Here is a 57,671-nt window from a genome sequence, read left to right on the forward strand (position 1 = left end):
AGTGCAGCAATGCATGGAGCTGACTGTCACTAATCGGTCGAGGGCATGACCAGGAGGCTGGTCAAAGAGGAAAGAATGGGATGGGAAACATTTTCAGTGTGTAGTTTTGAAGGCATATGTGTCTTTGTGGCCTAGTGGCTCAGTTGGTTAGAGCGCCGCCCTGTCACGGCGGAGGTCGAGGGTTCGAGTCCCTTCTGGGTCGTTTAACATTATACAGATGTACTGATGTTAAATTAGTATATGGGGTCTTAGCTCAGCTGGGAGAGCATCTGCCTTACAAGCAGAGGGTCACAGGTTCGAGCCCTGTAGGCCCCATTTTCGCCGAATGATGGCGAAGATACTAAGCCGATGTGGCTCAATTGGCAGAGCAGCTGATTTGTAATCAGCAGGTTATCGGTTCGAGTCCGATCATCGGCTTGCATATGGATGGATTCCCGAGTGGCCAAAGGGGGCAGACTGTAAATCTGTTGTCGACGACTTCGAAGGTTCGAATCCTTCTCCATCCATTTTCTGAAAAATTTTTCAGTTTTATACCGCGGGGTGGAGCAGTTCGGTAGCTCGTCGGGCTCATAACCCGAAGGTCGTAGGTTCAAATCCTGCCCCCGCAATTCTTAAAAAACGAAATATAATTCATCCGGAGAATTTGATTCTTTGGATGACCATTTATTTGCCCAGATAGCTCAGTCGGTAGAGCAGAGGACTGAAAATCCTCGTGTCACTGGTTCGATTCCGGTTCTGGGCACTTTATCAGTGATACAATAGTATATTCGCTGATATGGGGTATTAGCTCAGTCGGTAGAGCACTTGACTTTTAATCAAGTTGTCCGGGGTTCGAATCCCCGATGCCTCATCGAATGAAAAGTCCAATTACATTTTGTGTAGTTGGGCTTTTTTATTCTATAAGAATATGTTAGAATGAAAAGAATGACAGCAAGGGAGAGGCTGCATAAGGAAGTAGTCTTCCATTCAGTTAGTATAGCGTCTTCCCAATACAGACATCATTTACACATAATCACACTTCGGAAGCGGTAAGGGATATTTTCCAAATTACGCAGTAGAATTTTCCATAAATCCCTGGTATGATTTTTCATGTTTAAGCGGCAAATGGGAAGTTATCGGAAACGAAACCTATACCTATCGTACGAACTTCAATTATGTGATAAGGGAGGTTCTTTAAGAGTTATGAGTTTTATCAAAAATATACTGGAAACAAAGAAAAAGAAACAGGAAAAAAAGTTTGAGGAAACAGCGACATCTGTAAGGGAGGAAATTCAGAAGCATTTTAAAGATTTTCTGGAGACGGACGGGCGATTGCCGGAGGGGTTTTCAGAAAAGTATATGGAGCATATCGATTCCCGACATATTTACCGTGGAACACCATTTGAAGAATATCTGAGCAAGATACGCCAAGAAGTTGACCAGCTCAGAGATGAGTCTGGCATTTCTGACTGGCTGTTTTGGGATGGTTCATCAGAGATTGCCTCTGCGGCAGAGGCAATCCTCCAATGGGTGAACCGGCACCGTGAAGAGAACCGTTTTCTGCATGAAAAATGCAAAATAGGAGATACGCTCATCATGACACCGGTATGTCTGTATTGCACGAAACAGATTATGATCGTCATTGAAGACGGTTCTGCTTTCAGGAATGTCCCTAAAGAAACAATACAAAAATGCAAAAGCGTAAATCTCTCTTTTTGTGTTATCCTGTCCGAGAATAAATTGTTTGATCTGATAGAACAAAAAGAGAAAAAGATAACCTACGTTACATACCCGAATTACCACGATGAAACATACGCCAATTGGAAATTAGAATAGAGCCCGCCGGCACTTTGCAGCCGCAAGGCTGAAAGTGTCATAGTGGGTTACGCACTTTGAAAAAGCCGCGTAACAAAAAGATAGCGCTACACCCGAAAACGAAGCGTAAAAACGGTATAACCGATATGGCCACACCGTTCAATGAATTTAATTATTTAGTTTAGACACAAAAGTCATTTCGGGGCACCTTCCTTACGGAGGGTGCCCCAAGGGGGGATTATTTATTAGCAAGAATTTAAAAATGTTTTTAAAATATGGCATATGTATTGCTGTGCTGGTTTTATTAGTGATTCGTTTTGATAAAGTATTTTCGTGGTTCAGCCAAATCTGGAATGTTGCCTTTCCGCTTATTTTAGGATGCCTGGTAGCTTATGTTTTGAACATTATTATGAAGGTGCTTGAAAATCATTGGTTTCCGGATACGAATAGTAGAGTTGCCTTGCGGGCCAGAAGAGGTGTGTGCGTTTTTCTCTCTATATTTTTGGTTTTCGGAGTTATATTTCTGATTATACGAATTGTACTGCCCGAATTGGTGCAGGCTTTTTCTGTGATGGCCGATGAGATACCGGTTTACTTTGAAAAGATTCAGGATTGGATCGTGGACAATGGAAATTTATTTCCATCTTTGGCGGAACGGATTGGAGCTATGGAAATAAACTGGCAGGAAATGTTTAATAAGATATTTACTTATGTAACCAGTGGCTTCAGTTCTATGTTGAATTCGGCTTTCAGTTTTATTTCGCATATTTTAAGTTCGGTTGTCAATATAGCGATAGCGACGATTTTTGCCGTATATATTTTAATGAATAAGGAAAAACTTCAGTCGCAGGTGAAAACCCTGCAGAAAGTATATATGAAAAAGCCTCATATGAAAACTGTCAATCATATAATTTATACGGCAAATGAATGTTTTACAAGTTTTATAACCGGACAGTGTGTGGAAGCAGTTATTTTGGGTATTTTATGTACTGTAGGTATGTTGATCCTGCGTTTTCCATATGCGCCGATGGTTGGGACTTTTATCGGAGCTACGGCGTTAATCCCTATGGTGGGCGCTTATATCGGGGCGGTTGTCGGGGCTTTTATGATTTTTACCGTGTCTCCGATTCAGTCGTTAGCTTTTCTTGTGTTTATAGTTATTCTTCAGCAGCTCGAAGGTAATTTAATCTATCCGAAGGTTGTGGGAGCATCCATTGGGCTTCCGGGAATATGGGTATTGGCGGCTGTTACCATTGGAGGCGGTCTTGGCGGAATTCCCGGAATGTTGATCGGAGTGCCGTTGACGGCGACAGTTTATCGTTTAATCTGTCTGGATGTCCGGGAGCGGACCCGGAATGAAAGTATGTCGGAAGATTGTAAAGAAGCAAAGGAGTAGATTATGAGAAAGACAAAAATTGTATGTACGCTCGGACCGGCGTCGGAAAGTGAAGATATTTTAAGAAAATTGATGATTGAAGGAATGGATGTCGCCCGATTTAATTTTTCCCACGGTACTCATGAGGAGCAGTTGGAAAAGTTAAATCGTGTAAAAAAATTGCGGGAGGAATTAAATCTTCCTGTGGCAGCTCTTCTTGACACGAAGGGCCCAGAGATTCGTCTTAAAACGTTTGAAAACGGAAAAGCAGAATTAAAACAGGGTGGAAAATTTATTTTGACAACCCGTGATATCGTTGGAAATTCGGAAATTGCAGCCATTACCTATAAGGATTTGCCGAAGGATGTCAAAGCCGGAGGCAGGATTTTATTGGATGATGGTTTAATAGAACTTTATATTGATGATATTGAGGATACGGAAATTTTCTGTACGGTGGTCAACGCCGGTGTGATTTCAAACCAGAAGGGAGTCAATGTGCCGGATACGGTATTGTCCATGCCGTTTATCAGTCCGAGGGATTATGAGGATATTTGCTTTGGCATTGAGAATGGCTTTGATTTTATCGCTGCATCCTTTACGAGAACAGCAGAAGATATTTTGGAGATTCGAAAGATTCTTGAGGAAAAAAATGGACAGTCCATTAAGATTATTGCGAAAATTGAAAATATGCAGGGTGTTCAGAATATCAACGAAATTATTCGGGTATCCGACGGTATTATGGTGGCCCGCGGCGATATGGGCGTTGAGATTCCGTTAGAAGAAGTGCCTGTGCTTCAGAAAAAAATTATCCGAAAAGTGTATCAGGCCGGAAAGCAGGTGATCACAGCGACACAGATGCTGGAGTCAATGATGAAAAATCCGCGGCCGACCCGTGCCGAGGCAACGGATGTGGCGAATGCAATTTATGATGGAACAAGCGCCATTATGCTTTCGGGAGAAACGGCAGCCGGCGCTTATCCGGTGGAAGCAGTGCAGACCATGGTAAAAATTGCGGAGCGCACAGAAATTGATATTAATTATCGCCGTCGTTTTAATGAACTTGGAACAGAGGCGATTACGGATGTGACCAATGCCATTTCTCATGCAACCTGTACGACAGGTATGGATTTGAATGCGGCTGCGATCATTTCAGTAACTAAATCGGGAAGAACCGCCCGGATGATTTCAAAGTTCCGGCCAACCTGTCCGATTATTGCCTGTACCATGTCTCCGGGGGTATGGCGTCAGCTGAATCTTTCCTGGGGAGTTCAGCCTTTGATCATTGAAGAAAAAGGAACAACCGATGAATTATTTGAGGCGGCGGTTGAGGAAGCTATGAAAAAAGGCTATGTAAAGCAGGGGGATGTAACGGTGATCACGGCCGGGGTTCCATTGGGTGTTTCAGGCACAACGAATATGTTGAAGGTACAGGTTGTAGGCCATATTCTGGCGAATGGAGAGGGTATTAATAAACAGAAGGTCCATGGACGTTTATGTGTGTGCCGCTCAGAAAAGGATTTAATGGAGCATTATCAGCCGGGGGACATTGTCGTAACAACGGATACAAATAATTATATGCTGAAACAGTTGAGAACAGCTTCCGGTATTGTTATTGAGAAATCCAATCCGGAGGCTCATGCGGTGACGGTTGGGCTCAGCCTGGATATTCCGGTGCTGATGAATGTCAGAAATGCGACGGATGTATTAAAGAGCGGTGTGTTTGTAAATCTTGATTGTGAAAACGGCGTTATTGTTGCCGATTAAATATTTTTGCAGAATGGCGGGAGGCGGCTGAATTGCCGCCTCCCGTTCGATTAAAATTAATTTTCAGCATATTTGACGGCAAGCCGGGCGCAGTAAGCAATAATTTCCATGCAGTTCTTTTTGCGCGGCTTGGAATCAAAGTCGCCAAATGGCTGTGACATTTCACGGCAGATCAACGTGCCGTATTTGTTTTCGATTTCTGTTACCATTTCACCAAAAACAGGATAAATATCCCCCTGAAGATGTTTGATGCGCTGTCCCGTTTCTTCTTTTGGGCCAAATGGATTCCGCCGTCCTTTTACGGTTCCAAGGGCCATAACAGCGCCGGTGATGGCACCGCATATATTTTTGGTGTGGCCAATGCCGCCGCCAAAACCGGTAGCCATGCAGAGGACATCTTCCGGAAGTTCAACATCATACATATCCATGAATGTGCGAAGGACACATTCGGTACAATTTAACCCCTGACGAAAATATCCACGGCTGATTTCATCAGCCAGTGCCATTTTTTCTTCAACTGTTTTGTTTTTTGCAATTTCTTTTTCCATAGGCAGCCTCCCTCAATACGTGATAAAAACAGTATACAATATTTACAAATATTTGGCTACAGCTTACAAATCTTTATGAAATACTTAACTTGTATTTTGGGGCTGTGTATATTAGAATAGTAAAAACATTAACCCGTAGATTAGGCTTAGATAGAAAGGACTGAGGTTATATGGAAGCTAAAAAAGTATCAGATTCAAAAACAGTGCAGCATCGGATAGTGATGCCGCCGGATATTAACGGTTTTGGACGTTTGTTTGGAGGTCAGCTCTTAACATGGATCGACGAGGTGGCCGGAGCTACGGCAAGGCGCCACTGCGGCCGGGATGCTACAACAGTGGCTATTGATAATACTTATTTTAAATCCGGTGTTTATTTAAATGACATTGTTGTCATCATTGGAAAGATTACTCATGTGGGAACGACTTCGATGGAAGTTCGTATCGATACATACAGAGAAGATGCGGAGGGAAAACGTTATCCGATCAATCGTGCATATTTTGTTATGGTGTGTATGGGAAAGGATGATAAGCCAATGAAAGTTCCCGGATTGATTTTGGAAAATGATGGTGAACGGATGGAATGGGAAACCGCTGTGAAACGCCGGGAGCTGAGACTTTTGCGTCGGCAGGAAGGTTTCTAGGATTAAAAAAACCAAAAAAGAGGATATCCATTTTATAAGTGGATATCCCCATTTTTTTATCTTCCGGCCAGAATATCGGCAATCAGATCCCGCTCATCCATCGGGTATTTAATGCCCTTGATTTCCTGGTAGTCCTCATGGCCCTTGCCGGCTAAAATAATGACGTCGCCTTCTTCAGCGTTTTCAATACAGTATTTTATGGCTTCCTTGCGGTCCGGGATAGTGACATATTTTCCCGGTCCTTTGCGGACACCGATCAAAATGTCATTGATAATATCCATCGGTTCCTCAAATCTTGGGTTATCCGAGGTGACGACGGTCAGATCGGAAAGGTTTGAGGAAACCTCTCCCATTTCATAGCGGCGATGCGGATCCCGGTTTCCGCCGCATCCGAATAAGGTCACCAGCCGTTTTGGCTGATATTCTTTCAGGGAGATCAGCAGGCTTTCGAGAGCCATGGCGTTGTGGGCATAGTCGATCATCAGTGTAAATTTCGGGGAAATCGGAATGGTCTCCAGCCGCCCTTTGACATGGACATCTGTCAGCGCCTTCAGAATGTTTTCATTCGGCACGTTGAAATGGTGGCAGATGGCAATGGCTGTCAGGGAGTTGTACACACTGAAACGGCCCGGAATATCGATTTCCACATTCAAATCCATGCGGCCCGACAGGTGGTAGGTGACGCCGAGCAGTCCCGGTTTTTGGAGCAGTTTCATATTGGAAGCGCAGAAATCGGCTTTTTCCGACATGCCGAAGGTTTCCAGATCGCAGGTATGCCCCTCGATGATGCGCTCCACATAGCTGTCGTCGATATTGACGATGCCGTGACGGCACTTCTGGAATAATAAGGATTTGCAGTGAATATAATCATCCAGATCTTTATGCTCGTTTGGCCCGATATGATCCGGCCCGAGATTGGTAAAAATACCGTAATCAAAGGTGAAGCCGTCAACACGGTGAAGCATCAGTCCCTGAGAGGATACTTCCATAACGACACATTCGCAGCCCGCATTGACCATGTCACGGAAATACTGCTGGACAAGATAAGATTCCGGAGTCGTATTATTGGCTTTTATCACCTTTTTGCCGATGATGGTTTCGATGGTGCCGATCAGCCCGGTTTTAAAACCGGAGTTTTCCAGGATGGAACGCACCATATATGTTGTAGTCGTTTTTCCTTTTGTGCCGGTAATACCGATGGTTTTTAATTGTTCCGCCGGATATCCGAAATAGGCGGCGGACATGTAAGCCAGAGCAACCCGTGTGTTTTCCACCCGAATGACGGTGACATGGGCCGGAGCCTTCACATCCTTTTCCACGATGACTGCGGTGACGCCCTTCATAACAACATCGGAGATAAATGTATGTCCGTCCATGACAGCGCCGCTGATGCAGACAAATACGCCGTCCGGGCAGGCGTTTCGGGAGTCATAAAGCAGATGGGATATCGGAATATCTGCCGAACCCTGGACACAGGTATACTCCATTCGTTCTAATAACTGAGATAATTTCATAGTAAATTCCTTTCAAAAATAAATTACAGCTCGATTTCACCACTGAAAACTTCTGTGGCCGGCCCCGTCATAAATACGGTATTTTTTTCAGCGTCATATTGAATGAGCAGATCACCGCCGACAAGGTGAACAAGCACTTCGTTATCTGTCTGCCCGGTCAGAATACAGGCCATTGCCGTGGCGCAGGCGCCGGTGCCGCAGGCCAGAGTTTCGCCGGAACCCCGTTCCCAGACGCGCATATCCACAGTATGGCGGTCAATTACATGGACAAATTCCGTATTCACCTGTTCCGGGAAGAGCGGGTGCTTTTCAAAAAGCGGCCCGATCTGTTCCAGCTTCAGGCCGGCCGTGTCGTCGACAAAAACAACGGCATGGGGATTTCCCATGGAGATACAGGTGATGCGCCACTCTTTTCCGTCGATTTCCACCGGTTCATCCACAGCCCGCTCCTTTGGAATATTAACGGGAATCTCCGACGGTGTTAAAATCGGAGCTCCCATATCGACGGTAACCGTTTCAACTTTTCCGTCTTTAATATTTAAATCCAGGTATTTAATTCCGCCGAGGGTTTCAAGGGAAATCTGAGTTTTATCTGTTAAATGATGATCGTAGACATATTTGGCGATGCAGCGTACGCCATTTCCGCACATTTTACCTTCGGAACCGTCCAGATTGTACATAGCCATGCGGAAATCTGCTTTATCTGATGGACAGATGAGAATAAGACCGTCGGAACCGATTCCGAAATGACGGTCGCTGACCAGTTTAGCTGTCTCGGATGGATTTTCAATCTTTTCCTCAAAACAGTTTACATAAACATAATCATTTCCACATCCGTGCATTTTTGTAAATTTCATTTTTAACCACCTCCAAAAGGTTTTTTACCTTTTTATCTTACTATGGATTTTTTAATAATTCAACGAGTTATTAAAATTTAATAATTGTGGAGGACAGCCTGGCTGATAACCAGTTATAAGAATTAAATTATTGAAAAAAAAAGTACCGGGGGATATAATTAGATGGACTAAATGACGAATGAAGCGGGGGAATTTTTATGAATATACAGCGATTATTTGAAAGTAAAAAGGTCGTCTACTCTCTGGAGGTGTTTCCTCCGAAAAAGACCACATCCATTGATACGATCTATAATACACTTTATGGCCTTCGGGGACTGAGGCCGGATTTTATCAGTGTGACTTACGGCGCCGGAGGCTCGGAGGCCCAGAAGAATAAAACCTGTGAGATTGCATCTTTGATCAAAAGTGAATATCAGATTGAACCGGTCAGCCATCTTACCTGTGTCGGTTCGACAAAACAGGATATTATTGAGTTTTTAGACCGCCTGAAAGCGGAAGGCGTTCAAAATATACTTGCGCTCCGGGGCGATATCACACCGGATAATAATGTCATTGATTTTGAACACGCCAGCGATCTGGCCGCTTTTATTAAGAGCTATGATGATAGTTTCAATATTTCGGGGGCCTGCTATCCGGAGGGCCACTGTGATGCGGCGAATATCGACGAGGATATTGAAAATTTAAAGAAAAAGGTGGATGCGGGAGTGACCCACCTTGTATCCCAGTTATTTTTTGATAATAACCATTTCTATGAATTTATGGATAAGGTGGAAAAGGCCGGGATCCGGGTGCCGATCGAGGCCGGAATCATGCCGGTCATTAATAAGGCCCAGATTGAGCGGACCGTTTCTATGTGCGGAGCAAGTTTTCCTGTGAAATTTTCCAAATTGTTGAATAAATATGCCCAGGACCCGGTAGCTTTAAAAGATGCGGGGATTGCCTTTGCGACAGAACAGATCATTGATTTGATCAATAATGATGTGAGGGGTATTCACCTCTATACAATGAATAATGTGGAGACAGCAACACGAATTACGAACAGTATTTCAAATATACTGGCAAGCTGTAACAGACAGGTATGATCGATCATTTAAACAGGGAAGAGATTCTCCGCTATCTGGGTTATAAAGATTCGGGGGTAACGGAGCGGATCGGGCAGCTCCTGGATCGGTGTGAGGCGGAGACGCTGGAGGTTCTTCAGCCGAAGTATATATATAGAAGATTTCCGATTGAAAAGAGAGACGAGGGGATATGTATTCCGGGAACAGCCCTTGTATTAAGCGGCAGAGATATTCAGGAACATTTGAAAAATTGTGATGAAATGTTTCTGCTTGGCGCAACGGCAGGGATTGAACTGGATAAACGGATTCGCCGCTATATGGTGACGGCGCCGGATGTGGGCGTTGTGATGGACAGCTGCGGTATTCAAGCTGTGGAACAGATTGCGCATCTGGCGGAAAAAGAGATGGAGCGGGAGGTTTTGGCGGAGGGCTGTCATTTGACCTGGCGTTTCAGTCCGGGATACGGCGATCTGCCGCTGGAAACTCAAAGGGAATTAGTTCGAGTGCTGGATACCCATCGGAAGATTGGCGTGTCCCTGACAGGAAGTTGTCTGATGATGCCGAGTAAGTCGGTGACGGCCATCCTGGGAATCAGTGATACAAAGCGGGATGAGCGAAAGAATAAATGTGATTTTTGTAATAATCGCGAACGGTGTGCGTTTAGAAAGAGGGGAACCAGATGTTAGATTTAAAAAATAAGATCATCATGCTGGACGGCGGTATGGGAACGATGCTGCAGGCGGCGGGCGTTCCTATGGGAAAGGTGCCGGAGGCATTAAATGTGACCCATGGGGAAGCTGTCATTGATATCCACCGTCAATATATCGAGGCGGGGGCGGATATTATTTATGCCAACACCTTCAGCGCCAACCGGTATAAGCTGAGCTACAGCGATTATTCGGTGGAAGAACTGGTCACTGCCGGAGTGAAAAATGCAAAAAAAGCGGCTGCCGATTCCGGGAGAGATGTGGCTGTGGCTTTGGATGTGGGACCTATCGGGGAATTGATGGAGCCGAACGGAAGCCTGAAATTTGAAGAAGCCTACGATATGTTTAAGGAAATGATGACTGTCGGCGCAGAGGCGGGAGCCGATTTGATCGTTATAGAGACAAGTACGGATTTGCTGGAGATGAAGGCGGCCGTTCTTGCGGCGAAGGAAAATACGACCCTTCCGGTCTTTTCAACGATGACATTTGAGAAAAACGGACGCACCTTTACGGGGGTGACGGTGGAGGCCGCAGCGCTGACGCTGACGGGGCTTGGCGTGGATGCCGTCGGCATTAACTGTTCTCTCGGGCCAAATGATATTTATCCGCTGGCAAAGAAGCTGGTGGAATGGACGCCGCTGCCGGTGATCATCAAGGCCAATGCGGGGCTTCCGAATCTGAATTCGGGCGGTTATGACATCAGCGCGGAACAGTTTGCGGAGCAGATGGATCAATTTATGGATCTGGGTGTCCGGATGATCGGCGGCTGCTGCGGGACAACGCCGGGATATATTCGTGAAATGAAAAAGATGCTTTCCCGGAGGGAGGCCGAGGGAAGGAAGGCGGAGCGCCCGGCCTTTGTTCAGCGGGCGGCGGTCTGCAGCAGTACCCAGGTAGTGGAGATCGACGGTGTCCGGGTGATCGGAGAGCGCATTAATCCAACGGGCAAAAAGCTGTTTAAAGAGGCGCTGTTAAATCATAATATCGGTTATATATTGACTCAGGGCATTTCCCAGGTGGAAGCCGGGGCCCATATCCTGGATGTGAATGTGGGGCTGCCGAAGATTGATGAAGCCGGCTTGATGGTGGAAGTGATCAAAGAGCTTCAAGGTGTTGTGGATGTGCCGCTTCAGATTGATTCCTCCCATGCGGGAGTTATTGAAAGCGGGCTTCGTATCTATAACGGCAAACCGATCGTCAATTCGGTCAACGGCGAAATGGCGGTCATGGAAAAGATTCTTCCGCTGGTTAAAAAATACGGGGCGGCGGTGGTCGGCCTGACATTGGATGAAAATGGTATCCCTCTGCTGGCGGAGGAACGGTATGCGGTGGCAGAGCGCATTGTCCGCAAGGCGGAGAGCTACGGTATTCCGAAGGAGGACGTCTATATTGACTGCCTGACGCTGACAGCCTCGGCGCAGCAGAAGGAGGTTGTGGAGACCTTAAAGGCGATGCAGCTTGTGAAAGAGCGGCTCGGCGTGAAAACCGTGCTCGGCGTTTCAAACATTTCTTTCGGTTTGCCGAAACGGGAATTGGTGAACGTGGCATTTCTGACCCTGGCGATGGCTCATGGGCTGGATCTGCCGATCATCAATCCGAATGTGGCGGCGATGATGGCGGCCATCGACAGTTTTAATGTACTGTACAACAGGGATGAAGGCTCGAAATATTATGTGGACAAGTACAGTAAGATCGTAGAGGCAGAAAAAAATTCTCAGGCGGCGGCGCCGGCGGCAAAGCCGTCGGATACGAAAAGTCTTGAGTATGCCGTGTTAAACGGAATTCGGGAATATGCGGCGGAGGCCACAAGGGAGCTTTTGAAAACAAAACAGGCGATGGAGATCGTCAATGAAATTCTGATCCCGGCGCTGGATAAAGTCGGCGTGGATTTTGAGAAGGGCAGGCTCTTTCTTCCGCAGCTGATTCAGTCGGCGACGACAGCCCAGGAAGCCTTTGATGTTTTAAAAGAATATATGGCCGGACAGAAAGATGCGGAGACCGTGTCAAAGGGCAAAGTGATTATTGCCACGGTGAAAGGCGATATTCATGATATTGGCAAGAATATTGTCAAGGTCGTTATGGAAAACTACGGTTATGAGATGATTGATCTGGGCAAGGATGTTCCGATTGAAAAGGTGGTGGAAGCCGTTCAGAAAACCGGGGCAAAACTGGTGGGCCTGAGCGCATTGATGACGACCACCGTGGTGAGTATGGAGGAAACCATTCGGGCGCTGCATGAAGCCGGGTGCGACTGTAAGATATGGGTCGGCGGCGCGGTGTTGACCGAAGATTACGCGAAACAGATCGGCGCGGATTTCTACGCGAAGGATGCGAAACAGTCAGTGGATATCGCGAAAACGGTACTTGGATAGGGATAAAACGCTCAGTACAAGATGTTGTGCTGGGCGTAATTTTTTTTCTATATTTTGTATTTTGTAGTAGCTTTTTTTTTCATACAGTGATATAATGGCCTAGGACACTAACCAAAAGAAAAAAGAAGGGGGATAATTATGATAGTTATTAAGCGGGATGGCCGGGAAGTTAATTATGATAGAAGTAAGATTATTGTTGCCATTTCCAAAGCAAATGCGGAAGTTCCGCCGGAAGAAAAAATTACGGAAGATGTGATTGAAAACATCGTTGAATATATAGAGACACGTCACCGTAAACGTATGTTGGTAGAGGATATTCAGGATATTATTGAACAGAAACTGATGGCCGAGGGAAAATATGATCTGGCCAAAACCTATATTATTTACCGTTATCAGAGAGAGTTAGTAAGAAAAGCGAATACAACAGATGATTCTATTTTAAGTCTGATCAAGAATAGCAACAAAGATGTTATGGAGGAAAACTCCAATAAAAATGCGACGGTGGCTTCCACTCAGCGAGATCTGATCGCCGGGGAAGTATCCAAGGATCTGACCCGCCGCCTGCTTTTGCCGGAGAAGATTGCCAAGGCCCATGAAGAGGGTGTACTTCATTTCCATGATGCGGACTACTTTGTTCAGCCGATCTTTAACTGCTGTCTGATCAATATTCAGGATATGCTGGACAACGGCACCGTAATGAACGGCAAATTGATTGAAAGCCCGAAGAGTTTCCAGGTGGCCTGCACGGTTATGACCCAGATTATTTCTGCGGTAGCCAGCAGCCAGTACGGCGGCCAGTCGGTGGATATCCGTCACCTCGGAAAATATCTGCGGAAAAGCTATAATAAATATAAAGCTCAGATTGAGGAACAGTATGGGGACAAGCTGGATGCGGAGACCATTGAGGGACTGGTGCAGACCCGTTTGAATGATGAACTCCGTTCCGGGGTTCAGACGATTCAGTATCAGATCAATACATTGATGACGACCAATGGACAGTCGCCGTTTGTTACCGTATTTTTGAATCTGGATCCGAATGACGAATATATCGAAGAGAACGCGATGATCATCGAAGAGATTCTTCGCCAGCGGTTGGAAGGTATTAAAAATGAAGTGGGCGTTTATGTGACGCCGGCCTTCCCGAAACTGGTTTATGTTCTGGATGAACACAACTGCCTGAAGGGCGGAAAATACGACTATATTACGAAGCTGGCTGTGCGCTGTTCCGCAAAACGTCTCTATCCGGATTATATTTCCGCAAAGAAAATGCGCGAAAACTACGAAGGCAATGTATTCAGCCCGATGGGCTGCCGGAGTTTCCTGACACCTTGGAAGGATGAAAACGGCAATTATAAGTTTGAAGGCCGTTTCAATCAGGGCGTTGTCAGCCTGAACCTTCCTCAGATGGGCATTGTGGCCCGGGGCGATGAGGAGAAATTCTGGAAGATTTTTGATGAACGGTTGGAACTGTGTCATGAAGCGCTGATGTGCCGTCATAAAGCTCTTGAGGGAACGACTTCCGATGTCAGCCCGATTCACTGGCAGTACGGCGCCATTGCCCGTCTTGAAAAGGGAGAGAAGATCGATAAATTACTCCATGGCGGTTATTCCACGCTTTCACTCGGCTATATCGGTTTATATGAAGTAACGAAGATTATGAAGGGCGTCAGCCATACCACGCCGGAAGGTGAAGAATTTGCCTTAAAGGTAATGAATCATCTGCGCTCGGCAACAGACAGATGGAGAAAGGAATCCGGTATTCATTTCAGTCTTTACGGCACACCGGCAGAATCTCTCTGTTATCGTTTTGCACGAATCGATCTGGACCGCTTCGGCGTGATCGAGGATGTCACAGATAAGGGATATTATACAAACTCCTATCATGTGGATGTTCGTGAAAAGATTGATGCTTTCAGCAAATTTAAGTTTGAGAGCCAGTTCCAGAAGATTTCCGCCGGCGGCGCGATCTCCTATGTGGAAATTCCAAACATGCGTCACAACCTGGAAGCACTGGAAGAGCTGGTTAAATTCATTTATGACAATATTCAGTATGCGGAATTTAATACAAAATCCGATTACTGCCATGTGTGCGGCTATGACGGAGAGATCATCATCAATGATGATCTGGAATGGGAATGCCCGCAGTGCGGCAATAAAGACCACGATAAGATGAATGTAACGCGGCGTACCTGCGGATATCTCGGCGAGAATTTCTGGAATGTGGGTAAAACAAAGGAAATTGCTGCCCGTGTTCTTCATATTTAGTCGGATTAAAGGCGGTAAACTATGTATTATGCAGATATAAAACAGTATGATATATCCAACGGGCCGGGGGTGCGGATCTCGCTTTTTGTGAGCGGCTGCACCCATCGGTGCAAAAATTGTTTTAATGAAGTAGCCTGGGATTTTAATTATGGCGAACCGTTTACGGAAGAGACGATTGATAAGATCATCGAGTATTTGGAGCCGGATTATATCTGGGGGCTGACCCTTCTGGGCGGAGAGCCTTTTGAGCGGGCGAATCAGCAGGGACTTCTGCCATTGCTCCGAAAAGTACGGGAACGGTATCCGAAGAAAACGATCTGGTGCTTTTCGGGCTATCTCTTTGACAGAGATATTGTCGGACGGATGGTGGAGGACTGGCCGGAAACGAGAGAAATGCTTTCTTATATCGATGTTCTTGTTGACGGCGAGTTTATTGAGGAAGAAAAGGATTTGACCAAACGGTTTAAAGGTTCTGCAAACCAGAGGACGATCGATGTTCCGGCATCTCTGAAGGAAGGCCGGGTTGTTATTGTCGAAGGGTATGAATAGGAGGACGGCCATGAAACAACAGGTGAAAGTTAAAAAGTTAAAAGAAAACGCCATTCTTCCTACTTATGGGAGTAAATACAGCGCCGGATCGGATCTGTATGCCTGTATGGATGCCCCTGTGGATATTCTTCCGGGTGAGACAGTTTTGATCAAAACGGGACTGGCTATGGCGATTCCGGAGGGGTATGCGGGGCTGATTTATGCCCGCAGCGGTCTGGCAACCAAGAAAGGACTGGCTCCGGCAAATAAAGTCGGGGTGATCGATGCGGATTACCGCGGAGAGATTATGGTGCCGCTGCACAACCATTCCCGTATGGCAGTGACGGTTGAGCATGGAGAGCGCATTGCCCAGATGGTGATCACGCCCTTTTTGACGGCGGAGTATCTTCTCACGGATGAATTGGACGCAACGGAGCGGGGCGAAGGCGGTTTTGGTTCCACCGGTACAAAATAGGATAATTTATATTGATATATTCTTGACAATTTAATGTGATTGTGCTTTACTATAATAGAGTGATGCATCGTATGAGAAACAGGCAATGAGGCCACACGAATTTAATTCGGTGTGGTCTTTTTCTATTTTATATACCAAAGGGGGAAGATGCAGATGAAAGTAAATGACAGACATGTATCGTTTTATTATGAAAATGATAATGATTATGGAAAAATCGAAATTGATCCGAAAAAAACGGCATTGCTCATCATTGATATGCAGCACGTATTTATTACGCGCCCGGTGATTGAAAATCCGACAGAGGCACAGAAGGCGGAGGCCGAACGGTGGGAGCAGTTTTATGAGGCCATAGATACAACGGTTGTGCCGAATAATAAACGGTTGTTGGATTATTTTCGGGCCCATGGCATGGATGTCATGTTTGCGAAAATTCAGTGCCGCCAGAAATCGGGAAGAGAACGTTCCCTGGATCAGAAAGCTACGGGTTATAACGAGCTTTTGCTGGCGCCGGGCGACCCGCTGGCCGACATTGTTCCGGAGCTTGAGCCGCTCCCGGATGAGATTGTGTTTACAAAAACAACAGACAGCGCATTGACCGGCACAAATCTGCGGCTGACATTATTTAATATGGGAATCGACACGGTGGTCGTTACCGGAGTTTTGACGGATCAGTGTGTTTCCGGCACGGTGCGGAGTCTTGCGGATGAAAGCTTTAAGGTATGGCTGATCGAAGATGCCTGCCGCGCTTCCACAGAGAAGATTCAGGAAAATGAACTTGAAATCTTAAATAATATTTATTGTCATGTCATTACGACAGATGAATTGCTTGAAGCACTCAAATAAATAAAAACAGAGGTGGAAAAAATGGAGAATTTATTTGATTTTTTACCTGCAGAAATGGAATACTGGGGAATCCCCGGATTCAGCTACGGCGTGATGAAGGACGGCAAGGTGCTTGCCAAAGGCGGTTACGGTTATCGGGATGTGGAAAAGAAACTTCCGGCAGATGAAAACACATTGTATGGAATGGCCTCCTGTTCGAAATCCTTTAACTCCTGTCTGATCGCCATGCTGGTAGATGAAGGAATTCTTGATTACGATAAACCGATTCGGGAATATATTCCGGAATTTGCCATGTATGATGAATTTGCGACAAGGGACTGTACACTGCGGGATATGCTGACCCATCGGACGGGACTTGCTCCCCATGAAGCAATGTGGCCGGACCCTTCGAGTACAAAAAAAGATTTGCTGATGCGTCTGCGCTATCTCAAATCGAATGCGCCTTTCCGCACAGTCACACAGTATAATAATACGATTTATTCGGCCATCGGCGCCATTGCGGAAATCGTCACCGGGGAGGCATGGGAAGATTTGATTCGAACCCGTATTTTTGAGCCCCTCGGAATGATAAGCAGTTTACTTTCCGCCCATGAAATGTATGAACAGCCGAATCATGCCCAGGGATATTGGAACTGGGAAGATGGCAGAGGCGCTGTCCCGGTCGGCCCGTGGGAGATGGATGTGGCCGGAGGAGCCTGCGGCGTGGTTTCAAATATTGAAGATATGTTTAAGTGGCTGACTCTTCACCTTAATGAAGGTGTTTATGAGGGAAAACGGCTTGTTTCTGAGAAGAATATGAAAGAAATGCACCATATGCAGGCGCCGATGCACATGTTTCCGTGGAAATTCCCGGAGGTGGATACGGATGGCAGCTATGGTATGGCCTGGTTTATCCAGCATTATCGCGGACGTAAATTCGTATGGCACACGGGAGAGATTGAAGGCTTCTGTACACTGGAAGGCTTTTTGCCGGATGAAAATATCATTATCATGCTGGCAATGAATGTACATAAACCGTTGAATATGCCGATTCTTATGACCAGCTGTTATACCGTATTTGACCGGCTGCTCGGTGACCCGGAAGTGGATTGGGCCGGCCGTCTGCATGAGTGGAACGGCAAGTATGACGCCTTTTATTATCATTGGAATGTGGATCTGTTTGAAGGACAGCCGGCGCCCGTGCCGAATACAAAAACATCTCATCCGCTTTCCGATTATACCGGTTCCTTCAATCATCCGGGCTATGGCACATATCGGGTGGAAGAGAAGGACGGAGAGCTTGTTCTTTGGTATAAGGATATGCCGGTACGCATGGAACACTGGCATTATGATGTGTTTAAAGCCCACCGTTTAAAAGAAGATACGACCGTGCTCACCGCACCGATTTCTTATTATGTGGATCCGTTTACCGGGAAGATTGCCGGTTTTATGCTTCAGATTGAACCAACCGTTGAACCGGCAGATTTTAAACGTGTCGATGCGTAAGTGATACGAGGGAAAGCGAGGTATGAAAAATGAGCGAGAATAATAATGGAAATCACTTGAAAAAAAGCTTAAGTATGATGACAATGATTGCCATTGCTGCCGGAGCAGTCATCGGCGGATGGCTGGCAGAGAGTCCTTATTGGTACTCCTTAACCGGGCCGGGAGCCGCATTTATCTTCCTGGGACTGGCGGTATTGTTGGTGCCTGTCGGATTGGCCTTTGCGGAAATGGTTGCTTTGCTGCCGTTTTCATCTTCCGTCGCTGTCTGGACAGCCAATGCGACAAATCATAAGTTTGGCTGGTGTATTCAGTGGCTGATGTTTTTGATCCAGATTGTTGAACCGCCGATCTGCGCCTTTATTTTGACGACAGCATTGGGATTCTTTATCGAATTTACGACAACTCAGACCATGCTGATCGCCGTTGCCATATGTGTGATATGGTACATTATCTCCAACTTTAATATATCGATTTCCGGCCGTTTAAGTAATATCTTTTTCTATTCAATGGTCGGCATTTCGATCTGCATCATGATTCTGTTCTTTACAAGCGGAAAATGGAGCGTTGACAATTTACTCGGTCACGGCGGCTGGTTTCCGAAGGGCGGATATGGGTTGTTCCTCGCGTCCGGCGTATTGACGATTAAATATATCGGTTTCGAGATGACGCCGACAATGATAGAGGAGACGACTTTCCCGGTTAAAAACATGTGGAAGGTTATCCTGGCGGCCCTGTTTATTCCGGCTATTATGTATGCGGTTGTTGTTATCGCTATCGGCGGTATGGCGCCGTGGACAGAATTGGCTGAAATGTCAATGCCGGAGCCGGAACTGATCCGTTCCCTTGGCCTTCCGATGATTTTTGCCTGGGGCGCGCTGATTGCCGGTTCTCTGCACGGATTTACAACATTTATGGGATTCTGGACATCATCGGCCCGTGTACTTTACGGCGCTGCCCAGTTAAATATGCTTCCTGCACCATTTAAGAAACTGAATAAATACGGTCAGCCTTATGTATCAAACTTTGTTGTTTTACTGTTCTCCGTATTTTTCTGCATTTTCTCTGCAAGCAACTGGGTACAGTACATTTATGCGGTTTCCTGCATCGCGGCCGGACTGGTTTACTTTATGGTTTGCTTCGATGCCTACAAGCTGCGGAAAACACATCCGGAGTGGCCGAGACCATATAAGGCTCCGGGCGGCAACGCCTTCTTATTCCTTGGCATGCTGGTATCCGTTTGGGTAGTCATCGCGTCCTCATTGTCCCTCGACTTTGCCGGATGGATGTCCCTTGTGGCTTATATGGCCATCGGTATCGTTGTCCTTATTTTGATGGAATCTTACCGCAAGAAAAATCCGGGCAAGCTTGAGCCGATCATCCTGACACCGGATAATATTGATGAAAATTAGTCGGGCAAATTTAAAGAAATGGTGGGTACAATGTATTCATCATTTCTTTTTTTGTTTTCATTTGATATAATTAAATTATAAAATCTGATGGGAGGAGGTAGTGCTATGCCAATGGTAAATGTGAATATTCAGCCTGAAATAATTCATTGGGCGTTGAGCCAGACATCTGAAGAAAAACTTGGTGATAAGTTGATGAATAATATAAGCCAATGGCTTTCTGGTACTAAAACGCCGACTTTCAATCAGATAGAGGATTTTAGTAAAAAAGCCAATATTCCTTTGGGATATTTTTTCCTGCAGACTCCGCCGACAGAGTCTTTAGATTTGTTAGAATATCGAACGGTAGACAGTGTTCAATTGTCCAGGCCAAGTCGAAATTTAATTGATACCATTCATGAGATGGAAAGCATTCAGGATTGGATGAAAGGTTACAGGCAGGATTTTGGATTTGACAGGCTGCCGGTTGTTGGATGTATGAAAGGGGTAGAGGATATATATGTTATTGCGGATCGGATACGCAATGATCTGGAATTAGATGATACTTGGTATGAGAAAGTTAAAGACGCCAGAGAATCTTTCAATTATATCAGAACACAGTTGGAAGTATGCGGTATTGTTGTCATGATGAACGGCGTCGTAGGGAGAAATACGCATCGCGCATTGGATGTGAATGAATTTCGTGCATTTGCGATGGTGGATGACTGGGCTCCGCTTATATTTATTAATGCAGCGGATTCTAATGGAGCTAAATTGTTTTCTATGCTGCATGAGGTGGTTCATATCTGGTTAGGCAGAAATGATTTATTTAATGACAGACAAAGCAGAATAACCGGTGTGAGTAAGCCGGAAGTGCTTTGTAATGCCGTTGCCGGAGAATTAATAGTGCCAAAGAATCTATTTTTAAGCAAATGGGATATAGCGGATATGGATGTATTCGAAAAAATTACGGAATTGGCAAAATATTTTCGATGTGGAGAAATTGTTATCGCCCGAAAGGCGTTTGATTGCAAAAAGATAGATAAGAATATTTATAACCAGGTGGTGCAAACTGCAATTGAAAACTACAGGCGAATGAAAGAAAATAAACAAAAAAACAGTGGTAATTATTATAATACGATGGGCTCTCGATTGGACAGATGTTTTATAAGAGCATTGTGCGAAAGTATCAATATGGGCAGGACGACTTATACGGAGGCCTATCGTTTGACTAATACCAGCCGTAAAACATTTTCGGAAGTGGCACAGCGTTTGGGAGGTGTGGAATGGTAGAGAAGTTTTTAATTGATTCCAATTCCTTTATGACGCCATATAGACAGTACTATGCCTTTGATCTGGTTCCGACTTATTGGAAGGAAATATCAAAATGCACGAATTCCGGTAAATTAGTATTACTCGATATGGTAAAAGCTGAAATTGATAAAGGTGAGGATGATTTGGCTGATTGGGTAAGCAAACAAGAAGGCTTTATTATCTGTAATCATATATCACCGGAAATTATCGGTAAGTATCAGGAAGTTTTGCAGTATGTACAAACATGTGGTTTATATAAAGAACAGGCATTGAGGGCATGGGCTAATGGGGATGTTGCAGATCCATGGCTGATTGCTGCGGCATCAGTAAACGATTATACGATTATCACAGCAGAGGTGGCATCGGGGGGATTGAGTGTAAAGAATCCGAATAAAAATGCTAAAATTCCTGATGTTGCAAAAGCGTTTGGAGTTCAGACTAATAACCTTTATTATATGGATGAGACAATTGGAAATTCGGATATAGGCGGTTACATAGTTGTGGTTAGGAATAATTAGCTTACTGTATAAAAAATTGGATTAGACTAATCTTGAGACGCTTCATTACCTGTGAGGGTGAAGCGTTTTTCTTTTATAAAAACAAAAGAAAAAACAGGAGGATTTTAAGATGTTAAAAATTGCGATTGTGGATGATGAGCCGATTTTTTGTGAAAGAATCAGAAAGAAGCTTTATTCGGTATATGAGAAAGTGAATCTTGCCATACAGGCAGATTGTTATACCAGGGGGAAAGAAGTACTATATGAAGTGGATGACGGAAGATATTATGATGCATATTTATTGGATATTGACCTCCCGGATATGTCCGGCATAGATTTGGGGAAGAGACTTAGAGAAAAGTCTCCTTATAGCTATATCATTTTTCTTACGGCTTATCCCCAGTTTGCTATTGATGGGTATAGCGCCAGAGCTTATCAATATATTCTAAAGGATGAATGGGAAGAAAAGCTTGAAACAACTCTATATCATATTCAAAAAGAAATCGAATCCCGAACGGAACCGTCATATCGGATTACGGTGGGAGCAAAATTAGAAAAAATACCGGTGAAGGATATTTATTACTTATATAAAGAAGGAAAAAATGTTGTATTTCAGACACGAAACGGCGAGAGCAGTGTTCGAAAGACATTGTCTGAGGTTTACGAGGATTTGCCGGAAGGGGAGTTTATTTATGTAGACAGAAGTTTTATTGTTAATGTTCAGCATGTGATGAAATTAAAAAATAAAGAACTTTATATGTCAAACGGGGAGAGAGTGCCTGTCAGCAAACCTCAGCTGGATAGAGTTAAAACAGAAATAAATGCATACTGGAAGAGTCACATATAAAGACCAGATAAAGGCCGGGCAGATAAGACATTCTTTGGATGTTCCATTGTATATAACAATGGGGCATATTTTTTATTATGGGAAACCTGTGTAAAAATAATCCACAAGTTATAGGCTTTACGATGGAAATCTATAATGATAAACTGAGCCTGATTCAAAAAATGCAGAGCGCGCAAGAAAATAAGATTAAGAGGGTGGTAATTAATGTTAAGGATTGCGGTTTTGGATGATGAACAGATTTTTAATAAACGGATAAAAAAAGAAATTTATGCTTACTATGCGCAAACAAACCAGGCCGTGACGGTAGATTGCTATTGCAATGGCAGAAGTTTGATGTACGAAGTGGATGACGGTAAGTATTATGATGTTTATCTGTTGGATATTGACCTTCCCGATATGTCCGGAATTGATTTGGGACGGAAACTCAGAGAAAAGTCCCCTTACCCCTATATCGTTTTTCTTACGGCTTATCCTCAGTATGCCATTGAGGGTTATAGCGCAAGGGCTTATCAGTACATATTAAAAGATGAATGGAAAAAGAAGTTGGATGAAACATTAGGAAATATTCAAAAGGAGATGGAATCCCAAATGGAACCATCCTATCGAATTATCGTGAGCACAAAGCTGGAGAAAGTACCAATTAAAGATATTTATTATCTGTATAAAGACGGAAAAAATGTTGTATTTCAGACACGGAATGGAGAGAGCAGCATTCGTAAAACTTTATCTGAAGTGTATGAAGAACTGCCGGAACAGAATTTTATATATGTGGACCGCAGTTTTATTGTAAATATTGAGCATGTGATGAAATTGAAAAACAAGCAGATTTATATGTCTAATGGCGAAATTATTCCTGTCAGCAAACCCCAGTTAGAAAGAGTGAAAATAGAAATTAATACTTATTGGAGGAACCATGTGTAAGCAATTCATATTTTGGGCAACAGAATACTTAAATTATTATTCTTTGATTTTCTGGGGAATCAAATTGTTTTTGAAAAAATATGACGTGAAGACAGGAAGAAAAGAATGGATTGAGAACGTCATCATTATTGTGGTAAGTGCGCCGGTGGTGTGGCTGTGTGCGGATAATTATAGGTTTATGAAGTATTCCAATATAGTATCATACATATTGGTGTTATATATAAATGTGTTTATAAAAATTTATACAAAGGGAAAAGTTAAAAAATTTTTTCTATTATCAGCAACCTATATTCAATGTATGCGACTTATAGATTTATTAGTAGTTGCGATCGTTCTTGAAGTTAATCGGGTAAGTAGATATGCAAATTGGGATATAATTGATTTCGGAATTGCCAGAAGTATATTTATGATTTGCTTAGCTATTAGTTATTATATGCTTTATCGTTTGATGTACCAGAAACAAATCTTGTTTTCTTTGTTTGAAAATGAGCTTTATAAAGGTTTTATATGGCTATATAGTATGATAGGTATATTTTGCTTTTGTAGGGTTTATCAATTTGAATATATGGAACAATTGATTCAATATTGGACATTTTATTTAGTTTGTTTATTTATTTTTGCGGGTTTATTTATATATTATTTTGTTAAAATTAAAGAAGAAGAAAAAGAACGTATTTTAAATATGCGAAATGATTTTTTAGAATCAGGTTATCAATCATTGCGAAAAGCATATGATGAAAATCGTATGATGTATCATGATTTTAAGAACCATATGCTGGTGGTAAATGAATTAATTCAAGAAGAAAAGAATAAGGAAGCTTTAGAATACATTAATACGTATATTCATAGAACATTAAGCATTAATCGGAGAGTGGGATCCGGTTGTAAAATTATCGATATTATTGTGAATTGCAAGAATGCCGAGGCCGTGGAAAAATGTATCAAATTTACATATGAGATTGATTATATTGGTGAAATTGGTATAGCAGATATTGATATGTGTGCTCTATTGGCTAATCTGCTGGATAATGCCATTGAAGCGTGTGAGAAAATTGATGAAGAGAAGCGGCGGATAGATTTAAAAATCAAAAGAGTTAATGATATGCTTTTTATATGGAGTGAAAATTCAATGAAAGAAGTTGGCAAGGAAAGATCTAATTTTTTTCGGACAAACAAGGAAAACAAGATTCTTCATGGTTTAGGAGTCAAAAGTATTGATAATGTTGTTAAGAAGTATGACGGTCATAAGGAATATGAGATTCAAAAAGATAGGTTTCGGATTTATATTAGTATACCAACAAATTGACTACTCAGGGACAAAATTCGACAATTTAAGGACAGGATGATAAAAACGAGAAAATGGTAGATATAATTAAAGAGAAAATTTAAACAAAGGAGGGGAAAGCGAATGGAAAACAGAAAGAATGAAAACAACATGAATCTGGCTGGAGACATTAGCAGGGAAATGGAGGAAATCCAGAAAATGCAGACAGTAATGCCGCAGTATTTAACAGTTGTGACAAATACTTGTTCTGGATTTAGAACAATTTTCTGTTGCTAATGAGTAATTAAAAACTGTAAAAGATGACAAAAAGTAAGAAAGAATTCGAGAATATTGTTTATCAAAGTTTAAAAGAGAAAGAGGGATTCTTTGGCGATCCCGGAAATGTTTTTAATCCTTTTTTTGACTGTATTGCCAATGCGGCGCTCAAAGAAATCGAAGGCGAGATGGCGGTCGTGAATATATCGGGTCGTCCGGCGCGAGAGGTCATCGATTCGGGTGTTTTGAAGCAGATTTTAATCAAGGTTTCGAAACGGGTTTTGATCTATGATATGAATGTTCGGCGAGAGGCCGGAGAACTGGCAGGCGATTCAGAGGAAGAGGAATATGCGGATTATGTTTGTCATCATTTGATGCAGCCGGAATATGTGCGGAATTTATTCACCGAATATCCGATTTGGCGGGATGCGCTGTTTCAGAGTTTGAAATTCTATATTCGAAATATAATAGAAGTTTTTCAGCATTTGACTTCAGATAAAGAGGATTTAAATGCAGGACTTTTCGCGGAAAATCCTTTTGAAGAAGTTCTTCGGATATCGGGAAGCGGTTCAGATTCACATTGTGAAAATCGCGTTGTTTATCGAGTAGAGCTGGATAATGGTGAGGTCATTTACCATAAGTCCAGAGTGAATACCGGCGTTCGATTTTTTAACGAGCTGTATGTACGGATTGGCAATTCCTGTGGGGTGTCTGCATACATAAATCCTGCATTGGAGCGGGATGATTATGTTTGGGAAAAAGAGGCATCCTACAGGGAGTGTCAGTCTGAGCAGCAGGTAAAAAACTATTTTACCCGGCTTGGAATGATTTTGTGCATTTGCCATTTATGCCATAGCGGAGATATGCACTATGAAAACATGGTGGCCTGCGGCGAGTATCCGGTGCTGATCGATTATGAGACATTGATTCAGCTGCCTCCGGAGCAGACGCCTGTCGATGAGAAGCAGACCAATGTTTTTATCGGGATGTCGGTATTGCCGATAGGCATACTTCCGTTTTATGGAGCCAGAAATAAGAATTTCAATGCGGATTTCAGCGGTCTTTGCGGCGGCGGAAAACAAATGATGGACTTGAAGATTCCGGTGATAGCTGATCCCGGCAAATCCACAATGCGGATTGCCTATAAGTATGGTGAGACTCAGGAGAAAAATAACCGGGTACGCTTGAATGGAGAGCTTGTTGATCCGGGAGATTATTTACATAATATTTATGAGGGCTTTGAGGCCGGATATTTGTATATTTATGAACATAAGGCGCAGGTCAGCCAATTGGCCGAAATGATGAGCCGGTCACTTTACCGGCAGCTTTTCAGAAATACTCAGGAATATCATATGATTCTTGATTTATCCTATCATCCGCAGTTTATGCGTGAGGACGGTATGCGGCGGGAATTCCTTAAAAATGCGTTGTCTATAATTGAGTTTAACGATAAATTCTGGATCGTAGATCAGGAAATTGAGGATATGCTGAAGGGTGATATCCCTTATTTTCAATTTCATATGGGTTCGGGAGAGATTCTTAATTCCCGTGGAAAGCCGTTGGAAACATTTTATAAACGGACCGGGATGGAGTTTATCGGGAATCAAATTCAAAATCGGACATTGGAAGATTTGCGTGTGCAGAAACAGCTTATTGAGACGGCCCTAACCTATTCAAGGGCAGCGTTTTTGAAAACGAATATATCCCGGTTTGCAGCAGAGGATATCAAAAATATTTCAGTGGAGAATTTGTGCTCAAAGATTGCGGATGTGGTTTATGAACACCGCATAGAATTGCCGGGGCAGATTCGGTGGATAAATACCCGGACAATGGCGGTCAATGTGGATAAACGCTACACGTACTACATGGAAATGTCAGACAGATATCTCTATGAGGGAATCATGGGAATGGCTGTCTTTTCGGCAGCTATGTCGAAATGGAAGCCGGAGCATCAAATTTCCGGAGTATATGAAACGATTATAAAGGAATTGTTTGCGTATACGGATCTGACGCTGGAAAATGGAACGGAGAATTTACCTACAGGGATTTTCTTTGGAGAAAGTTCTATTGTTTATGGGTATCAGTTATTGTATCAAATAACAAAAGAGCCGGTATATCTGGAATATGCGGCAAAACATTGCCGGATCACAGCAGAGAATCTTGCATTTGACAACCAGTTCGATATTGTCGGCGGAAATGCCGGTGCGATCATGGCCTTTTTGAATATGTATGATTTTCGCAGGGAAAGTTGCTATCTGGAAATGGCCGAAGCGGCGGCAGAGGAATTGTTGAAACATGCGGTATCTGCAGAAACGGGAATCGGTTGGAAAAGCATCAGCAACGGGGCATTACTTGGCGGCTTTGCTCATGGGTGTGCCGGAATTATGTATTCTCTGGCCCGTCTTGCCCGATATACAGGGAAAAGCAGATATCGGGATGCGGCTTTTCAGGCATTTTTGTATGAAAGGACTTTATATTGTCCGGAGAAAGGCGGTTGGCGGGATTTAAGGGCTGATGAAGAGCTGTATATGTCGGACTTTAAATGGTGCCATGGAACTGCCGGAATCCTGTTGGGCTGGGAACTCTCCTTGCCGTATTTCATCGGAATTCAAAAAGAAATGTTGGGCCGGGAGATAGAAAGGCTGACTGCGGATTATCCGAATATAACCTGCAGGGAAGAAGTGGGGCTGTGTCATGGTAATTTGGGAAATATCATGATCGGAGAGCTGGCCGAGATGAATGTATGGGAAGATTCCATGCGGAAAAACATGATGGAAAGTCTTTGGGTCCTGCAGAAGTTATTTATGGAAAATGAAACAAAAGCCGTATTGCGTGAGCATTACGATTACAGTCTGATGACAGGGTTAGCCGGAGTGGGCTATGGCTTACTTCGCAGCCTGTTCCCGAATTTGCCGGGAATTTTAGATTTACAGCTTTGAAAAACAATGTCGGTGGAAGTAATGAGCAGGGGGGAGAATCAATGAATACATTTGAAGAAACCGTATCTTATCGCTTTGCAGCATTTTGTGTAAAAGTATTGAAGCTGAGTGCGCGAAAATGTTATGAAGAGATTGGAAGGCGTAATGAGAAAGAAATGTCACTTTCTTTCCTGTGTGAGAATGCACTGGATTATTTGATAACGGAAGACAAATATTTCGGTGTTCCCCATCGCTTTGCTGTAAATGGTTATCCGGTAGAAATTCGGGATGATAATCTTGGCGAGGCAATCAGCCAGCTGGATAAAGCATATCAGGATATTTTGCTTCTGTATTATTTTTTAGGATTTACGAATAAAGAAATCGCAGAGATGAAAGGATGTTCTCTGAGAACTTTAATTCGAAGAAAAGAGCAGGCGCTGAGGTTGATGCGCGAGGTATTGGAGGAATAGGTATGGCTAAAAAATCTGCAGATAATCGCGTGCCCTATTCGGTGGTGGAAGCGGCGGTCCGCGGGGATTCGGAAGCCCTGAAAAAGGTTCTTGAATGTCATAATGCTTATATATGCAAATTGTGTACACGCAAGGTTTACGATGATGTCGGAGATTTACATTATGAGATTGACTGGGACATGAAGTCGCGAATTGAAAGTATGCTTGTACATGCGATCATTATGAATTTCAAGATAGACTATGACTCCGATAAATGAATTGTAAAAATGAAAAAGAGCGCTTTGAAAGTTGATAAAACAACAGGATAAGCGCTCTTTTTCCATAAATGCAGAAATGTGTCGAAGGATTTATATTGAAACCGGATCCTTTTTTCGGTATAGTAAAACTGTCAAAGCGCACAGCTTCTATGTGCGGCAGTTTCCATTCGGAAACAGAAATTCCCAGGAATATTTTTAATGAGGCGGAAGAAAGATATTGAGAAAAATGGACAGGTTTACTATAATAAAAATAGATTCGAGTGTTTTCTCAAAGCTTCTGAGCCGGGTATTTATGGTCGAAGGAGGAGTTTTATGGGAGAGACACAGGAATTTATTATGAAGCCGAAAATTGATTTTTGCTTCAAGGAACTTATGGAAGAGGAATTGGTCCGGCGGGGATTTCTTTCCGCCCTTTTGGGCGTGCGGCCGGAGGATATTGGCGGGACAGAGTTGATGCCGACAGTGCTGCGAAAACCTCATGCGGATGACAAACAGGGAATTTTGGATGTGCGGGTGATGCTGACGGATGGTTCCCAGATGGATATTGAGATTCAGGTGGCTTCTTACAAGCAGTGGCCGGAACGTTCATTATTCTATTTGTGCAAGATGTTTTGTGAGCAGATACGAGCCGGAGATTCCTATGAGAAGATGAAGAAGTGTATTCATGTGGGAATACTGGATTTTAATCTGTTTAATGACAGTTCTGAATACTATTCCCGGTTTCATTTATGGGAAGATCATCGGAATCAAATGTACAGCGATAAGATTGAGGTACATATTCTTGAATTGAAAAAAGTCCGAGAGAATCAGTATTTGGAAAATCCACTTCTGAATTGGGCCAGATTTTTGGGCAGTGAGAAAAGGGAGGAAATGGAAACTTTGGCAGAAAAAGATGTGTATATCGATGCGGCTTACCAGCGATTGATGGCCCTCAGCGAAGATGAGAGGAAAAAGCTGGAATATGATAACCGTATGAAAGCTATTCGAGATTACAACAGTTTCAGACAGGAGGGAATTCGTGAGGGCAGAGAAGAGGGCAGAAAACAGGGAGCGTTTCAGAAACTAATTTCAATGGTTTGCAAAAAAATGGTGAAAGGTAAGTCGCCGGAGGCTATTGCGGAGGAACTGGAAGAAGATAGGGAAACCATTGAACGGATTTATACAGCGGCCCGAAAATACGCGCCGGAATACGAAGCGGATAAGATTTATAAAGAAATTTTTCCGGAATAGCTGCATGATACGAAAGAGGAAAATTTAAATGAATACAAAAGAGAAATAAAAGAGGCTCTTCGAAACCTATCGGTTTTGGGAAGAACCTCTTTTGTATTATTTAAAATCAACGATGGTAACGCCAGTTTCGCCTTCGCCGAAGGCGCCGAGACGGTAGGATTTAACGTAACGGCATTTTTTCAGTTTATTGTGGACGGCGGTACGTAGTTTTCCCGTGCCGCGGCCATGAATGATGGTTACCTGATTCAAGTGAGCCAGATAGGCATCATCCAGATATTTATCAAGTTCAGGCATCGCCTCATCCACGGTTTTGCCGATAATATTCAGGCTGGTGCTGATGGAAGCGGACTTGGACATTTTGATTTTTCCGGCGCCGGTTTTCTTTAAGGTCGGCGCTTTGATAACCTCTTCATCCAACAGTTCCAGATCGGTCAGGCTGACCATGGATTTTAAAATGCCCATTTGCACGGCTACCTGCCCTTTGCTGTTCGGTTTTCCGGTGATTGTTCCTTTAATGTTCATGCTGAGGACCCGGACACTGTCGCCCGGATGGAAATCCTCCGGTCGGTTTTTCTTTGCCTGGTCTTTTTTCAGGGCCAGACGTTCATCGGTTTTAGAAAGTTTGTCCCGGACGGCGGAACGTTTCTTTTCCAGTTCCTTCATATTCCCGGTATTTGCGGCGGCCAGCTTATTCATATCCCGAATCGTCTGATCCGCATAATCTTTGGCATCCTGGAGGATTTTTCGGGCCTGTTCATTGGCTTCGCGCAGAATCCGTTCTTTTTGTTTGGACAGATTATCCTGTTTGGTTTCCAGTTTTTGCTTTAATCCGGCAACCTCAGCTTTATATTGTTCAATTTCCAACCGTTCCTTTTCGATGGTCGAACGGCTTGTTTCTAAATCGGCGATTAAATCCTCAAAACTCTGGTCGTTAGCGTCGATGAATTTTTTTGCCTCATCGATCATATAATCCGGCAGGCCGAGTTTGCTGGAAATGGCAAAGGCATTGCTCTTTCCGGGGATACCGATCAAAAGCCTGTAAGTAGGACTTAACGTTTCCACATTAAACTCACAGCTTGCATTGCAGGCGCCTTCCGTGGAAAGGGCGAAAACCTTCAATTCACTATAGTGGGTTGTCGCCATCGTGGTCACATTCCGGCGCAGGAAATTTTTCAGGATTGCCATGGCCAGAGCGGCGCCTTCGGTAGGATCCGTCCCGGCACAGAGTTCATCCAGAAGGACAAGGGAGCGATAGTTTGACTTGTCAATAATAGAGACAATATTTGTCATATGGGATGAAAATGTACTGAGACTTTGCTCAATGCTTTGTTCATCTCCGATATCGGCAAATACATCTTCATAAACAGCCAGTTCTGAATGGTCAAATGCCGGAATATGCAGACCGGCCTGACCCATCAACGTTAAAAGGCCGACGGTTTTTAAGGATACGGTTTTACCTCCGGTATTCGGACCGGTGACAATAAGAAGCCGGTAATCCTTGCCGACGGAAATGTCAATGGGTACGACCTTCTTTTTATCCAGAAGCGGATGACGGCCCTTTTTAATATTTATATAGCCGTTTTCATTGAATAAAGGTTCCGAACCGTTATAGCTTCTGGAGAGATTTGCTTTGGCAAATACAAAATCCAGGTGGGCCATGACAGAGATATCGGTGGATAATTCTTCCTGATATTCGGCACACTGATTGCTCAGTTCGGCAAGAATTTTTTCAATTTCCTCCTTTTCTTTTGCGGCCAGTTCCCTTAAATCATTGTTTAATTTGACAACAGCCATCGGTTCGATAAATAAAGTGGAGCCGGAGGACGACTGATCATGGATCATTCCCTGAATCTGACTGCGATATTCGGCTTTTACAGGAAGGCAGTATCTTCCGCCGCGCATGGTGATCAGGTTGTCCTGGAGCATGGAGCTGACAGAGGATGAATTGACCATGGAATTTAACTGGCTGTGAATCCGTTCATTGGTCAGCTTAATGGAACGGCGCACATGCTTTAAGCCCGGGCTGGCGTCATCGGCAATCTCTTCTTCGGAGAGAATGCAGCGCCGAATTTCCCGACATACCGGGGACAGGGGTTCGATGGCGTTGAATAAACTATCCAGCGAATCGGTGTTCATGTCATCTGTTTCACGGCGGCCATAGGATTTGGCGCGCAAAGCCGTTTCCAGAAGAGACGCAATGTGCATCAGCTCTGTGACAGACAGGCTGGAGCCGACCTTTAAGCGGAGCAGGGAATCCCGAATATCCCGAAGCCCGGAAAAGGATAAACTCCCTTTGGCGTAAATCCGGGAAAGCGCATCGCTTGTTTCCATTTGATTCTGGCAGATCTCACCCAAGTCGGCCGTCGGCAGAAGCTTTCTGCACATGTCTTTACCCATCGGCGATGTGGCGTGATCCGTTAATTTTTCTATGATTTTATTGTATTCTAATATACGTAATGCTTTTTCGTTCATAAGGACACCTCATACTATTGTATTTATTATTTTACCCTATAACGGGAAAAATGAAAAGATATATTAATGTCGGCATTTTTAATTGTGTGATTTGGTGTACCCTGGACCTTTCAGATGTGCTATACTATTTACACAGTCTGGATTAGAAATGGAGAGAAAAAATGAGATTTATTTGTGAACTGCGGGAGGGAGATAATATCTCTGGTATTTATTTATGTAAAAACAAACAAAATTTAAAAACAAAGGCAGGAAAAAGCTATTACTCCCTGCTTCTTCAGGATAAAACCGGCACGGTGGATGCGAAGGTATGGGATTTGAATAATGGTATCGAACATTTTGAATCGATGGATTTTATCAAGGTGGACGGGATGGTGACCAGCTTTCAGGGAGCGCTTCAGGTGAATGTGCGGCGGGTGCGCCGGACCCAGGAGCAGGAGTATGACATGCGGGATTATCTGCCGACCAGCCGTTTTTCCATCGATGATATGATGAAGGAATTGACCGGTTATATTACGACGATACAGAATCCTTATTTGAAAGCTCTTTTGGAGAGCTTTTTCGTGAAGGATGCGGCCTTTATCAAAAGCTTTAAAGAACATTCGGCGGCAAAAAGCGTGCATCACGGTTTTGTCGGCGGGTTGCTGGAGCATACGCTGAGTGTGACAAAACTGTGCGATTTTTATTGTAAACGTTATCCGGTTTTGAACAGGGATTTATTGCTCACGGCGGCTATGTGCCATGATATTGGAAAGACAACGGAGCTTTCCCTTTTCCCGGCCAATGATTACACGGATGAAGGTCAGCTTCTTGGACATATCGTGGTGGGAACAGAAATGATCCATGATAAAATTCGGGATATTCCGAATTTCCCAAAGGTTCTTGCCAATGAGTTAAAGCATTGTATTCTGGCCCATCACGGAGAATTGGAATACGGTTCGCCAAAGAAACCGGCGTTGGTGGAAGCTCTGGCATTAAATCTGGCGGATAATACGGATGCAAAAATGGAGACGATGACAGAAATTTTTGCGGGAACAGCAGATACAACGGAGTGGATGGGATATAATCGTCTCTTTGAATCAAATTTGCGGAAAACCACGAAATAAAAGGGATATGAATAAAGGCGGTTTAGTACGATGAAGGAAAGTTTAAAGAAAAACGACCTTGTGACACTTTCCATTACCGATTTGGGCAGCAGCGGTGAAGGAATCGGCAAGGTGGACGGTTTTACTTTATTTGTGAAAGATGCGCTGATCGGTGATACGATTCAGGCAAAAATTATAAAAATGAAAAAATCCTATGGCTATGGCCGATTGATGGAAATTTTGACGCCTTCGCCTTATCGGACAGAAGCCCGGTGTCCGCAGGCCAGAGCCTGCGGCGGCTGCCAGATTCAGCCTTTGGCTTATGAGGATCAGTTGACTTATAAAGAAAATAAAGTCCGGGAACTTTTGGAGCGTGTCGGGAAAATCGGTGAGTATGAGATGGAACCGATCATTGGCATGGAAGAGCCATGGTATTATCGGAATAAGGCCCAGTTTCCTGTGGGCAGGAATAAAGAGGGCGATATTGTCACCGGGTTTTATGCGGGAAGAACCCATTCGATTGTGCCCGTGGATGAATGTTTTATTCAGCATCCGATGAATCGCCAATTGATGGATATTGTGAAAAAGTGGATGAAGGACTGTAAGGCAGCGCCATACGACGAGGTCAGCCACACAGGGTTGGTACGTCATATATTTACCCGCATCGGCAAATATACCGGCGAGATCATGGTGTGTCTTGTCATTAACGGAAAGAGAATTCCGGCGGCGGAAGAATTGGTCGCTGCGCTTAAAAGTGTGCCGGGAATGACCAGCATCTGTCTGAATATTAATCGGGAGAAATCGAATGTTATTCTGGGCAGCACTGTAAAATGTTTGTGGGGCAAACCTTATATAACGGATAAAATCGGAGATGTCGTTTATCAGATCTCACCTCTTTCCTTCTTTCAGGTCAATCCGGTGCAGACACAGAAGTTATACCGGACAGCCATGGAATATGCCGGGCTGTCCGGTAAGGAAACCGTGTGGGATTTATATTGCGGTATAGGAACCATTTCATTGTTTTTGGCCCAATGTGCGAAAAAAGTATATGGCGTGGAGATTGTGCCCCAGGCCATTGAAGACGCCGGAAAAAATGCTTTGCTGAATCACATTGAGAATGTGGAATTTTTCGTGGGGAAGGCGGAAGAGGTACTGCCGGAACAGTATGAAAAATTTGGTGTTTATGCCGATGTGATTGTTGTGGATCCGCCAAGAAAGGGTTGTGATGAAAAACTCCTCCGGTGTATGGTGCAGATGGCGCCGAAACGCATTGTTTATGTGAGTTGTGACCCGGCCACATTGGCCAGAGATCTGCATTTCCTTGAGACGAATGGATATAAAGTTAAGAAAGTGCGGTGCGTGGATATGTTTGCCCACTCGGTCCATGTGGAAACCATCGTTTTGATGTCAAGAGTTGAGAAAAAATAGCTATGCCCCGGTAATACTGAGGTTTTCCGGCAATCATGCATCAGGCAGACAAAACGCCCTGCGCAACCAAACATTACAAAAATGGATATTATTTGACATTTTTGATTGGTGGATAATCCGGCAACTTTTCATTACAATTTTCATAAGAATCAAACAAGGAGGTTCTCATGAAGAAAGCTATGAAAATTGTTGGTATGATATTATTGATTATAGCAGTAGTTGCCGTTGTTGCTTTTGGACTTTATTGGCATCACAACACGCATTGGTATGACAAATATGAGAAAGCGCTGAAGACGGCAGGCGCAGTGGAGAAACAGATGATTCTCCCGAACGGTAATGTAATAAACTATGGCGAAGTGAGTAATGATAAACCTGCGCTTTTGTTGATCCACGGGCAGATGAGTCGCTGGGAAGATTATGCGCTTGTTTTGCCGGAACTTAGTAAGAAGTGGCATATCTATGCAGTCGATGTTTATGGTCATGGAGAATCAACACACGATGAAAGTCTGTATTATCTTGATGTGAATGGGGATGACCTTATATGGTTTGTCAATCATGTTATAGGCGAGCCCACAGTGGTGGCGGGTCATTCGAACGGAGCTATTACTGCCGCCTATATTGCGGCATACGGTGGGGAAAATATATCCGGGGTAGTTTTGGAGGATCCGCCGGTATTCTCTACTGAGGGAGAAGGCTGGGAAGAGAGCTTTGCTTATCTTGATACCTACAAGCCATTGCACGACTGGAATCAATCTGAGAAAGCAGAGTGCTGGGAAAGCTACTATCTGCGTCATTGCTATTGGGGTCAGCTGTATATGTCTGATGCAATGCCGGGGATCGCGGACTATGCCCAAAAACAGTACCGAAAGAGCCCGGATAAAGCCGTTCAGATCGGGTTCCTCCCGTCTTCAATCTGGTATGTCTTTGAATATGCCAGGGAGTATGATTTTACATATGGTGAACGCTTTTATGATCTGAGCTGGAATCACGGTCTGACACACGAGGAGATATTTTCTGCAATAGAGGTTCCCTGCGTTTATATTCATGCGATGGAGAATGTGCATGAGAATGGGACGTATCTGTGTGCTGCATCTCGTGAACAAGCCGAAAGGGCGGTATCCTATATAGGCGATAACTGTCGGCTGGCAGAGACTGAGAGCAGTGATCATGTGATTCATACAGTTCACAGTGCTTTCTATATTGAAGCAGTAAATTCGCTGCTTCAGAAATGAGGATAATATGCTAAAAGAAAACTTGATCATGCTTCGAAATGCGCACGGCTTTTCTCAGGAAGAAATTGCCGGAAAAATAGGCATTTCCCGTCAGGCTTATGCAAAATGGGAGAGCGGTGCAACCGTCCCGGATATAGAAAAATGTAAGCGGCTTGCAGATATTTATGATATTACGATTGACAGCCTGATAAAAACAGAAACGATAGACGGAAGGGAGAACATTCTTCCCGCACCAAAAGGAAGAAATATCTGGGGCTCTGTGACAATAAATGAACGTGGTCAACTTGTAATCCCGAAAGCTGCGCGCGAACTGTTCGGACTTACCGGCGGCCAGAGATTAATTGTGCTCAGTGACGATAAGGAAGGCATAGCGCTTGTACCGGTGAAGCTGTTTGAAGAAAGAATGAAAAAAGCAATGGAGTGGGCATCATCCAGATCAGACGAATAATATATAATAGCATGTCATGAAAGGATGCGGCGCTGAATCAAATTTATTGAAGAAATCATATGGTATCCCATGTAAAATTATGGTAAAATTCAAGTTAAGATTAAGTTAAGGGGGATGTCGTCTTTTACCGGCAGATAATGCAATAAAATACGATGGATAATTGAGCGGGATATGGATATTTTTAATTTGATTTCTATTTTGGGCGGCCTGGCAATGTTCCTTTATGGCATGCGCATGATGGGCGATGGACTGAAGGAAAGTTCTTCAGGGACATTGAAGAAGGCCATGGAGAAGCTTACCAATACTCCGGTGAAGGCGTTTTTAATGGGCCTGGTGATGACGGCGGTTATTCAGTCTTCGACGGCAACAATTGTCATTACTTCCGGCCTTGTGGGGGCAGGAATCATATCGCTTGGGCAGTCATTGGGCATTGTTATCGGCGCCAATGTCGGTACGACGGTTACCGGGCAGATTATTCGTCTTTTGGATCTAAATGCGTCCGGGACATCTTTTTTGCAGTTCTTAAAGCCATCTACGCTGGCGCCGATTGCATTGATCGTCGGCATTATTCTGATCATGGCGAGTAAATCCGGCGGTTCTGAAAAGGCTGGCCGGATCGTTATCGGTTTTGGTATCTTATTTTCGGGTCTTATGAATATGACGGATGCCGTCAGTGGTTTGGCGGAGAGCGGCATTATCGAGCATTTATTTTCAAGTTTAGGAGAAAATCCGTTGATCGGTTATCTGGTTGGAGCCGGTGTGGCTTTCGTTCTTCAGAGCTCTTCGGCCACAATCGGTATCCTGCAGGCATTTTCAACATCGGGACAGCTTACTTTTGCCTCTATTTATGCAGTGCTGCTCGGAATATATCTGGGGGACTGTGTAACGACGGCGATTGTGTGCAATATCGGCGCAAAACCGGATGCTAAAAGAGTCGGTATTGTTAATATACTGTATAATTTAGGCAAATCGGCGGCGGTTCTTATTGTTGTAACGGTTATTCATCATATGGGACTGCTGGATGGTATTTGGACGCGCACGATTGATTCCGGCGGTATTGCGAATACAAATACGGTTTTTAACCTGTTATGTGCCATTTTACTGTTTCCGGCTCTGAAGTTTTTTGAGAAGCTGAGCTATCGGATCGTCAAGGATGTACCTGTGCCGGCTGGAAAGTGTGACGAGATACTGGCTGCGTTGAACCCGGTATTTATCAGCACGCCGGCCATTGCTTTCGGGAGCTGCTATGATGTGCTTCTGGCGATGTATGATATGGCCCGGACAAATATAGACCGTGCCTTTGATATCCTTGTTAAATATGACGAGCACGTTGCGGCCCAGATTGAGGAAGATGAGGATTATATTGATACGATGGCAGATCGGGTGAGCAATTATCTGCTCCAGATTTCTTCAAAGATTACCGCTGCTGAGCATGTGGAGATTATGAACCAGTATTATTCCGGAGTTACGGAATTTGAGCGTTTGGGCGATCATGCCATGAATATCAAAGAGGTTGCAGAGTCATTAAAGAAAAGCGGAGAAACATTTTCTGATCCGGCTCGGGCAGAGCTGAAGGTACTTCGGAGGCTGATTAATACGGTTTTGGATTATACTCATGAAGCTTTTAAAAAAAGAGATTTGCTTTCAGCGCGCCATATTGAACCGCTGGAAGAAGTTGTGGATGATATGATCGGTGTTTTGAGTGATAATCATTTAAAACGTCTCAGAGAAGGACGCTGCGGAGTTTATGCGGGAACGGATTTTCTGGATCTGCTCTCCGAGATAGAGCGTATTTCCGATATCTGCTCCAATGTCGGCGTGGCTACGGTGGCGCGGGTCAAGCCGGAGATGAAACATCAGGTACATGAATATGTTTCCATGCTTCATTCCGGGCGGGATGAAAGCTTTAATCACGAATATCAGGAAGCTCATGATTATTATTTCAGATTATTAAGAGAATAGAAAAAAATATCCCCGGGAATTTGAGAGATTTCCGGGGACTTGTTTTATATTCAGCTCCCGGAGGTAGGTGATCTTCCGGGATAAGATGGAATTTTTAAATACCCTTTAATTAACTGACTATTTACTGTTTCGACTGACAATTCAATCATTTTATCTGAGTACTATTTCATATTGCATTAATTGAAGTTTTATGTTAAAATTTTATCCATTAAGACGCTTCAAAAATCAATGAAAAATATTATAGGAGCGGAGGGCCCATTGATCTCAGACAATGGGGGTTTACAAGTATTCTAGAGGAAGGAAACCGGAGTGCATCAGAAATGAGGCAGGATGGCAAAGGTAAATATGGAAGAAAAATATGTTTGGAATCCACGGGCATTACAAAGTGAAATACAACAGAATATCAGGGATGCTATTTCTCATATTTATTTAAAAATTCTGAAGATAAACCTTACAAATGATACACATCAGAATGTAATGGTACGGGGTGATGAAGTAGAGACAGCGAAGGGGTATGCGGAAAGGCTGTCAGAATGGGTTGTAAAATTTGCCGAGGCAGGTTATGTATATAAAGAAGACCTACAAAGGTACCTGTCTTTCTATGATTTGGAAAATTTAAGAAATCAGTTTAAATCCGGAAGCAGATTTATTTGTTTTCATTATCGGAGAAGAGTAAAAGGAGAGTTTCGCTGGGTATCCGGAGAATTGATGTCAGGCAAAGAATGTCGGGAAGATAATCAGATCGTTTATTTATATGTGAGGGATATCCATGACAATTATCTGCGGCAGCTGGATTTTACTGTGCGGCGGAGAATGAAAAATGCGCTGAGTCTTGTGAATCTGAATTTGACAAGCAACAAGTATGACTTTGGATGTGGGGAGTACGCGAATCTTATTATGGATGCGTCGGAGTGTTCAGTAGATGATTATCTGGATTCTCTGAGTAATTTTGTATATAAAAAGAAAAAAAATGGCGAGTTTCGGCAAAAAATCAACCGGGAAAATTTGCTTCGGCTTTTTGACGAAGGGGAGATGTTTATCACCTTTGTTGAGGCTTTTATGCTGGAGGAAAATGAAAGGGGAATATTGAAATTTACGGTGCTTATGGAGAAAGATACTTTTTCCGGAGATGTGGAAGCGGTGATCTATACCCAGGATGTGACCGGGGAATATCTGCAGAACCTTTTCGTTCCGATGCTGCACCATTCAAGTTACCAGGTGGTAGGAGTTGTTGATCTCAGACGCGGGACAATGGCTTTGGCGAGAAAGGGAAGCAAAGATGATTCGCATCTTCTGTATTCGGAAGTGCCGTATGATGAAGCCAGACGAAAAGTTTGCATGGAACATGTTGCCCCTATGGACCAGGAGGCATATATGGAAAGAACAACTCTGGAGAATTTGAAAAAAAATCTGGAGGAAAACGACGGCTATGGATTTCTCATTTATCATGAGAAAGACGGAGAGAAGGGGATAAAGAGCTACCAGTGTCATTATTTGTCAGAAGAATTTGAGATGGTGATCGTTACGGTAGAGGATGTGACGACCATCTCGGAAAAGGATGCGTTGACCGGCGGAGAGAATCAGCGGGGTTTTATCAAAAAGGCTGAGAATCTGCTGAAGAATAAGGCGCAGGGAAAAACATATGCCATTTTGTGTATGGATGTTAAGAATTTTAAGGCGATTAACGAATTGTTTGGAATTTATGAGGGAAATGACCTCCTGAAAAGATTATATCAGGATTTGGAAAATTCTTTTTTTGAACCGCTGATAACAGCGAGAGTGGAAGCGGATCAGTACCTGTGTCTGTTCGAATGGGATAAGCTGGATTATGATAAGCTGATTTCCTGGTGCGAAAAGGAATATTTTATCAAGGGCAGACCGTTTCGGGTTTCGAGAAGATGCGGAATATATCGAATCCGGAATAGTGTAATGGACGTGAGAGGTATGTGCGACCGGGCACGGCTTGCGATGTCCGTTGCGAAAAGCGATCGCAGTCCGAAGCCGTATGCTGTTTTTGACGGCATGATGGGTAAAGAATATATCGATCTCTTTGAAATGTTGGGCCAGTTTGACAATAGTTTGAAGAATGACGAATTCTATGTATATCTGCAGCCTGTTGTAGATTCTGTGACCGGCCGGATCACCTCTGCGGAAGCGCTTGTACGTTGGAATTGTCTTGGAAAGGGAATCATTTCGCCTCAACGTTTTATTCCTTTACTTGAAGGCAGCGGAGATATTCCCCGCCTGGATTTGTATGTTGTGCGCAAGGTGGAAAAGTTCCAAAATGAGAGGGAACAGCAGGGGCTTCCGGTTGTTCCGATTTCTGTAAATCTGTCCTGGATAGATTTTTATGATAATGAACTTCTGGAATGGCTTTGCAGCTATGTGCGATCCAGGAGGGGCAAAAAGCATACAATACGCTTTGAGGTTACAGAAACTTCTTATGCAGCGGTGGCAGAAAATCGGAGCCTGTTGTTTGAACAGCTTCGGCAGCACGGTGCGGAGCTGCTTCTGGATGATTTTGGAAGCGGATATTCCTCATTCAGTACACTGCAGAACTATGACTTTGATATTTTGAAAATCGATATGGGCTTTGTGAGACGGATTGGGGAAAGCGATAAAACAAAGAGCATTATTGATTCCATCATTAAGATGGCGCACCAGATGGATGTCAAAACGATCGCGGAAGGGGCAGAGACCCGGGAACAGGTCGACTTTTTAAGAGAGAAGGGCTGTGACTATATTCAGGGATATTATTTTTATAAGCCGATGCCGATGGAAAACTTTGCAGCGGTTCTGAATACATACAGGGATTAGAACGGAAATTTCCGATATAAAAAAGGAAGCCGAAGCTGGTAAACTTCGGCTTTTTTAAGAGGGGAATGTTATTGTTATTGTTTGTTCGGTATGCTTATATAATAACCGAAAACTGTGAACAAATTGTGTTTCAATTCTAAAACCATTATAAACTTGGTTAGAAAAAAATAAAAATAATCGAAAAATTTTTCGGAGGATAAAAAGTGGGTTTTGTGGATATCATGGCCTTTCAGACAAAGGTTTTGGGGACAAAGGAAGAAAATTTGAAGCAGATGGCGGAATGTATGGAAAAGGCAGGCATGAAAAACGTGGATATGGTGACTTTTCCGGAAATGTTTCTTTGTCCTTATGAGACGAGTTTCTTTCCTTCTTTTGCCGAAAGAGAAGGGGAAGGGGCATGGCAATGGTTCAGCCATTTGGCAAAAACCTATCAGGTATACTTATCGGCCGGGACAGTGCCGGAGCTGGGGGAAGACGGTCATATTTATAATACGGCCTATGTATTTGATCGGGAAGGACGGCAGATTGCCAAACACCGGAAAATCCATTTGTTTGACATTGATATCCGGGGAGGGCAGTATTTTAAAGAGTCAGAAACCCTGTCCTCGGGAAATGAGGCGACTGTATTTGATACGGAATTTGGCAAAATGGGATTGTGTATCTGTTATGATTTTCGTTTTCCGGAACTGGCCCGGCAAATGGTCAACCGGGGAGCCCGGATTTTTATCGTACCGGCGGCTTTTAATATGACTACCGGCCCGGCCCATTGGGAGCTGCTTTACCGTTCGCGGGCGGTGGATAATCAGGTGTTTGCCGTAGGTACGGCCCCGGCGAGAGATATGGCGGCATCCTATCATTCCTGGGGGCATAGCCTTGTTGTGGATCCATGGGGAAATGTGTTGAAGATGTTGGATGAAAAAGAGGGAAGCCTGCGGTGCCGGCTGGAATTGGAGCAGATTGAAACAGTGCGCAGACAGCTTCCGCTGCTGAAGCATCGCAGGCGGGATATATATCCGGTAGAATTTTAAATTTCAGATGAGGATGTTCTTATGTGAACAGCCATGCAGACGCAAAAGCTGATGATCAGGAAAATATATAGACTGATGCCTCGGCTGAGCAGCATGGCTGTTTTTATATTTTCGGCGTCAAATATATCTTTAAAGGCGTAGAGAAAACCGCCCTCTGCGGCTCCGACGGCGCCGGGAGTCGGCATGGCCGATGCGGAGAGGGTCAGAATCGACTGGCAGGTCATCAATTCGCCGGGGCCACGGGCCGAGCATCCTAAAGCCCGGTAGACACAATAGGGAACCGAGGACAGAGCTGCCATTTGAAGCAGAGAAATCATTAATACCCGGAGAAAAAGCAAGGGGTTTTGGCGGATAAGGAGGGCGCTTTGGTGATAGCGCCGTATTTCTTTCAACCAATAATCCCGACTTTCCCGGGGACACTTTATCAGGCGGAGCCGGGCGCCAGCCCGAAGGAAAAATAAAAGGAGATTTTGGATAATCTTTTCGGATGTAAGAAATAAAGCCATTAGTGCGGCGGCGCCGCCGTTCATAATCAATCCGAAGGGCAAAAGATATTTTAAATGGCCGGCTGTCTGCATGGCAGGGCCCGGGTGGAGCAGGGCCATTATTCCGGCGAACAGCAACATGGCCAGCTGGTAAACAAAAACAATAAATAAAATCATTACGGAGGAATCCGCAAGGTCGATGTTGTCCTTTTTCATATAGTACATTTGTACCGGCTGACCGCCGCTGGCGGAGGGCGTGATCGAGCTGAAATAAAAGCCGATAAAGGCGTATTGTTCACATCTGGACAATGAAAGAGGCCGTTTCAGGCTTCGGGAGATATGATGCATGTTTATCGCTTCACAGCTCACAAAAATAAGCATGCAGCCGAGTCCGGCCAAAAGCCATATAAAGCGGCTTGTTTTTAAGGCCTGTATGAAGTTTTCCATATCATTTCCGCTTAAAATGACGGCAAAGGTAATGGCTGTCAGAGAAAGCATCAACAATAGATTACGGCCATAGGAGCCTTTTTTTTCGTTGTCGGATAACATGGAAATCTACTCCTTTAATATATTCGTCCATAGTTAGAAATTGATAGCCCTGGGATTTCAGCCATGGAATTGTGTGGATCAATGCTTCAATGGTTCGAAGGGGCGCGCCTTTGGCGCCTCCGGTATCCTCTCCGGCATCATGCAGACAGATGACGGCGCCGTCAAAAACCCGTTCCTTCAGTTTGGCGCTGACGGCCCGGGAGGTCGTCCCGGCTTCCCAGTCTTCTGCCATCACATCCCATAGAACTCTTCGAATATGGTATTTTCGGATATAGTTATTGACAAAGGGTGTGGAAATCCCCCAGGGCGGACGGAAATATTTCAGGGCATCGCCGGTCAGCTCCCGGTGCAGGTGAATTGACGATTGAAAATCCCTTCGAATGTCGGACGGCGTGCACAGCAGCGCATTTTTATGTGCCATGGTGTGACCGCCGACCGTATGTCCTTCAGAAAGCATGCGCCGGATAAGTTCCGGATGGGCTTTGGCGTGATTTCCTACAATAAAAAATGTGGCCGAAATGTTTTGGTATTTTAATAAATTGAGCAGAAGCGGTGTATAGCGGACATCCGGTCCGTCATCAAAAGTTAAAACTAAAGATTTCATGGTGTAAAGCACCTCCCAGTGGTAAAAAAGCGGTCAGCTCAATAATAATTTCGGCAAATGTGCAGGAGGCGAGGCTTTGGCGCATACGGCGCATCTGCTGTTTATAGTGGGAAATTTCGCCCCGGTTTTGAATGAGGCGGGCAATACGTTCCGCATCTGCCCGGTCGTTTTTCAGGATAAGTTTCTTTCCGATTTCATGGGCTTCAATAAACGCGGCATTATATTTCTCCTGTCTCATCGTCGGATTCAAAGCTAAAATCGGCGTTTCCGCATAAATGGCCTCGAAAGTCGTTATACCACCCGGTTTTGTGATAACTAAATCCGAGCGCAGGAAATATTTTTCGATATCCCGGACATAGCCATGGACTTCTATATTTTCAAATCGGCCGCACAGCTTACGAAACATTTTTTCGTTCTTCCCGGTGATGAGCGTCATTTCCGCAGGAACAAGTTCATCTAATTTCCGGTAAAAATCCAGCCGTTTCGGCAAAAGCCCGAGGCCGCCGCCCATCAGCAGGATTTTAGGCCGGAATATTTCGCAGGCTTTTTCGGAAGTTGGTGTTTTTTCGGAGGCGGATGTTTTTTGGCGGCTTTCAGCGTAAAACCTCCGGCGAACAGGGATTCCGGTAACATAAATCTGATTTTTCGGGACTCCTTTTTGTATAAATGACCGGCGGACTTCCTCTGAGCCGACGGCGTAGGCATCCGTATAATTATTTATCCATTCCGAGTGGCCGGTAATATCTGTCACACAGGTAATGAGCGGAATGTAAGAGCCGCTCAGAGCTTTATAATAGGCGGCTGCATTGGAAGCACAGGCCAGTACGGAAATAATAAAATCCGGTTGTTTTTCATAGATCAATTGATTCATACGCACATAGCCTATCAGATTTGGCTTTTGAGTAATGGGACGGTTTTCAGATGATTTATAGTGAAGGTTGTAAAAAACCGTATTGCATCGGATGAGAGAGGAATAGCCGTTATAAATGGATCTTGCGTGGCGAGGGGTCAGATACTCAATCCAGTCGATAATTTCGATATCAAATTTTTGCCCGTCTTTTGTGTGACAGAGAGTAAGTTCTTCTTTAATGGCTTCGGCAGCTTTCAGATGCCCCATGCCGAATCTGCCGGTAAGTATAAGAATTTTCATAGTCATCTCCTCTTTTCTGTTTTCAGTATAGCGAACAGATATAAGGATTCACCGACAGGATTCTTACATTTTTCTTATAAGAAAGTATTAAAAATATGAAAAAAGCTTCAATATTCTTAAATAAATATTGAAGCGGTAGAAATGAAAACGGTTACATTTGCTTTCGGACAACAGCGTATTCATTATCATTTTGATAATAAGGGCAGCTGTAATGGTCATCCGATATCAGATGGGCATACTCATCCTCATCCATATCCATATCACACATATAAGCCTCATAATCCTCATCATAGGAATAATAAAGGCAGGTATCGCAGCTTGTCTGCGGTTGTTTTTTGCGCATTTTGCATCCCTCCGGGATTATTGTAGCAAATATGCCCGGGATTGGCAATGGGAGAAAGATTTGATAAAATAGAGTCAGATGCGGCAGGGAGGAGCAGGTTTATTATGAAAATCAGTCGTTTAATTGGTATTTTATCTATTTTACTTCAGCAGGAGCGGGTAACTGCGCCTTATCTGGCAGAAAAATTTGAAGTATCCCGGCGGACGATTAATCGGGATGTCGAACATTTGTGTCAGGCCGGAATTCCGCTGGTGACGATTCGCGGAAAAAATGGCGGCATATCGATTATGAATGACTATAAAATAGATAAAACTCTGCTCACCTCAGAAGATATGAGGGCCATTTTTGCGGGATTAAAGAGTTTGGACAGTGTCAGCGGAACTCATCAATATCAGCAGTTGATGGAAAAACTGTCGGCAGGACATCCAGAGGGAATTCTTACAGGCGATTATATATCCATTGATTTGTATTCATGGTATAGATCGACGCTGGCGCCTAAAATAGAAAAAATTCAACGGGCGATAGAGCAGCGTGAGCGAATCGATTTTGATTATTACGGCCCTAAGGGGGAAAGCCATCGGAAATTGGAGCCTTACAGGCTGGTGTTTAAATGGTCCTCATGGTATGTTTGGGGTTATTGCATGGATAAAGAAGATTTCCGTTTATTTAAACTGAATCGGATGCCGGAGGTTGAAAATACCGGAGAGAAGTTTGAGGCCCGTGTTTTGCCGGAACCGGAAATTCCTTCAATTTTATTTGCATCGGCACAAATCCATGCCAGGATTCTGTTTGAGCCGGAAGCCAAATGGCGCTTAATCGATGACTTCGGAATCGGCAGTTTTGAAGAACAGGCTGACGGGAAATTGCTGTTCGCATTTGACTTTATGGATGAGAATCATCTGTTCAACTGGCTTTTGAGTTTTGGAAGCCAGGCGGAACTCCTGGAACCTCGGGAATCAAGAAAACATTTTGGGGAAATTATTCATGCAATGGAGGAAAAATATCGATGAAGCACCGGGGCTAGCCGCTGACAGAAAAATAAAAATGTGGTATGATAAAGGTATAAAAGACATATCAAATGTTAGGGGGAAATATCATGACACAGGAAGAAATTGTCAAGAAACGTCAGGAATTGGTACATCACATGTTTTCCAGCACAGGCGATGAATTTGTGCGCCTTGTTTTGGAGAACTGCCGCGGAGGGGTCAGCGCATTGACAGAAGAGATGCGGCAGCGCATGAACGGCGAGGAGTTTGACTATAAGGGATTTCCTTGGTATAAGTTTCATGTGGGTGAGCCGAAGGGTAAGACGAAAAAGATTCTGTATTTCCACGGCGGCGGCTGGGTAATGAACTCAGGTGTGGCCCAATTTGCTTTTGCGGAGTATCTGGCTAAGGAGACCGGTGCAGAGATCTGGTTTCCGGAATATCCTATTGTGCCGGAGCACAACGGAGAAGAAGCGCTGGAGATGGGCATGGCGCTCTATCGTCAGATGCTGCAGGAATGCCCGGGTGATGCGATTGCCATGGGCGGTGATTCTGCCGGAGGCGGGCTGGCTGTGTCTGTGGCGATGCAGATCCGGGAGGAAGGCCTTGGCCAGCCTAACAATTTGTTCTTAATTTCTCCGGGCTGCAATGTGGGCGGCACACCGCGTAACGCGGAGGAGAAAGCCTATGAGGACATGCTGCTGGAGCGGGACGCCATCGTTTCCACGAAAGGTTTTCCTACGGTATTGGATTTGTGGAAAGGCAGTACGGATAAGGATGACTGGCGTGTCAACCCAATGAAGGGGCAGCTGAAAGGTCTGCCGCCGATGCTGGTATTTGCCGGCGGCCATGAGGCGATGGAGATGGGTATCCGACAGTTTGTTGAAGAGGCGATCCGTCAGGATGCAGACGTGGTCTATTATGTGCGGAACGGCGTAGCGCATGCGTATGTTATGTTTTATGAGTGGGCAAAGGAAGAGAGAAAGCTCATTATTGATCGTTTGCTGTAAACATATATAAAAGGAAAATGATGAGTGTCATGGGGATACGCTCATCATTTTCTTTTTGTTTAAAGAAAAATATAAATGATGACATATACATGTCGTGTTTTGTGTCATATAATATATAAAAAAGTTGGAAGAGGTGTTTTTAATGGCTTCAAGTGAGGAATTTACTCAGTATGTCATCGGTCAGTTGGAGGAAGTGGGATGCATTACCTATAAAAAGCTTTTTGGGGAATATGGTTTATGGAATGAGGGGAAATTTTTTGGAACGGTGGAGGACAATCAGTTTTATGTAAAAAAAACAGAGGCCGGGAAAAAACTTCTGCCGGGGGCAGAACCGGTGGCGCCTCACGGAGGAACACCGGGCATGTATGCGGTGGAAGAATTGGAGGATAAAGCCTTTTTGGCAGAACTTGTCCGGGCGACCTGTGCCGAGCTTCCGGCGCCAAAACCCAGAAAGCCAAAGGCTAAAAAGACGAAATCAGCGAAGAAAACGGACATGTCAGAAAGATAGAGAAAGGGGTATTTATGACAAAAATTGACTATAAGAAGGAATATAAGGATTTATATATGCCAAAAAAGAAACCGTCCATCATTGATGTGCCGGAGATGGTGTTTATTATGGTAGATGGCCGGGGCAATCCGAACACGGCGGAGAGCTATAAAAAAGCGTTGGAGATTCTTTATGGCTTATCGTTTACTATAAAAATGAGTAAAATGAGCGGAACACAGCCGGAGGGATATTTTGATTATGTGGTTCCGCCGCTGGAGGGACTTTGGTGGCTGGAAGACAAAAATTTTGACGGTAAAAATGAGATGGATAAAGACAAGTTTTGCTGGACGTCCATGATTCGTCAGCCGGAATTTGTGACGGAGGAGGTTTTTGAGTGGGCAAAGGAAAGCCTTCAAAAAAAGAAGCCCGATATCGATTTTTCCGCCACCCGGCTGGAGACATTTAAAGAGGGATTATGTTGTCAGGCGATGCATGTCGGGCCTTATGATGCGGAGCCGGAGACGATATCAAAAATAGAAAAATATATCGAGGAAAACGGTTATGTTCCGGATATTAATTCAGTGCGCAGGCACCACGAAATTTATCTGGGAGACCCAAGGCGGACAAAACCGGAAAACTTAAAGACGGTGATTCGACATCCGGTGCGGGAAAGACTGAAATAGATATGGAGGCGGTTAATATGTCATTTTTATCGGAGCTTTTCGGAACAGAAAAGCCAATTATCGGACTTGTTCATATTCAGGCCCTTCCGGGAGACCCTTTTTATAAGGGTAAGGGGATGGATGTGGTCATTCAGCGGGCAAAGGCGGATCTGGAGGCGCTTCAGAATGGCGGCGTGGACGGAGTCCTTTTTACCAATGAATTCAGTATGCCCTATGAGAAGCATGTATCTTCGGTGACATTGGCAGCTATGGGGATGGTGATCGGTGCATTGAGATCATTGATTCGGGTGCCCTTTGGCGCGGAGGCAATTTTTGACGGGGATGCGACGATTTCTTTATGTGCGGCGGTGGAAGCGGATTTTACCCGGTGCCTGTTTACCGGTGTCTGGGCAGGAGACTTCGGCATGGTTGACAGGGATATCGCGGTGACGCTGCGGTTGAAAAATGCTTATCGGCTGGATAAGCTGAAACTTTTTTATTTTGTGACCAGTGAGGGAGATGCCTGCGTCGGTGAACGAAAAACGGCGGATATTGCAGGCTCCCTGCTGTTCAATTGTCGTCCGGATGCGTTGGTTGTCGGCGGGGCGGCGGCAGGTTCCGGCCCGGCCGGCCGGCTTCTCGAGCAGGTGGCTGAGGCCGCTAAGGGAACCCCGGTGGTATGCGGAACCGGCTGCAGGCCGGATAATATCGAGTATGTTTTGACCCGATGTAACGGCGCCTTTGTCGGTTCGGCCTTTAAAGTGGACGGCCTTTTTGAAAATCCTGTTGATGAGGAACGGGTGCGGCGGTTTATGGAAAAGGTACATATGCTGAGAGGTGGACGATAATGGCTGTATATCTGGGCATTGATATCGGGACCCGGGAAAGTAAAGGGGTTCTTATAGATGAAAGGGGAAAAATGGCAGCCATGGAGGTTGTCGGACACGGTGTGGACAATCCTCAGGCCGGATGGTTTTCTCAGGATGCGGAGGCTGTATGGTGGGGAGATTTTTGCCGTTTGTGCCGGATGTTGACAGCAAAAGCCGGGATAGCGGCTTCAGAAATCGGCTGTGTCGGTTTGTCTGCTTTGGGATGTGACTGTGTGCCGGTGGATAGTGAGGGGAAAGCTCTTTACGACGCCATTCTCTATGGAATTGACAGCCGCAGCTATAAAGAAATTGAATGGGCGTTGGACAGATATGGAACGAATGCAGAAAAGGTTTTTGGCCATGAACCCTGCAGCTCGGATGTGGCCCCGAAAATTATGTGGTTAAAAAATAATCATCGGGATATTTGGGAAAAGGCCCATAAGTTTTTGACGGCATCCTCTTATTTATGTGCAAAGCTGACGGGAAGACATGTATTGGACCCTTATCTGGCTGAAGATTTTTTGCCTTTGTATGATTTGGAGAATGGATGCGTGAATCCGGAAGGCTGCAGAGACTTTTGCCGCCCGGATCAGTTGGCTGAACTCTTTCCGGCAACAGCGGTGGCAGGTGTGGTGACGGCAACGGCGGAAGAAGCCACCGGTTTGGCTGTTGGAACGCCGGTGATCACCGGCACCGGGGATTCGGGTGCAGAAGCGATTTCTTCGGGTGTTTGCTGTCCGGGGGATATGATGATTCAGCTTGGTTCCACCGGATATATGATTTATCTCAGCGATCATAAGATTGAAGAGCCGCGCCTGTGGCCGGGAACATTTATTTTACCGGGAACATTTGGTATTTGCGCCGGAACAAATATGGCGGGAGCATTGACCCAGTGGATGCGTGACCAGTGGTATCGGGATGCCGAAGGGGGAAGTGAACCGACGTTTCATCGAATGGAGCTGGAGGCTTCGCAGGTTCCCGCCGGAAGTGAGGGCTTGATCTGTCTGCCTTATTTTGCCGGAGAGCGGACGCCGATCAATGATTCGAAGGCGAGGGGTGTGTTTTTCGGCCTGGAAACCGGCCATACCCGCGGTCATATGGTGCGGGCGGGGATTGAAGGGATCTGTTATACCATAAAAGCCAATGTTGAATTGATGAAACAGCATCAACTGCCGGTCCGCCGGATTTTTGCCGTGGGCGGCGGCACAAAAAATGATCTTTGGCTCCAATGCCTGGCAGATATTCTCGAAGAGGACATTTCCGTTCCGGCAATCTCCGTCGGCGCGGCCTACGGGGATGCTTTGATGGCTGCTCTGGCCGGAGGCGCTTTTTCCGGGTGGAAAGAACTCTCCGAAAAGATACAGATTCAAAAAACATATCGACCAAATCCGGCAAATTTCGCGTTGTATCGCAGACAGGGCCGGATATTCAATAAACTCTATGAAACTACAAAAGAATATATGCACGAATTGGCAGAGAGTGTGTGAATGGGAATTTGACAGGGAGGTGATACATAATGAATGAAAATCAGAAGCTTATATACAAGGAAAATAAACTGCAAATTCGCAATAGTACCGTTGATTTCCTTGTATTTACGAAAGATGCTCATGAGGATGGTATTGAAGTACGGGTGCAGGATAACGATGTATGGTTGACACAGAAGGCTATTGGACAGCTTTTTGATGTGGATAGAAGCGTTGTTACCAAACATTTGAAAAATATATTTGAAAGTGGTGAATTGGACGAGAATGCAGTTTGTGCAAAATTTGCACAAACTGCGGATGACGGAAAAACCTATCAATATAAGTTTTATTCGCTGTCAGCTATCATCGCTGTTGGCTATCGTATTAACTCAGCTAGGGCTATGCAGTTTCGCCAATGGGCAACGAAGGTTTTGGATACATTTACAAAGCAGGGTTATGTGCTGGATAAAAGCAGGCTGATTAACGGACAGATTTTCGATGAAGACTATTTCGAGCATTTGATTTCTGAAATTCAGGAGATCCGTGCCAGCGAACGGCGATTCTATCAGAAGATTACGGATATTTATGCCACTGCTGTTGATTATTCTTTAGATAGCCGTATTACAAAAGACTTTTTTGCGACTGTTCAAAACAAGATGCACTATGCCATTCACGGGAATACTGCAGCAGAGGTGATTATGGCGAGAGCAGATCACAAAAAGGAACATATGGGATTGACATCATGGCGTAATGCTCCCGATGGTAAAATTGTAAAGGCGGATGTATCAATTGCAAAAAATTATTTATCCGTCGATGAGATACAGGAACTAAACGAGATAGTTACTATGTATTTGGATTATGCAACAAGACAGGCCAGACGACACATCCCCATGACAATGGCAGATTGGGCATCTAAATTGGATGCTTTTCTGCAATTCAATGATGCAGAAATTCTGCAAGACAAGGGCAAAATTACAGCCACAATTGCAAAGGCTTTTGCAGAGAGTGAATTTGAACAGTACAGGGTAATTCAAGATCGCCTGTATCAGAGTGATTTCGATCGCTTAGTTGCCGGCACAGAGTTAAACATTAAATAAAAATTGAAATCACCAAAATCCCCTCTATATTTCCTGAAAAACCGTTTCAAGGTTTTGGAGGAAATATAGAGGGGTTCGTTTTACAGCACTTTATTTAGAAAATCTTTAAGTCTTGCGTTTTTCGGATTCGCAAAGAATTCTTTCGGTTCATTTTCCTCCTGAATAATTCCCTGGTCGATAAAGATGACCCGGTCGGACACTTCGCGGGCGAAGCCCATTTCATGGGTAACAACAACCATGGTCATGCCATCCTCGGCCAGTTCCTTCATAACATTCAGAACCTCGCCGACCATTTCCGGGTCCAATGCGGAGGTTGGCTCATCAAATAGAAGAATGTCCGGATCCATAGCCAATGCGCGGGCAATGGCAACACGCTGGCGCTGGCCGCCGGAGAGACGCACCGGGTATTCGCCGGCCTTATCCTTTAAGCCGACCCGGTCGAGGAGTTTTAATGCCCGCTCTTCGGCCTGGGCTTTCGGAATTTTTTTGACATTAATAGGTGCAGCAGTGATATTCTGCATAATGGTCATATTGCTGAACAGGTTAAAGTTCTGGAACACCATTCCGATTTTCTGACGGATCTTATCGATATCGGCGCCCTTGGTATTGATCTGCTGGCCTTCAAAAATAACTGCGCCGTCGGTTGGCTCTTCCAACCGGTTGAGACAGCGGATAAAGGTACTTTTGCCGGAGCCGGACGGGCCGATCACTGCCACAACCTCGCCTTTATGGATATCGATATCGATGCCTCTGAGAACTTCCAGATGTCCGAAATGTTTTTTCAGCCCGCGCACCTGCAAGAGGGCTTCATCTGTTTTAACGTGTGACACTTGCATTCAGCCTCCTTTCGATGTAGGCAACCAGTTTTGACAGAGGGAATACCATAATAAAGTAGATAATAGCTACGATAACATAAGGCTCCAATGTCCGATAGGATATGGAAACGACGTCCTTCGCGCAGAACATCAACTCGCTGATGCCGACGAGAGAGACGATGGATGTTTCCTTGATAATAGATACAAATTCGTTCATCAATGCCGGAAGGATATTCCGGAGGGCTTGCGGCAGTACAACCATTTTCAGGGTTAAACCGTGGGACATGCCGAGGCTTCGGGCCGCTTCAATCTGGCCGGAATCGACAGCGCCGATACCGCTTCGAACAATCTCAGCCACATAGGCAGAGCTGTTGAGAACAAGGACAAGCAGTCCCCAGAAGAAACTGTTGAAGTCCTTCATAAAAGGAACATTTATTTTAATGCCGAAAGCTGCGGCACCAAAATAGATAACCATAACCTGCACCATCAATGGTGTGGAACGGAAAATTTCAATATAAATACTGATAAGCCATTTTAACGGCTTAATTTTGGACATTTTGCCGAGGGCGAATATCGTGCCGAAAATGGTACTCAGGATAACCGTGATCAAAGATAAGATTAAAGCCATCTTGGCGCCGCCGAGGAAATGTCCGGCATACTGGGAAAATATAGAGGCCATCGTGCCTGCGGAGAATAGATCCATTTTAAACCCCCTGAATATGTAAAAAAAGGTGCTGCACTAAAGACAGCACCTTATTGTGCGAGTTACTCGTTTTCGCTTAATGAAATCTGAAGATCAACAGCTTCTTCATACCATTTCTGCATGGAGCCGTCATCAATATATTTCTGAATAAGTTCATTCAGATAATTTGTTAAATCATCGTTACCCTTCATAGATGCGGCACAGTTTGCAGGTTCGTCACCATCTAACATTGGAACAACGAAAGCTGTTTCCAGATCGTCATTCTGCTGTGCGTAAGCATAAGCGTTGTCATAATCCATGATAGCGATATCAATGTTGCCGGCTTTCAGATCCATGACAACATTTGGAATGGTTTCCAGATAACGGCCGGTACAATCCGGATAAAGTGTATCGGCAACTTTCTGCTGGTAGCTGCCCTTCTGAGCGCCCATGGTTACACCGGCAACCATAGCGCTTTCATCTTTGAATTTATCTACATCTTCTTTGCGTACTAAGGACATCTGTCCGTTAGACAGGTAGGAAATAGTAAATGTAAAACTCTTCTGGCGTTCGGCATCCGGAGTTAATGCCGCGAAGGCAACATCATCAAGTCCGGCCTGAACACTTGGAAGAACGGAGTCAAAAGCCATATCGTCGATCACACATTCAACGCCCATCTCATCAGCAATCGCTTTAACGAGAGATGGCTCAATACCTACGATGTTTCCGTCGGCATCTTTAAAAGCGTAAGGAGCAAAAGTAGCTTCTGTAGCGATACGAAGTTCGCCTCGTTTCTGAATCTCAGCAACGGAATGATACTCGATATCGGTTGCTTTGTATTCGGAGTCGGCAGCAGCTGTTTCGCCGGATTCAGCAACGGATTCAGCAGCGGATTCAGCAGTTGTCTCAGCAGTTGTTTCTTTCTTTTCACCGCCGCCGCAGGCTGTACAGCCGAGGGCGAGAACAAGTGCAAGGGTTAATGCAAGACATTTTTTCATAATTTTCACTCTCTCCTTTGTTTTTTGCTTTCATTTCAGCAAATCGTTTATGATTCTAATTTTAAATACTTATGCAGTCAAAGTCAATAATCATTCATAAATTTTTAGGTTTTTTTACATATTTATGAGCAAAGAGTCATTGACTTTTCAGATAATTAATGATATTTTATTCTGGTAAAATAAAACATTTTACCTTCCCTCACCACCGGGTGAGAGGGCAAAAAGGGTATTCAAAATTTCGCCGTAGGTATAGTGTGCAGCGGGCGTGCTACAAGGCGATATTCTGAATGCCTTTTTTTTCGATTAGCTTTGATGATCAGGGGGGTTGATTTTTATGAAAAAAACATCCGGCAGAGATATTATTGAAGGAAGCATCTGGAAAAGTCTTTTGCTCTATTTTTTTCCGATATGGTTCGGATCTATTTTCCAGCAGATGTATACGACGGTGGATGCGGTAGTTGTCGGGCGATTTGTCGGAAAGGAAGCGTTGGCGGCCCTTGGAGGGACGTCGGGCCTTCTGGTTGATTTATCAGTGGGCTTTTTTATCGGAGCTTCGGCGGGGGCCGGAGTTGTCATTTCCCATTGCTATGGGGCAGGGGATAGGGAACGTCTGAAATATTCAATCTATGCCTCAATGAAATTGGCGCTGATCTGCGGTGCGGCGCTGACAGTTGTCGGAATCCTGGTGACGCCAATGGCCCTTCGCTGGATGAATACGCCGGCGGATGTCATTGAGGGAGCAACGATTTATCTTCGGGTTTATTTTTGCGGGGTTATCCCATCACTGCTTTACAACATGGGTTCCAGCGTACTCCGGGCCGTCGGGGATGCGAAACGGCCGTTGTATTTTCTTATATTTACAACGGTGGTCAACATCGGTTTGGACGTACTTTTTGTTGCAGTCTTTAAAATGGGCATATTCGGCGCGGCTTTGGCTACGATTCTGGCCCAGGCGTCCAGCGCGGTGCTGGTGCTGCGGACACTTTTAAATACAAATGAAAGCTATCGCCTTGTGCTTGGGGGCTGTGAGGTTTACCCGGAAGTTTTTCAGCAGATTGTACGATTGGGTCTGCCATCCGGTTTTCAGTACATGCTTTATACAGTTTCCAATCTTGTGGTACAGGCAAAGGTTAATCTGCTTGGAACAGATGTGGCGGCGGCCTGGGCGGTCATCAGCAAATTGGATGGCGTGTTCTGGCTGACGATGACAGCCTTTGGAACAGCGATAACAACTTTTACCGGTCAGAATTATGGCGCGGGAAAAATGGACAGAGTACATCGGGGAATGCACGTCGGCATTGTACTTTCCTTTGGCCTGACGGCGGGGATCTGTCTGCCGCTCCTTATTTTTGCGCGGCCGCTCATCGGCATTTTTTCAACGGATGAAACGGTATTGGCCCTTGGACTCCAATATACATTTTTCCTTGTTCCTACCTATTTTACATATACGGGGACAGAGTTGCTCGGTGGAGTCATCAAAGGCACCGGAAACAGTTTTGTGCCGATGCTGATCACGGGCGTCAGCGCTTTTGGGATTCGAAGCCTGTGGGCGATGTTCGCTCCGATGTTCTGGCCGGGAATGAAAACGATTATGATGAGTTATCCGATTTCCTGGTCAATATCAACGATTTTATTTATTATATATTATACCTTGACGCGCGGAGCTCGACGGAGCGCGCCCATGCGGAGCATCTGACATACGGGATGCCCGAAAGGGTATACCTTGACGCGCGAAGCTCGACGGAGCGCGCCCATGCGGAGCATCTGACATACGGGATGCCCGAATGGGTATATGTTGACGCGCGGAGCTCGACGGAGCGCGCCCATGCGGGATGCCAGAAGGAGGGATTAAATTGGCAGTAATTCACAGAAAGCAGCTTTCGGCGATGGGAATTCACTATTTATATTATCCGTTGGATTATATGCTGGATGCCCAGGCAAAGGCGGGATTTCAAACGATTGAGCTGGTCGGAATGGCGCCTCATTTTCTGATGGACCATACCGGATTTCAGGCGACGGCGCCGGTGCGTAAAATGGCAGAGGACCGGGGACTTACGATAGGCTGTTTCACCCCGGAGTGCGCGGTATATCAGTATTTGATGTGTGCGCCGGATGAAGGCTTTCACCATCGCAGCATGGAATACTTTAAGCGGGGCCTTGAGGCTGCGGGACAGCTCGGGGCGGCAAAACTATTGACGAACTGTATCGGCGGAACCTGGGATGAAGATTATGAGCGGGTTTATGAGCGGGCCGTGAGGAGTTTGAACCTTTTAGCAGCTACAGCGGCAGACTATGGAGTGACGATCGCCGTGGAAACGGTTCGGCCGGAGGAAAGTAAATGTATTATTACACTGCCCGGATTAAAACGGCTGCTTGGTGATGTCAACCATCCGAATGTCAAAGCCGGGCTGGATACTATTGCCATGGGCGTGGCCGGAGAAACGCCGGAGGAATGGTTTAAAACTCTTGGAAAAGATATCGTCCATACCCATTTTGTGGATGGCCGGCCTTACGGCCATCTGGTTTGGGGCGACGGCCTTTTTCCGCTGGAGGGCTATCTGAATATTTTAAATAAATATCATTATGAAGGTCTGCTCAGCCAGGAAATCACCGATTTCCGGTATTTTGAGGATCCGGCGGCGGCAGATGCAAGAAATTATCGGGCATTTGAGCCTTATATTTTAAAGGAAGGGGATGAAGCGGATGTCTGAACCGGTACTTCGGCGGGAACAGATCGCCGGCATGAATATTCATTATTTAAATTATTCGCTGGATTATTTTCTGGATGCGCAGGAACGGCTTGGCTTTAAATCCCTGGAGCTGTGGTGCGGCGCGCCCCATGTCTGGCTGGACCATATGCGCTATTATAATGCAAAAGAAATTCAGAAAAAGATTAGGGACCGGGGACTTCAGGTACAGGTTTTAACGCCGGAAAATTGTCTTTACCCCTATCAGGTGGCCGCGAAGGAGCCGGAGCATATCGAGCGGAGCTTCAATTATTTTAAGAACGGTATTGCGTTGGCGGAAGAACTCGGCTGTTCGATGATGGAGATCAATTCCGGGTGGGGCTATTGGAATGAGGACAGGGAGGAGGCTTGGAAGCGGAGCGCAGAGATGCTGTCCCGTCTGGCGGAGGTGGCCGGGCAGCACGGCGTCACCCTTGTCATGGAGTCCCTGCGGCCGGAGGAAAGTCAGATCGTGACAAATCTGGCACAGGAAAGACAAATGCTGAAAGAGGTCGACAGTCCATGGCTGAAACCGATGGCGGATTTATGCGCTGTCAGTGTGGCGGGGGAAACGCTGGCTGACTGGTTTGAAGCCTTTGGCGACGACTTGAAACATATGCACTTTATCGATGGTAATCCTTATGGACATTTGATCTGGGGCGACGGCA

52 protein-coding genes and 7 tRNA genes (1 of these 59 running past the window's edge) are annotated in these 57,671 nt (G+C 44.7%); 48 read left to right on the plus strand and 11 right to left on the minus strand.

From position 1 onward, the window contains the following. Nucleotides 1–128: 128 nt before the first annotated feature. The 10 genes from ACMN7X_RS10615 to pyk all read left to right on the plus strand — a co-directional run bounded on the left by ACMN7X_RS10615 (nt 129) and on the right by pyk (nt 4,933). Nucleotides 129–202, plus strand: a tRNA-Asp gene (locus ACMN7X_RS10615). A gap of 40 nt (nt 203–242) precedes the next feature. Next, nucleotides 243–315 (plus strand) — tRNA-Val (locus ACMN7X_RS10620). 29 nt (nt 316–344) lie between these two features. Beyond that, nucleotides 345–417, plus strand: a tRNA-Thr gene (locus tag ACMN7X_RS10625). A 7-nt stretch (nt 418–424) separates the two neighbouring features. Further along, nucleotides 425–506, plus strand: a tRNA-Tyr gene (locus tag ACMN7X_RS10630). 28 nt (nt 507–534) lie between these two features. Continuing rightward, nucleotides 535–608: transfer RNA gene (locus ACMN7X_RS10635), tRNA-Met, on the plus strand. A gap of 61 nt (nt 609–669) precedes the next feature. Continuing rightward, nucleotides 670–742: transfer RNA gene (locus ACMN7X_RS10640), tRNA-Phe, on the plus strand. Between the two features lie 35 nt (nt 743–777). After that, nucleotides 778–850, plus strand: a tRNA-Lys gene (locus tag ACMN7X_RS10645). A 332-nt stretch (nt 851–1,182) separates the two neighbouring features. Then, entirely contained in the window at nt 1,183–1,815 is a 633-nt protein-coding gene (locus ACMN7X_RS10650) for a hypothetical protein (protein ID WP_418747445.1), read from the plus strand. Nucleotides 1,816–2,056: 241 nt separating this feature from the next. Continuing rightward, on the plus strand, nt 2,057–3,190 hold the full coding sequence (locus ACMN7X_RS10655) for an AI-2E family transporter (protein ID WP_418747446.1): 1,134 nt from the start codon (nt 2,057–2,059) through the stop codon (nt 3,188–3,190). Between the two features lie 3 nt (nt 3,191–3,193). Further along, on the plus strand, nt 3,194–4,933 hold the full coding sequence (pyk, locus tag ACMN7X_RS10660) for a pyruvate kinase (RefSeq protein ID WP_418747447.1): 1,740 nt from the start codon (nt 3,194–3,196) through the stop codon (nt 4,931–4,933). 56 nt (nt 4,934–4,989) lie between these two features. Here pyk and ACMN7X_RS10665 read toward each other — a convergent pair whose 3' ends face one another. Beyond that, nucleotides 4,990–5,481, minus strand: a complete 492-nt coding sequence (locus ACMN7X_RS10665; protein ID WP_418747448.1) for a C-GCAxxG-C-C family protein — start codon at nt 5,479–5,481, stop codon at nt 4,990–4,992. Nucleotides 5,482–5,651: 170 nt separating this feature from the next. Between ACMN7X_RS10665 and ACMN7X_RS10670 the strand changes: the two genes are divergently transcribed. Beyond that, nucleotides 5,652–6,122 (plus strand): acyl-CoA thioesterase, encoded by a 471-nt coding sequence (locus tag ACMN7X_RS10670; RefSeq protein ID WP_418747449.1) that lies wholly within the window; start codon nt 5,652–5,654, stop codon nt 6,120–6,122. Between the two features lie 56 nt (nt 6,123–6,178). On the opposite strand, the gene ACMN7X_RS10675 is transcribed toward ACMN7X_RS10670, so the two are convergent. Beyond that, nucleotides 6,179–7,636 (minus strand): UDP-N-acetylmuramoyl-L-alanyl-D-glutamate--2,6-diaminopimelate ligase, encoded by a 1,458-nt coding sequence (locus tag ACMN7X_RS10675; RefSeq protein ID WP_418747450.1) that lies wholly within the window; start codon nt 7,634–7,636, stop codon nt 6,179–6,181. 23 nt (nt 7,637–7,659) lie between these two features. Beyond that, complete coding sequence (gene dapF, locus ACMN7X_RS10680; RefSeq protein WP_418747451.1) at nt 7,660–8,493, minus strand: diaminopimelate epimerase; 834 nt, start codon at nt 8,491–8,493, stop codon at nt 7,660–7,662. 197 nt (nt 8,494–8,690) lie between these two features. Here dapF and metF point away from each other — a divergent pair, with 197 nt between their 5' ends. The 19 genes from metF (at nt 8,691) to ACMN7X_RS10775 (ending at nt 29,608) form a co-directional block, all read left to right on the plus strand. Next, complete coding sequence (metF, locus tag ACMN7X_RS10685; protein WP_418747452.1) at nt 8,691–9,575, plus strand: methylenetetrahydrofolate reductase [NAD(P)H]; 885 nt, start codon at nt 8,691–8,693, stop codon at nt 9,573–9,575. Further along, the gene (locus tag ACMN7X_RS10690) at nt 9,572–10,240 is read left to right on the plus strand and encodes a vitamin B12 dependent-methionine synthase activation domain-containing protein (protein ID WP_418747453.1); all 669 of its coding nucleotides are present in this window, start codon (nt 9,572–9,574) and stop codon (nt 10,238–10,240) included. Before metF ends, ACMN7X_RS10690 begins: the two co-directional genes overlap by 4 nt. After that, nucleotides 10,234–12,633 (plus strand): homocysteine S-methyltransferase family protein, encoded by a 2,400-nt coding sequence (locus ACMN7X_RS10695; protein ID WP_418747454.1) that lies wholly within the window; start codon nt 10,234–10,236, stop codon nt 12,631–12,633. The genes ACMN7X_RS10690 and ACMN7X_RS10695 overlap by 7 nt, the downstream gene beginning before the upstream one ends. A gap of 138 nt (nt 12,634–12,771) precedes the next feature. After that, the gene (gene nrdD / locus ACMN7X_RS10700; RefSeq protein WP_418747455.1) at nt 12,772–14,898 is read left to right on the plus strand and encodes an anaerobic ribonucleoside-triphosphate reductase; all 2,127 of its coding nucleotides are present in this window, start codon (nt 12,772–12,774) and stop codon (nt 14,896–14,898) included. Between the two features lie 21 nt (nt 14,899–14,919). After that, the gene (gene nrdG / locus ACMN7X_RS10705) at nt 14,920–15,447 is read left to right on the plus strand and encodes an anaerobic ribonucleoside-triphosphate reductase activating protein (RefSeq protein ID WP_418747456.1); all 528 of its coding nucleotides are present in this window, start codon (nt 14,920–14,922) and stop codon (nt 15,445–15,447) included. 10 nt (nt 15,448–15,457) lie between these two features. Next, nucleotides 15,458–15,901, plus strand: coding sequence for a dUTP diphosphatase (gene dut, locus ACMN7X_RS10710; protein ID WP_418747457.1), 444 nt, complete (start codon nt 15,458–15,460; stop codon nt 15,899–15,901). Nucleotides 15,902–16,054: 153 nt separating this feature from the next. Then, nucleotides 16,055–16,744: a cysteine hydrolase family protein gene (locus ACMN7X_RS10715; RefSeq protein WP_418747458.1), complete on the plus strand. Its 690-nt coding sequence runs from the start codon at nt 16,055–16,057 to the stop codon at nt 16,742–16,744. Nucleotides 16,745–16,765: 21 nt separating this feature from the next. Further along, nucleotides 16,766–18,229: a serine hydrolase gene (locus ACMN7X_RS10720; protein ID WP_418747459.1), complete on the plus strand. Its 1,464-nt coding sequence runs from the start codon at nt 16,766–16,768 to the stop codon at nt 18,227–18,229. 29 nt (nt 18,230–18,258) lie between these two features. Further along, entirely contained in the window at nt 18,259–19,638 is a 1,380-nt protein-coding gene (locus tag ACMN7X_RS10725) for an APC family permease (protein WP_418747460.1), read from the plus strand. Between the two features lie 105 nt (nt 19,639–19,743). Further along, complete coding sequence (locus ACMN7X_RS10730) at nt 19,744–20,907, plus strand: ImmA/IrrE family metallo-endopeptidase (protein ID WP_418747461.1); 1,164 nt, start codon at nt 19,744–19,746, stop codon at nt 20,905–20,907. Continuing rightward, on the plus strand, nt 20,901–21,446 hold the full coding sequence (locus tag ACMN7X_RS10735) for a DUF4411 family protein (protein ID WP_418747462.1): 546 nt from the start codon (nt 20,901–20,903) through the stop codon (nt 21,444–21,446). The genes ACMN7X_RS10730 and ACMN7X_RS10735 overlap by 7 nt, the downstream gene beginning before the upstream one ends. Nucleotides 21,447–21,555: 109 nt before the next feature. Continuing rightward, on the plus strand, nt 21,556–22,272 hold the full coding sequence (locus ACMN7X_RS10740; protein ID WP_418747463.1) for a LytR/AlgR family response regulator transcription factor: 717 nt from the start codon (nt 21,556–21,558) through the stop codon (nt 22,270–22,272). A gap of 204 nt (nt 22,273–22,476) precedes the next feature. Then, nucleotides 22,477–23,193: a LytR/AlgR family response regulator transcription factor gene (locus ACMN7X_RS10745; RefSeq protein ID WP_418747464.1), complete on the plus strand. Its 717-nt coding sequence runs from the start codon at nt 22,477–22,479 to the stop codon at nt 23,191–23,193. Beyond that, nucleotides 23,186–24,499 carry a sensor histidine kinase gene (locus tag ACMN7X_RS10750; RefSeq protein WP_418747465.1) on the plus strand — a complete coding sequence of 438 codons (1,314 nt, stop codon included), beginning with the start codon at nt 23,186–23,188 and terminating at the stop codon, nt 24,497–24,499. Before ACMN7X_RS10745 ends, ACMN7X_RS10750 begins: the two co-directional genes overlap by 8 nt. Before the next feature lie 102 nt (nt 24,500–24,601). Continuing rightward, nucleotides 24,602–24,754 (plus strand): hypothetical protein, encoded by a 153-nt coding sequence (locus ACMN7X_RS10755; protein WP_418747466.1) that lies wholly within the window; start codon nt 24,602–24,604, stop codon nt 24,752–24,754. Nucleotides 24,755–24,777: 23 nt separating this feature from the next. Beyond that, nucleotides 24,778–27,672, plus strand: a complete 2,895-nt coding sequence (locus tag ACMN7X_RS10760) for a type 2 lanthipeptide synthetase LanM family protein (protein WP_418747467.1) — start codon at nt 24,778–24,780, stop codon at nt 27,670–27,672. A gap of 41 nt (nt 27,673–27,713) precedes the next feature. After that, nucleotides 27,714–28,121 carry an RNA polymerase sigma factor gene (locus ACMN7X_RS10765; RefSeq protein ID WP_418747468.1) on the plus strand — a complete coding sequence of 136 codons (408 nt, stop codon included), beginning with the start codon at nt 27,714–27,716 and terminating at the stop codon, nt 28,119–28,121. Nucleotides 28,122–28,123: 2 nt separating this feature from the next. Continuing rightward, the gene (locus tag ACMN7X_RS10770) at nt 28,124–28,378 is read left to right on the plus strand and encodes a helix-turn-helix domain-containing protein (protein WP_418747469.1); all 255 of its coding nucleotides are present in this window, start codon (nt 28,124–28,126) and stop codon (nt 28,376–28,378) included. A 312-nt stretch (nt 28,379–28,690) separates the two neighbouring features. Next, a complete protein-coding gene (locus ACMN7X_RS10775) occupies nt 28,691–29,608 on the plus strand; it encodes an Rpn family recombination-promoting nuclease/putative transposase (RefSeq protein ID WP_418747470.1) in 918 nt (305 codons plus the stop codon). Between the two features lie 96 nt (nt 29,609–29,704). Here the strand turns inward: ACMN7X_RS10775 and ACMN7X_RS10780 are convergent, their stop codons facing one another. Then, nucleotides 29,705–32,080 carry an endonuclease MutS2 gene (locus ACMN7X_RS10780; RefSeq protein ID WP_418747471.1) on the minus strand — a complete coding sequence of 792 codons (2,376 nt, stop codon included), beginning with the start codon at nt 32,078–32,080 and terminating at the stop codon, nt 29,705–29,707. Nucleotides 32,081–32,241: 161 nt separating this feature from the next. Here ACMN7X_RS10780 and ACMN7X_RS10785 point away from each other — a divergent pair, with 161 nt between their 5' ends. From ACMN7X_RS10785 to ACMN7X_RS10815, 7 genes are all read left to right on the plus strand, one after another. Further along, nucleotides 32,242–33,183 (plus strand): 3'-5' exoribonuclease YhaM family protein, encoded by a 942-nt coding sequence (locus ACMN7X_RS10785; protein WP_418747472.1) that lies wholly within the window; start codon nt 32,242–32,244, stop codon nt 33,181–33,183. A 30-nt stretch (nt 33,184–33,213) separates the two neighbouring features. Beyond that, complete coding sequence (gene rlmD, locus ACMN7X_RS10790; protein ID WP_418747473.1) at nt 33,214–34,590, plus strand: 23S rRNA (uracil(1939)-C(5))-methyltransferase RlmD; 1,377 nt, start codon at nt 33,214–33,216, stop codon at nt 34,588–34,590. 167 nt (nt 34,591–34,757) lie between these two features. Continuing rightward, the gene (locus ACMN7X_RS10795) at nt 34,758–35,822 is read left to right on the plus strand and encodes an alpha/beta fold hydrolase (protein ID WP_418747474.1); all 1,065 of its coding nucleotides are present in this window, start codon (nt 34,758–34,760) and stop codon (nt 35,820–35,822) included. 7 nt (nt 35,823–35,829) lie between these two features. Further along, nucleotides 35,830–36,270, plus strand: a complete 441-nt coding sequence (locus ACMN7X_RS10800) for a helix-turn-helix domain-containing protein (RefSeq protein ID WP_418747475.1) — start codon at nt 35,830–35,832, stop codon at nt 36,268–36,270. Between the two features lie 171 nt (nt 36,271–36,441). After that, a complete protein-coding gene (locus ACMN7X_RS10805; RefSeq protein ID WP_418747476.1) occupies nt 36,442–38,232 on the plus strand; it encodes a Na/Pi cotransporter family protein in 1,791 nt (596 codons plus the stop codon). 330 nt (nt 38,233–38,562) lie between these two features. Continuing rightward, nucleotides 38,563–41,049 (plus strand): EAL domain-containing protein, encoded by a 2,487-nt coding sequence (locus ACMN7X_RS10810; RefSeq protein ID WP_418747477.1) that lies wholly within the window; start codon nt 38,563–38,565, stop codon nt 41,047–41,049. 203 nt (nt 41,050–41,252) lie between these two features. After that, on the plus strand, nt 41,253–42,077 hold the full coding sequence (locus ACMN7X_RS10815) for a carbon-nitrogen hydrolase family protein (protein WP_418747478.1): 825 nt from the start codon (nt 41,253–41,255) through the stop codon (nt 42,075–42,077). Here ACMN7X_RS10815 and ACMN7X_RS10820 read toward each other — a convergent pair. The 4 genes from ACMN7X_RS10820 to ACMN7X_RS10835 form a co-directional block, all read right to left on the minus strand. Further along, nucleotides 42,074–43,111, minus strand: coding sequence for a lysylphosphatidylglycerol synthase transmembrane domain-containing protein (locus tag ACMN7X_RS10820; RefSeq protein ID WP_418747479.1), 1,038 nt, complete (start codon nt 43,109–43,111; stop codon nt 42,074–42,076). The genes ACMN7X_RS10815 and ACMN7X_RS10820 overlap by 4 nt on opposite strands. Next, complete coding sequence (locus tag ACMN7X_RS10825; RefSeq protein WP_418747480.1) at nt 43,071–43,715, minus strand: polysaccharide deacetylase family protein; 645 nt, start codon at nt 43,713–43,715, stop codon at nt 43,071–43,073. The genes ACMN7X_RS10820 and ACMN7X_RS10825 overlap by 41 nt, the downstream gene beginning before the upstream one ends. After that, nucleotides 43,690–44,865, minus strand: a complete 1,176-nt coding sequence (locus ACMN7X_RS10830; protein WP_418747481.1) for an MGDG synthase family glycosyltransferase — start codon at nt 44,863–44,865, stop codon at nt 43,690–43,692. The genes ACMN7X_RS10825 and ACMN7X_RS10830 overlap by 26 nt, the downstream gene beginning before the upstream one ends. A 151-nt stretch (nt 44,866–45,016) precedes the next feature. Then, a complete protein-coding gene (locus ACMN7X_RS10835) occupies nt 45,017–45,208 on the minus strand; it encodes a DUF6472 family protein (RefSeq protein ID WP_418747482.1) in 192 nt (63 codons plus the stop codon). A gap of 104 nt (nt 45,209–45,312) precedes the next feature. On the opposite strand from ACMN7X_RS10835, the gene ACMN7X_RS10840 reads away from it, so the two are divergent. From ACMN7X_RS10840 to ACMN7X_RS10870, 7 genes are all read left to right on the plus strand, one after another. Further along, nucleotides 45,313–46,218, plus strand: coding sequence for a helix-turn-helix transcriptional regulator (locus tag ACMN7X_RS10840; protein ID WP_418747483.1), 906 nt, complete (start codon nt 45,313–45,315; stop codon nt 46,216–46,218). 86 nt (nt 46,219–46,304) lie between these two features. Beyond that, nucleotides 46,305–47,204 (plus strand): alpha/beta hydrolase, encoded by a 900-nt coding sequence (locus tag ACMN7X_RS10845; RefSeq protein ID WP_418747484.1) that lies wholly within the window; start codon nt 46,305–46,307, stop codon nt 47,202–47,204. Nucleotides 47,205–47,346: 142 nt separating this feature from the next. Continuing rightward, nucleotides 47,347–47,712, plus strand: coding sequence for a TfoX/Sxy family protein (locus ACMN7X_RS10850; RefSeq protein ID WP_418747485.1), 366 nt, complete (start codon nt 47,347–47,349; stop codon nt 47,710–47,712). 14 nt (nt 47,713–47,726) lie between these two features. Next, entirely contained in the window at nt 47,727–48,374 is a 648-nt protein-coding gene (locus ACMN7X_RS10855; RefSeq protein WP_418747486.1) for a GyrI-like domain-containing protein, read from the plus strand. Nucleotides 48,375–48,391: 17 nt separating this feature from the next. After that, nucleotides 48,392–49,201, plus strand: coding sequence for a BtpA/SgcQ family protein (locus ACMN7X_RS10860; RefSeq protein ID WP_418747487.1), 810 nt, complete (start codon nt 48,392–48,394; stop codon nt 49,199–49,201). Continuing rightward, nucleotides 49,201–50,709: an FGGY-family carbohydrate kinase gene (locus ACMN7X_RS10865; protein WP_418747488.1), complete on the plus strand. Its 1,509-nt coding sequence runs from the start codon at nt 49,201–49,203 to the stop codon at nt 50,707–50,709. The genes ACMN7X_RS10860 and ACMN7X_RS10865 overlap by 1 nt, the downstream gene beginning before the upstream one ends. 29 nt (nt 50,710–50,738) lie before the next feature. Next, on the plus strand, nt 50,739–51,782 hold the full coding sequence (locus ACMN7X_RS10870; protein ID WP_418747489.1) for a virulence RhuM family protein: 1,044 nt from the start codon (nt 50,739–50,741) through the stop codon (nt 51,780–51,782). 80 nt (nt 51,783–51,862) lie between these two features. Here the strand turns inward: ACMN7X_RS10870 and ACMN7X_RS10875 are convergent, their stop codons facing one another. The 3 genes from ACMN7X_RS10875 to ACMN7X_RS10885 form a co-directional block, all read right to left on the minus strand. Beyond that, nucleotides 51,863–52,618 (minus strand): amino acid ABC transporter ATP-binding protein, encoded by a 756-nt coding sequence (locus ACMN7X_RS10875; RefSeq protein WP_418747490.1) that lies wholly within the window; start codon nt 52,616–52,618, stop codon nt 51,863–51,865. Then, entirely contained in the window at nt 52,599–53,300 is a 702-nt protein-coding gene (locus ACMN7X_RS10880) for an amino acid ABC transporter permease (RefSeq protein WP_418747491.1), read from the minus strand. The genes ACMN7X_RS10875 and ACMN7X_RS10880 overlap by 20 nt, the downstream gene beginning before the upstream one ends. Before the next feature lie 62 nt (nt 53,301–53,362). Continuing rightward, entirely contained in the window at nt 53,363–54,277 is a 915-nt protein-coding gene (locus tag ACMN7X_RS10885) for an ABC transporter substrate-binding protein (protein WP_418747492.1), read from the minus strand. Nucleotides 54,278–54,611: 334 nt separating this feature from the next. Here ACMN7X_RS10885 and ACMN7X_RS10890 point away from each other — a divergent pair, with 334 nt between their 5' ends. The 4 genes in view from ACMN7X_RS10890 to ACMN7X_RS10905 are tightly spaced (at most 8 nt apart) and all read left to right on the plus strand, a layout consistent with a single transcriptional unit that may run on beyond the window. Further along, nucleotides 54,612–55,973, plus strand: a complete 1,362-nt coding sequence (locus tag ACMN7X_RS10890) for an MATE family efflux transporter (protein ID WP_418747493.1) — start codon at nt 54,612–54,614, stop codon at nt 55,971–55,973. 8 nt (nt 55,974–55,981) lie between these two features. Then, nucleotides 55,982–56,140: a hypothetical protein gene (locus ACMN7X_RS10895; RefSeq protein WP_418747494.1), complete on the plus strand. Its 159-nt coding sequence runs from the start codon at nt 55,982–55,984 to the stop codon at nt 56,138–56,140. Next, entirely contained in the window at nt 56,131–56,988 is an 858-nt protein-coding gene (locus ACMN7X_RS10900; protein ID WP_418747495.1) for a sugar phosphate isomerase/epimerase family protein, read from the plus strand. Before ACMN7X_RS10895 ends, ACMN7X_RS10900 begins: the two co-directional genes overlap by 10 nt. Then, nucleotides 56,981–57,671: the 5' portion of a sugar phosphate isomerase/epimerase family protein gene (locus tag ACMN7X_RS10905; RefSeq protein ID WP_418747496.1), read on the plus strand. 152 nt of this gene lie beyond the right edge of the window; 691 of the gene's 843 nt are visible here — the first part of the coding sequence; the start codon lies at nt 56,981–56,983; the stop codon falls past the right edge of the window. The genes ACMN7X_RS10900 and ACMN7X_RS10905 overlap by 8 nt, the downstream gene beginning before the upstream one ends.

The sequence above is a fragment of the Frisingicoccus sp. genome, assembly GCF_048388605.1.
GTDB lineage: Bacteria > Bacillota > Clostridia > Lachnospirales > Lachnospiraceae > Frisingicoccus.

What these genes read in the sequence shown, in the direction of transcription:
- ACMN7X_RS10650 (WP_418747445.1), top strand. Translation starts at nt 1,183, where the DNA reads ATGAGTTTTATCAAAAATATACTGGAAACAAAGAAAAAGAAACAGGAA.
- ACMN7X_RS10655 (WP_418747446.1), top strand. Translation starts at nt 2,057, where the DNA reads ATGTTTTTAAAATATGGCATATGTATTGCTGTGCTGGTTTTATTAGTG.
- pyk (WP_418747447.1), top strand. Translation starts at nt 3,194, where the DNA reads ATGAGAAAGACAAAAATTGTATGTACGCTCGGACCGGCGTCGGAAAGT.
- ACMN7X_RS10665 (WP_418747448.1), bottom strand. Translation starts at nt 5,481, where the DNA reads ATGGAAAAAGAAATTGCAAAAAACAAAACAGTTGAAGAAAAAATGGCA.
- ACMN7X_RS10670 (WP_418747449.1), top strand. Translation starts at nt 5,652, where the DNA reads ATGGAAGCTAAAAAAGTATCAGATTCAAAAACAGTGCAGCATCGGATA.
- ACMN7X_RS10675 (WP_418747450.1), bottom strand. Translation starts at nt 7,636, where the DNA reads ATGAAATTATCTCAGTTATTAGAACGAATGGAGTATACCTGTGTCCAG.
- dapF (WP_418747451.1), bottom strand. Translation starts at nt 8,493, where the DNA reads ATGAAATTTACAAAAATGCACGGATGTGGAAATGATTATGTTTATGTA.
- metF (WP_418747452.1), top strand. Translation starts at nt 8,691, where the DNA reads ATGAATATACAGCGATTATTTGAAAGTAAAAAGGTCGTCTACTCTCTG.
- ACMN7X_RS10690 (WP_418747453.1), top strand. Translation starts at nt 9,572, where the DNA reads ATGATCGATCATTTAAACAGGGAAGAGATTCTCCGCTATCTGGGTTAT.
- ACMN7X_RS10695 (WP_418747454.1), top strand. Translation starts at nt 10,234, where the DNA reads ATGTTAGATTTAAAAAATAAGATCATCATGCTGGACGGCGGTATGGGA.
- nrdD (WP_418747455.1), top strand. Translation starts at nt 12,772, where the DNA reads ATGATAGTTATTAAGCGGGATGGCCGGGAAGTTAATTATGATAGAAGT.
- nrdG (WP_418747456.1), top strand. Translation starts at nt 14,920, where the DNA reads ATGTATTATGCAGATATAAAACAGTATGATATATCCAACGGGCCGGGG.
- dut (WP_418747457.1), top strand. Translation starts at nt 15,458, where the DNA reads ATGAAACAACAGGTGAAAGTTAAAAAGTTAAAAGAAAACGCCATTCTT.
- ACMN7X_RS10715 (WP_418747458.1), top strand. Translation starts at nt 16,055, where the DNA reads ATGAAAGTAAATGACAGACATGTATCGTTTTATTATGAAAATGATAAT.
- ACMN7X_RS10720 (WP_418747459.1), top strand. Translation starts at nt 16,766, where the DNA reads ATGGAGAATTTATTTGATTTTTTACCTGCAGAAATGGAATACTGGGGA.
- ACMN7X_RS10725 (WP_418747460.1), top strand. Translation starts at nt 18,259, where the DNA reads ATGAGCGAGAATAATAATGGAAATCACTTGAAAAAAAGCTTAAGTATG.
- ACMN7X_RS10730 (WP_418747461.1), top strand. Translation starts at nt 19,744, where the DNA reads ATGCCAATGGTAAATGTGAATATTCAGCCTGAAATAATTCATTGGGCG.
- ACMN7X_RS10735 (WP_418747462.1), top strand. Translation starts at nt 20,901, where the DNA reads ATGGTAGAGAAGTTTTTAATTGATTCCAATTCCTTTATGACGCCATAT.
- ACMN7X_RS10740 (WP_418747463.1), top strand. Translation starts at nt 21,556, where the DNA reads ATGTTAAAAATTGCGATTGTGGATGATGAGCCGATTTTTTGTGAAAGA.
- ACMN7X_RS10745 (WP_418747464.1), top strand. Translation starts at nt 22,477, where the DNA reads ATGTTAAGGATTGCGGTTTTGGATGATGAACAGATTTTTAATAAACGG.
- ACMN7X_RS10750 (WP_418747465.1), top strand. Translation starts at nt 23,186, where the DNA reads ATGTGTAAGCAATTCATATTTTGGGCAACAGAATACTTAAATTATTAT.
- ACMN7X_RS10755 (WP_418747466.1), top strand. Translation starts at nt 24,602, where the DNA reads ATGGAAAACAGAAAGAATGAAAACAACATGAATCTGGCTGGAGACATT.
- ACMN7X_RS10760 (WP_418747467.1), top strand. Translation starts at nt 24,778, where the DNA reads ATGACAAAAAGTAAGAAAGAATTCGAGAATATTGTTTATCAAAGTTTA.
- ACMN7X_RS10765 (WP_418747468.1), top strand. Translation starts at nt 27,714, where the DNA reads ATGAATACATTTGAAGAAACCGTATCTTATCGCTTTGCAGCATTTTGT.
- ACMN7X_RS10770 (WP_418747469.1), top strand. Translation starts at nt 28,124, where the DNA reads ATGGCTAAAAAATCTGCAGATAATCGCGTGCCCTATTCGGTGGTGGAA.
- ACMN7X_RS10775 (WP_418747470.1), top strand. Translation starts at nt 28,691, where the DNA reads ATGGGAGAGACACAGGAATTTATTATGAAGCCGAAAATTGATTTTTGC.
- ACMN7X_RS10780 (WP_418747471.1), bottom strand. Translation starts at nt 32,080, where the DNA reads ATGAACGAAAAAGCATTACGTATATTAGAATACAATAAAATCATAGAA.
- ACMN7X_RS10785 (WP_418747472.1), top strand. Translation starts at nt 32,242, where the DNA reads ATGAGATTTATTTGTGAACTGCGGGAGGGAGATAATATCTCTGGTATT.
- rlmD (WP_418747473.1), top strand. Translation starts at nt 33,214, where the DNA reads ATGAAGGAAAGTTTAAAGAAAAACGACCTTGTGACACTTTCCATTACC.
- ACMN7X_RS10795 (WP_418747474.1), top strand. Translation starts at nt 34,758, where the DNA reads ATGAAGAAAGCTATGAAAATTGTTGGTATGATATTATTGATTATAGCA.
- ACMN7X_RS10800 (WP_418747475.1), top strand. Translation starts at nt 35,830, where the DNA reads ATGCTAAAAGAAAACTTGATCATGCTTCGAAATGCGCACGGCTTTTCT.
- ACMN7X_RS10805 (WP_418747476.1), top strand. Translation starts at nt 36,442, where the DNA reads ATGGATATTTTTAATTTGATTTCTATTTTGGGCGGCCTGGCAATGTTC.
- ACMN7X_RS10810 (WP_418747477.1), top strand. Translation starts at nt 38,563, where the DNA reads ATGGCAAAGGTAAATATGGAAGAAAAATATGTTTGGAATCCACGGGCA.
- ACMN7X_RS10820 (WP_418747479.1), bottom strand. Translation starts at nt 43,111, where the DNA reads ATGTTATCCGACAACGAAAAAAAAGGCTCCTATGGCCGTAATCTATTG.
- ACMN7X_RS10825 (WP_418747480.1), bottom strand. Translation starts at nt 43,715, where the DNA reads ATGAAATCTTTAGTTTTAACTTTTGATGACGGACCGGATGTCCGCTAT.
- ACMN7X_RS10830 (WP_418747481.1), bottom strand. Translation starts at nt 44,865, where the DNA reads ATGAAAATTCTTATACTTACCGGCAGATTCGGCATGGGGCATCTGAAA.
- ACMN7X_RS10835 (WP_418747482.1), bottom strand. Translation starts at nt 45,208, where the DNA reads ATGCGCAAAAAACAACCGCAGACAAGCTGCGATACCTGCCTTTATTAT.
- ACMN7X_RS10840 (WP_418747483.1), top strand. Translation starts at nt 45,313, where the DNA reads ATGAAAATCAGTCGTTTAATTGGTATTTTATCTATTTTACTTCAGCAG.
- ACMN7X_RS10845 (WP_418747484.1), top strand. Translation starts at nt 46,305, where the DNA reads ATGACACAGGAAGAAATTGTCAAGAAACGTCAGGAATTGGTACATCAC.
- ACMN7X_RS10850 (WP_418747485.1), top strand. Translation starts at nt 47,347, where the DNA reads ATGGCTTCAAGTGAGGAATTTACTCAGTATGTCATCGGTCAGTTGGAG.
- ACMN7X_RS10855 (WP_418747486.1), top strand. Translation starts at nt 47,727, where the DNA reads ATGACAAAAATTGACTATAAGAAGGAATATAAGGATTTATATATGCCA.
- ACMN7X_RS10860 (WP_418747487.1), top strand. Translation starts at nt 48,392, where the DNA reads ATGTCATTTTTATCGGAGCTTTTCGGAACAGAAAAGCCAATTATCGGA.
- ACMN7X_RS10865 (WP_418747488.1), top strand. Translation starts at nt 49,201, where the DNA reads ATGGCTGTATATCTGGGCATTGATATCGGGACCCGGGAAAGTAAAGGG.
- ACMN7X_RS10870 (WP_418747489.1), top strand. Translation starts at nt 50,739, where the DNA reads ATGAATGAAAATCAGAAGCTTATATACAAGGAAAATAAACTGCAAATT.
- ACMN7X_RS10875 (WP_418747490.1), bottom strand. Translation starts at nt 52,618, where the DNA reads ATGCAAGTGTCACACGTTAAAACAGATGAAGCCCTCTTGCAGGTGCGC.
- ACMN7X_RS10880 (WP_418747491.1), bottom strand. Translation starts at nt 53,300, where the DNA reads ATGGATCTATTCTCCGCAGGCACGATGGCCTCTATATTTTCCCAGTAT.
- ACMN7X_RS10885 (WP_418747492.1), bottom strand. Translation starts at nt 54,277, where the DNA reads ATGAAAAAATGTCTTGCATTAACCCTTGCACTTGTTCTCGCCCTCGGC.
- ACMN7X_RS10890 (WP_418747493.1), top strand. Translation starts at nt 54,612, where the DNA reads ATGAAAAAAACATCCGGCAGAGATATTATTGAAGGAAGCATCTGGAAA.
- ACMN7X_RS10895 (WP_418747494.1), top strand. Translation starts at nt 55,982, where the DNA reads ATGCCCGAAAGGGTATACCTTGACGCGCGAAGCTCGACGGAGCGCGCC.